We start from the raw sequence: 57671 nt of genomic DNA on the forward strand, positions 1-57671 counted from the left end.
ACACCTTCGCCAACACGATTAATACCCACGAGGGCGGCACGCACGAGGAGGGCTTCCGCGCCGCGCTGACTTCGATCATGAACCGCTACGCCCGCGAGCACAAGCTGCTGCGCGAGAAGGAACCGAACCTGACCGGCGAGGACTGCCGCGAGGGGTTGGCCGCGATCGTGTCCGTGCGCGTCGGCGACCCGCAGTTTGAGGGCCAGACCAAGACCAAGCTCGGCAACACCGAGATCAAGGGCTTCGTGCAGCGCGCCGTCAACGAGCACCTCTCCGACTGGTTCGACGCGAACCCGGCCGAAGCGAAGGTGATCATCAACAAGGCCGTGTCGTCTTCCCAGGCGCGCCAGGCCGCCCGCAAGGCTCGCGACCTCGTGCGCCGCAAGTCCGCCGGCGACATGGGCGGGCTGCCCGGCAAGCTCGCCGACTGCCGCTCGAAGGATCCGAAGGCTTCTGAGCTGTTCATCGTGGAGGGCGACTCCGCAGGCGGTTCCGCGAAGCAGGGCCGCGACTCGATGTACCAGGCAATCCTGCCGCTGCGCGGCAAGATCCTCAACGTGGAAAAGGCCCGCATGGACCGCGTGCTGAAAAACGCCGAGGTCCAGGCCATCATCACCGCGCTCGGCACCGGCATCCACGACGAGTTCGACATCTCGCGCCTGCGCTACCACAAGATCGTGCTCATGGCCGACGCCGACGTTGACGGCCAGCACATCGCCACCCTGCTGCTAACGCTGCTGTTCCGCTTCATGCCCGAGCTCATCGAGCAGGGCCACGTCTACCTGGCTAACCCGCCGTTGTACAAGCTGAAGTGGGCGAAGGGCGAGCCCGGGTACGCGTTCTCCGACCGCGAGCGCGACGCGCAGCTTGCCGAGGGCCGCGAGGCCGGTCGCAAGATCAACACCGATGACGGCATCCAGCGCTACAAGGGCCTGGGCGAGATGAACCCGAGCGAGCTGTGGGAAACCACGCTCGACCCGGAGTACCGCATCCTGCGGCGTGTCGACGTCGAGGACGCGCAGCACGCCGACGAGCTGTTTTCCATTCTCATGGGCGACGACGTCGCCGCGCGCCGGTCGTTTATCACCCGCAAGGCGAAAGACGTGCGCTTCCTCGACGTCTAAGCGTCGTCACGCGGGTGTGGATCCTGCTGGCCGATCGGCGCAGACAGGGCAGCGTTGTCTACACTTTTGCCATGGCAAACAACGTAGATATCACCCTTCCCGACAACTCGACGAGCACCGTTGCGCTGTACCCGGCGCCGAACAGCGGAAAGCCTCTCGTGGTTATCTGGCCAGGGTTCGGAATGGGCGCGCGTTACTACCGCCCCATCGCGGAGTGGCTGGCGGAGAGGGGTTTTCCCGCTGCTGTCGGTGAGCTTCGCGGGCAGGGAACGAGCACTGCGGTTGCGAGCCGGAGCCAATCGTGGAGCTACCACACCATGGCGACGGAGGATTACCCGCTGACAATCACGGCGGCAAAAGACAGCCTCGGCCTGCCCCACGACCACCCGGTGATTTTCTTGACCCACTCGATGGGTGGGCAGATTGGAACCCTGTTCTTCGCCAATAGTGTGGCACAGGAGCTCAACGTTTTAGGTCTGATGGGCGTGGGTACGGGCAGCCCGTACTACAAGACCTTCAACCCGGCGACCAAGCGCCGCCTCTTTATTGGCGCGAGGTTCATGGCCGCGGTGTCGCGCGTGTTGGGGTACTGGCCGGACGGTCGGCTCGACATCGCCGGCTACGGGCGTCAGTCGGGCAAGCACGTGGGGGAGTGGGCGAGGCTGTCGCGCACCAACTTGGTCGACCACATCGACGGCAACGACTACACGAGCGCGCTGCTCAATGTCACCGCGCCGGTGCTCTACACCCGGTTCAATAACGACGAGGACTGCACCATTGCGTCTGCCGAGGCGTTGGCCGAGCACATCCCGACGGCTCACCCCAAGGTCGAGGAGCTTCAGGGCGACCTCGGGCACAATCGTTGGGCGCGCGAGCCCGAGATCGTGGGCCGGCGGTTCATCCGGTTCTACGAGGAGAACTTCGCCTAAGCGCTACTTGGCGTGGCGCTCGATGATATCGCCGAACTCGGGCAGAGCGGGAGCGATGATCTTGCCGGCCTTGCCACGCAGGCTGGAGTACACCTTCTGCGCCGCCGCGGGGCCCTGCTGGGCGAAGCGGTCGCCGAGAGAGAGAACGTCGCGGGTGATCTCCTCTTCGCGCGAGGCGAGGTAGTTGCCAAACCCGGCTGAGTTCTCCGGGGTGTAGTCGTTCCAGTAGGGGGTGAGCGATTCGATGATGGAGGGCAGGGCGCGGTCGACGCCCTTGGAGATCGCATCGGCGTTCGCCTTCTTGATGCCCGCGGCGGCAGACTTGATCGCCATTCCGGTCAGGCCGGACTGGGAGTCGATGGTGCGGTTGGCCAGGTCGGTGAGTTCGTTGACCACGGTCGGTCGGGTCGTGTCGTCGAGGAGTTTTCTCAGATCGCTCATTTGAATGAGCTTAGACGGGTTGCGTCAAACTACAGCGGAAACAGGGTCGGCTGGGCAGGATTTACCCTGGTGGTGGGGCGTTTGTGGGCGCGGCGGCGGATCTTGGCGGCGGCACAGTTGTGGTACCCATGCGTTTCATTGGTGCGTGGCGGTGATCCGTCGGCGGGGTGGTGCTCAATCCGCCCGGTTTCGGGGTTGAGGTCCACGTATCCCTTATTTCCCGCCCCGTTTCGGGCATCGTTATTACATCGGTGGTGTTCTCGACAGAGCCCGGCGAGGTTTGCAATATCGGTCCAAACCGCCGTCTTTGTACGCCAGGATATGGTGCGCCTCCATCTCCATGGCGGCCTTGGTGCAGCCGGCCCACGCGCATACTCCCTGGATTGCGAGCAGGGCGAGCTTTTGGTGTACCGCTGCCAGCCGAGTCGACCCCATGGAGAGGGGAAGCCCGGTGACGTCGTCGAGCTGGAGGAGGAAGTCGGTGCCGCCGAGTCCGAGGCGGATGGCGTCGAGGGCGGTGAAGTCGGTGCCGGTGTTGGTGGGGAAGGTCGTGGAGTGGTTGGCGCCGAGCAGGTCGTCGAGGGTCAGGGAGAGCACGATCGAGCACACCCCGGCACCGCTTTTCGTCTTGCCGCTCTCGTACGCCCGCGCGATGGCCATGAGCTGGTCAAAACCGCGCTGGGCGCGCGTGCGGGTGTCCTCGGATGCGGGGGCGTAGGTGTTGGTGCCGGGCGCGTAACCGGGCTGGATCAGCGCCTTGAGCAGCGCGAGCTCGGCTGCTGGCCCGCTCACTATGAGGCGGGTCAGCCCGTCGCTGTCGGGGTGCCCAAAGGCGACCGAGCGCTTCTTCCAGGCGGCGAAGGGGTCGATCTGGCCGTCGTAGTCGCGCCCGGCTCGGTTGGCGCGGCGAACCTCGTCGCGCAGCCAGGTGCGAAGGTCTTCCGGGGTACGCTTCTTTGCCTCGGCGAGCGCTTTGTTATGCAGCTCGTCGAAGCCCGGGTTGGCGTGCTCGTTGAGGTTGCGCAGGCCGTAAGCGATGATCTTCTGCTTCTCGGCGTTGACGCGCGCAGCGTTGCGGCGGGCCTCGGCTCGGGCTTTCGCGGCTTCTGCTTTTCGATGCTCCTCCTCACGCGCCCGCTTCTCTTCCTGCTCTGGATCCGGGGCGGGCTCGCTCGGCGGCTCGGGCATCTCGGGCGGGCCGAAGAGGCGCCTGCCGCGGTGCAGTCGATCCATGGCTTCGCTGCGGGAAAGTCCGAGGACGTCGGTGAGGTATTGGGTGGCGTGGTTCGCGCCCACGGTAGATCCTGCACCGTCGCGCTCGGCGATGAACGCAAAGGAGGCATCGATGAGCGCGAGCTTTACCAGAGCGGTGTTCAGTCGCTCCATGTCGGCGTGGACGGCGGCGAAGGTGAGATTTTCGGGGGTCGAGAATGTGGCGGAGAGGGTGTCGGTGGCGTGGGCAATGGCGTCGATAAGCAGGGAAAGCTTGGTTCTCATGGCACCTCCTTTCGTGAGATGCCTTTACAGTAGAACACGGGTACGGCACCGCCCCGCAACTACTAGAACAAACGTTCGCAAAAACCCCAGAACCCACAAACCGGGTGCCGGGGCGAGGCGCTAGACCGCACGGCGGATCAGCGAGCTGGCTGCGCCAACGGGGTTGCTCGAGGTGACCAGCTGATACACGGAGGAAGCGGCGGTAAGCCCCTTGCCGCCGTAGATCGCGGTGCCGGCGAGGATCTTCAGGGCCTGCTCGGTCTCCTCGCGGGACACGGGGGAGAAGCCGGAGACGAAGTCGGTCACGTAGACGGGGATTGCGACGTTCGAAGACGGTGCGGGTGCGACGATCTGCGCGTTGGCGACAGCCGGCGTCGCGGCGACGAGGAGGGCGGAGGCGGATACGGCGGTGATGGCGTTGCGGATGTTCATGACGATTTCCGTTAGACGCTGTGGGGGTGGATTAGTTCCCGAGCAAATCATAAGGCCCCTCATAGTTCCCTGCTTTCTGTGAAGCATGGGGTGACAAGCACGACGCCCCCTTGGATGAAGGGGGCGTCGCGTGCAGGTTGCAGCTCTTCCGCCACAGCGCCCAGCGGAAATCACACAAGCAACTGCAGCCACAACAGTAACAAAATTAACATGCGTAACGCGGCGGCGCCAGCGCTACTCCTTAGTGTTGTTCCACCCAGTCCAAGTAGACCCGGTAGGCAACCTCGGCGAAGCCGTCGTTAGACCCGGTCAGGGGGTGCAAGCGCGAGATCGTGGCGCGAAGGGCCTCTGCGGCGGCGGGTGCCGAATCAAAAACCGGCACCCCGTGCACCCGCGCGCCCGGTACCGCGGCCGCAGCGCACAGGGCAGAAAACGACCGCACGCGCATGCCCGCCACCACGCAGTACTCGTCGGCAATGGCGAGGAGCTGCTCCGGGCTAAGGGGTCTCATCGCCGCGTGCCTGCCGGATCCGCGCCTCGGTCGCGGCGTAGGCCGCCGAATGGGTGCGTGCGAGGGCGGTGACGTGGGCGTCGTCAAGCAAGCGCGCAGCGGCGGTGACCACCGACCGCCGCGCCGCCTCCTGCTTCGAGCAACCCCACGCGGAGGCGAGGAGAACCAGCGCGTGATCCTCGTCTGTGGTGAGTCTAAGTGTCATAGCCATACCACTTTGATACCGCACGCCGGCGCCGAAAGCCCGCACAACGCGGTAGAATGCCCCGAGTAACCAAAGAGAAAGGTAAGCCTTTGAGCGACGACACCCTCACTGGTGACGGCTACGACCGCATCCAACCCATTGACATCAATGACGAGATGCAGACGAGCTACATCGACTACGCCATGAGCGTCATCGTCGGGCGCGCCCTGCCCGACGTGCGCGACGGTATGAAGCCCGTGCACCGGCGCGTGATCTACACCATGTACGACAGCGGCTACCGGCCCGAGCGCTCGTATGTGAAGTCCGCAAAGCCCGTCGGTGAGACGATGGCTAACCTTCACCCGCATGGCGACTCCGCGATCTACGACACCCTCGTGCGCATGGCCCAGCCGTGGTCGATGCGCTACCCGCTGATCGACGGCCAGGGCAACTTCGGCTCCCCGGGCAACGACGGACCCGCCGCGATGCGCTACACCGAGTGCAAGATGACGCCGCTGGCCATGGAGATGGTTCGCGACATCCGCGAAAACACGGTCGACTTCTCGCCGAACTACGACGGCAAGACCAAAGAGCCGGACATCTTGCCCTCCCGCGTGCCTAACCTGCTGATGAACGGCTCCGGTGGCATCGCCGTCGGCATGGCCACCAACATCCCGCCGCATAACCTGCGCGAGCTGGCGGAGGCCATCTATTGGATACTGGACAACCACACCGCGGACGAGAAGACCACCCTCGAGGCCGTGATGGAGCGCGTCAAGGGCCCCGATTTCCCCACCTCCGGCCTCATCGTCGGCGACACCGGGATCAAGGACGCCTACACCACCGGCCGCGGCTCGATCCGCATGCGTGGGGTCACCGAGATCGAGGAGATCGGCTCGCGCCAGGTCATCGTGATCACGGAGCTGCCGTACCAGGTCAACCCGGACAACTTCATCGCGAACATTGCTGACCACATCGCCAACGGCAAGCTGCCGGGCGCTTCGCGTATCGACGACGAGTCCTCCGACCGCGTGGGCATGCGCATCGTTGTCTCGCTGAAGCGCGACGCCGTGCCGCGCGTGGTGCTCAACAACCTGTACAAGCACTCGCAGCTGGAGACGAACTTCTCCGCGAACATGCTCTCCATCGTCGATGGCGTGCCGCGCACGCTGCGCCTCGACCAGATGCTGCGCTACTACGTCAAGCACCAGATCGAAGTCATCGTCAGGCGCACCCAGTACCGCCTCGACGAGGCCGAAAAGCGCGCCCACATCCTGCGCGGCCTGGTCAAGGCACTCGACATGCTCGACGAGGTCATCGCCCTGATCCGCCGCTCGCCGACTGTCGACGAGGCGCGCACGGGCCTGATTGAGCTTCTCGACGTCGACGAGATCCAGGCCAACGAAATCCTCTCCATGCAGCTGCGCCGCCTCGCCGCGCTCGAGCGCCAGAAAATTGTCGACGACCTCGCCGAGATCGAACGCCAGATTGCCGACCTGAAGGACATCCTGGCCAGCCCCGAACGCCAGCGCGCAATCGTGGGCGACGAACTCGCCGAGATTGTCGAACGCTACGGCGACGACCGCCGCACCCGCCTTATCGCCGCCACCGGCGACGTCTCCGAGGAAGACCTGATCGCCCGCGAGAACGTCGTGGTCACGATCACCTCCACCGGCTACGCCAAGCGCACCAAGGTCGACGCGTACAAGGCGCAGAAGCGCGGAGGCAAGGGCGTGCGCGGCGCCGAGCTGAAGCAGGACGATGTGGTGAAGAACTTCTTCATCTGCTCCACCCACGACTGGATCCTCTTCTTCACCAACTTCGGCCGCGTCTACCGCCTCAAGGCCTATGAACTGCCGGAGGCGGGGCGCACCGCGCGCGGCCAACACGTGGCTAACCTGCTGGAGTTCCAGCCGGAGGAGCGCATCGCCCAGGTGATCCAGATTCACTCCTACGAAGACGCTCCCTACCTGGTGCTGGCCACCCGCGAAGGTCGCGTGAAGAAGTCGCGCCTGACCGACTACGAGTCCGCACGCTCCGCAGGACTGATTGCGATCAACCTCAACGAGGGCGACCAGCTCATCGGCGCTGCGCTGGCGTCGGACGAGGACGACGTCCTGCTCGTCTCGGAGCAGGGCCAGGCGATCCGCTTCACCGCCGACGACGAGCAGCTGCGCCCGATGGGCCGCGCCACCGCCGGTGTCAAGGGCATGCGCTTCCGCGGCGACGACCAGCTGCTCGCCATGACGGTCGTGCACGACAACGACTTCCTGCTCGTGGCCACCTCCGGCGGCTACGGAAAGCGCACCGCGATCGGTGAGTACGCCACCCAGGGTCGCGGCGGCTTGGGCGTGATGACGTTCAAGTACACCCCGAAGCGCGGCAAGCTGATCGGCGCGCTGGCCGTGGAGGAGGAAGACCAGATCTTCGCCATCACCTCCGCCGGCGGTGTGATCCGCACCGAGGTCGCCCAGATCCGCCCGAGCTCGCGCGCCACGATGGGCGTGCGCCTCGTGGACCTGGGTGAAGACGTTGAGCTCCTCGCCATCGACAAGAACGTCGAAGACGAGGGCGAAGAGGAAGCGACCGCCGTGGCAAAGGGTGAAAAGACCCTCGCCGAGGCCCAGGAAGTGACCTCCAGCGGCGCCCCGGTCAACGTCAACAGTGTGGAGACGGACCCCGTCGGCCCGACTCACGATTACGAAGATGAGGAGTAATCCATGGCCGCGCGAAAATTGACCGTGTCCCACATCAACCCCGCCTCGGCGTTCAAGGTCGCGTCTCTCATGGCGCTGGCGGGGTTTGTCGCCTGGATGATCGGCGTGGCGCTGGTCTACTTCTTCCTCGCTCAAACGGGCGTTGTCGAATCGGTGAACTCGCTGATCGCGGGCGTCGGCGGTGAGCCCGTCGTGGATGCGGCGCTCGCGCTCTCCACCGCCGCCCTGTTCGGGCTAGTCGGCGTCGTGGTCGCCGCGGTGCTCGCGCCGCTGGCGGCGGTGATCTACAACGCGATCGCCAACCTCACCGGCGGGATCACGGTCACACTGACTAACCGCTAGCTCGCTTATCGACGCTCAACCCAGCGTGGCGCCAAAAGTAACGGGGAAACGGTGGCAAGAGCGTCGATAAGCAGGCGATTTGTTGTTCGCGATACCGGTTGGGTAATGTTCTAACTCGTTCCCAGGGCCTATAGCTCAGTCGGTTAGAGCGCATCGCTGATAACGATGAGGTCGCAAGTTCGATTCTTGCTAGGCCCACAGGAACAAAAAAGGGGCATTAGCTCAGTTGGTAGAGCACCTGCTTTGCAAGCAGGATGTCAGGAGTTCGATTCTCCTATGCTCCACAGGGAACAAAACCGCTGGTCAGCAAAGACCAGCGGTTTTTCCGTATTTACCCTGGTTGGAACGGTGATACCCTCTTGCCCCAAGCGGTCACATTCGGGGGTTAAGGGTCAAAAAGTGTGTCCGGAATCGCCGATTTTCGGTGGTTGACCTGTAGGTTTCAGGAAAGTATATGCTCCGGAAGCATATATCCGGCCTCAGGCCGGGACATCCACGGTGTGGCAGCCGTGATGTGCTATGCGCGACGTGGTGTGGTGTCGCAATGTCAAAGAACCAACCACGCTGCCACTGCGGCGCAGTGATGAAACGCAACGGCACCACCAGCAAAGGCACCACCAGGTGGCGCTGCAAACAATGCGGCGCTGAAGTGCCCCAGGTTTTGTTCCGTTTGAGTAGATGGGAAAATCTTCGAACATGCCGAAGAAGTTTGATCAGGAGGCGAAGGACCGAGTCGTCCGCTTGGTAGAAGATCGCATTCTGGCGGAGAATATTTCGACGCAGGAAGCATGCAAGATCGTGGCACCCAAACTGGGCGTTTCGTGGCACACAGCGAGGCAATGGACGCAGGCCGCTCGACGTGAGGGACGCGTTACTGAACGGTTGCCTGAGGACCTTGTGGCAGAGGTCGCCAAGCTGCGTCGAGAAAATCAAGAGCTGCGGGACACCAACGAGTTGTTGAAGGCCGCTTCGGCTTTTTTCGCGTCGGAACTCGACCCGAAACGTCGGAAATGATCCGGTTCATTGATGAGTATCGGAATCGTTTCTCAGTCGAGTTCATCTGCCAGACGTTAAACATCCACCGTGAAGGCGGCTTCCTTACTTCGCGTGGGTACCGCCAGTCTAAAGCCCGGGGCTTAAGCTCCCGCAGTCTTCGCGACGCTGCTCTCGTGGAGCATATTCGCGACGTTCATGCTGAAAATTACGGCGTCTACGGCGTGCGGAAGATGTGGCGCGTGCTGCAACGCCAGGGCATTGACATTGGACGCGAGCAAACAGCCCGGCTGATGCGCAGCGCTGGTCTGTCCGGCAAGGGCAAAGGCAGAGCACCAATCACGACGCGTAAGCCCAAGGGCCCGGATCTTCGCCCAGACTTGGTAAATCGTGAGTTTAGGGCTCCTGGCCCTAATCGGCTGTGGGTGGCGGACATTACTTATGTGCGCACCAGGAAAGGGTTCGTGTACACCGCGTTCGTGACCGATGTATTCTCCCGGAGGATTGTCGGGTGGGCGCTGTCGGATTCGATGCGCACCGAAGCCTTGCCGCTGCAGGCGCTCAATCAGGCGATCGTGTGCGCCAAGGAAACAACGGGCTTGATTCACCATTCAGACCACGGCTCACAATATGTGAGCATCGTCTACAACGAGCGCCTGGCTGAGCACGGAATTACTGCGTCTACCGGCACTGTTGGTGATTCCTACGACAATGCTTTGGCTGAGAATGTCAACGGCTCCTACAAGAACGAACTGATCCATAGGCGCTCGTGGGCCGACGTGGTCGACGTGGAAATCGCCACGTTCGAGTGGGTTAACTGGTGGAACGAATCACGGCTCCACCAGAGCTTGGACTACCGCACCCCGGCTGAAGTCGAAGCCGAATTTTGGGAACACCACCCCAGTCGAGAAATAATGGAAATCAAGGCAAATGCCTAGGAACAAAACCCGGGGCACTTCACGCCTCCAGCGTCAAACGTCGAAACGACATCACCAACGCGGCAGTGTTCACCCAGTTCATCGAGCATTGCACCACCGCAATCTCACTGGACGACCTAGCCAAACGAAACGGCGTCAGCCGCGCCACAATGAAGCGGCGCTTCAAGTGGTGCTGGCTCGCTGATGTGCCTGACCCCACCGCCGGCCACGACAAGAGGATCTACGACCAGATCTTCCTCGACGGCACCTACACCGCCGGCGGCTGTCTGATCGTCGCGGCGACGATCGACCACGTGATTGCCTGGCACTGGTGTAAACACGAAACCACGCGCGACTACCAACGACTTCTCGAGCGCATCGAAGCCCCACTTATCGCCGTTATCGATGGCGGCCAGGGAGCCTACAGCGCAATCAAGAAGTGCTGGCCGACTACGAAAATTCAACGCTGCCTCGTCCACGCCCAACGCGTTGTACGCCGCTACACCACCACCAACCCACGCACCGATGCCGGACGCACCATCTATCGACTTGCGCTGAAGCTAACCCGGATCACCACCCTGGACGAGGCAGCGCAATGGGGTGCGCAACTGCACGAATTCTCCACGATCTACCGGTCATGGATGGACGAGAAAACCTTGATCAAAGACCTTAAAACCGGTGCATGGACCCGCGTGTGGACCCACCCCAACGTGCGCAAGGCCTACAACAGCCTCAACCACCTCTTCTGAGGCGGCCTGGGTTGGTCGGAGACTAGGTTTTACCCTAGGAGGAAGATCAGCATGGCACGACCCAGTCAGTACGACGCAGCCACGCAGGAGCGCGCGGTGCGCATGTACTTCGAGCGCCTCGAGGAAGGCGACATCTCCAAGGCGGGCGCCCGCCGGGAGATCGGTGAACTTCTCGGTGTGAAGGAATCCACCCTGCGCAACTGGATCCGCAAACAGGAAAAGCAGGCCGAAGCTCCTGAGCCCGGTTCCCTGTCCTACCAGCAACTCCAGGCCGCCTACGACGAGCAGGCCAAGGAAGTGGCCAAGCTGCGACGCGCCAATGAGATTTTGAAAACGGCGTCGGCTTTTTTCGCCCAGGCGGAGCTCGACCGCAAACTTCGGTAATCGTGGAGTTCATCCGCACCTACCGCCACCGCTTCGGGGTCGAGTCAATCTGCAAAACCTTGACTGCCCATGGCATCGCGATTGCCCCAAGCACCTTTTACGACCATCAGGCCCGCGGCTTCGGCCCCTCGGACGCTGAACTCGACGAGGCCTATGCCGCCCACCGCATCTACCGGTTGTGGGAGGCCAACCGCAAGGTCTACGGCCGGCGCAAACTCTGGAAGTCCGCCATCCGTGACGGCATGACTGTTGGCCGTGACCAGGTCGAACGACTGATGAAGATCACCGGAATCAAAGGCGTGTCACGAGGGATGCACCGCAAGAAGACCACCGTGGCCACCCCGGCCCACCGCCGGCACCCGGACCTGATCAACCGGCGGTGGGCGTATCCGTCGCACCCGGATCAGTGGTGGATCGCGGACTTCACCTACGTCTGGACCCGGGAGGGCTTCTGCTACGTCGCCTTCATTGTCGACGCCTATTCGCGAATGATCCTCGGCTGGGTGGTCACCACGGTCATGGACACCCGGATGGTGCTCATGGCCCTGGAGCACGCCCTGTTTTCCCGTCGGCGCACGAGGATGGACTTCACCGCCACCGGCATCGTCCACCACTCGGACGCGGGAGCCCAGGGCGGATTCAACTGGTCGTCGCAACACCTTGAGGTGAGAAAGGTGTTCAAGGATGGCGACCAAGGACTGGAGCATGAAGACCAGCGAGGTCCCGGAGGGGATGCGGCGGCAGTGGCGCGCGGACCGGGCGTTGCGGCCAGCAATGCGCTCTCCGGGCAGACCGCAGCCATCGAGGGCGGTGCAGCGACAATTCTGGCGCCTGATCGCGGCCGGGGTCACGACAGCGGAGGCAGCGCTGGCGGTGGGGGTGTCGGTGCCGGTCGGATCACGGTGGTTCCGTCACGCTGGCGGTATGCCACCGCTGACGTTGACGGAGCCAACTGGTCGTTATCTCAGTTTCGAGGAGCGAGAGGAGATCGCGATCTTGCGTGCTCAGGGACGCGGTGTCCGGTCGATCGCGCGTACCCTTGGGCGGGATCCGGGCACGATCAGTCGGGAGTTGCGCCGCAACGCTGCTACCCGCAGCGGGAAGCTGGAGTATCGCGCCACGGTGGCCCAATGGAAAGCCCAAGAGGCCGCGAAACGACCCAAGACCGCGAAGCTGGTGGCCAACCTGCGGCTTCGCGACTATGTCCAGGACAGACTCTCTGGGAAGGTCACTGGCCCGGACGGGACGCCGGTGGAAGGGCCGGTCACGCCGACGTGGAAGGGGTTGAACAAGCCTCGTCGGCAAGATCGACGGTGGGCCACCAGTTGGAGCCCGGAGCAGATCAGTCACCGCTTGAAGCTGGATTTCCCTGATGATGAGTCAATGCGTATCAGTCATGAGGCGATCTACCAGGCGTTGTTCATCGAAGGCCGCGGCGCGCTGAAGCGTGAGCTGGTGGCTTGCCTGCGAACGGGCAGGGCGTTGCGACAGCCCCGTGAGCGTTCCCGGAACAAACCCGGCGGTCATGTCGGCGCCGAGGTCGTGATCAGCCAACGCCCCGCAGAAGCCGCTGATCGCGCTGTTCCAGGACACTGGGAAGGTGACCTGGTCATCGGGACCGGCCGCTCTGCGATCGGGACCTTGGTCGAGCGTCGCAGCCGCGCGACGATCCTGGTCCGCTTGCCCCGCCTCGACGGCTGGGGCGAGCACCCTCCGGTCAAGAACGGCCCCGCGCTGGGCGGCTACGGTGCAGTCGCGATGAACGCGGCTCTGGCCGCTGCGATCACGACCCTGCCCCAGCAGTTACGCAAGACGATCACCTGGGACCGCGGCAAGGAACTATCAGGACATGCCGCGTTCACTCTTGAGACTGGCACCAAGGTGTTCTTCGCTGATCCGCACTCCCCGTGGCAACGGCCCACCAACGAGAACACCAACGGCCTGCTACGTCAGTACTTCCCCAAGGGCACCGACCTGTCCCGCTGGAGCGCAGACGACCTCGAAGCGGTGGCCCACACCCTCAACAACAGACCCCGCAAGACCCTCGGCTGGAAGACCCCCGCCGAAGTCTTCGGTGAAGCACTACAATCCCTGAAACAGGCCGGTGTTGCAACCACCGGTTGAACCTGCCCAGTACACCTCTATGGCGTTTACCGATGCCCTTGTCGAGGCCGGGTTGCAGGGCTCGATCGGCTCGGCCGGTGACGCCTTGGACAACGCGATGATGGAATCAACGATCGGGCTCTACAAGACCGAACTGATCGGCTTCGATCCACGTCGTACGTGGAGGGATGCCCAGGAGGTAGAAACGGAAACGGCCTCGTGGGTCTACTGGTACAATCACCAACGTCTGCACTCGTCGATCGGTGACGTTCCCCCGATCGAATACGAGCAGGACTACGAGGAATTCAACACCACCAGAAGAGCCCAGTAAGGCTTTTACCCGTAGTCTCCGAAAAACTCAGGCCGATTCATTCCGGTCCGAGATGCTGTTTGTCTACCTCACCCCACCAGAAGGTGTGCTGGAGAAACACCGCATTAAATCCACCACCAACAGCCTGGAGGGCGGCATCAACGCCCAGCTCAAACTGCTCGCCAGAACCCACCGGGGCAGATCCGGTGAACGACAACGCCGCATGCTGGATTGGTGGCTCTACCTCAAAACGGAACTGCCTGACGATCCAGTACGAATCGCCAGGCAGTCCGACTGGGGCCAGGGCCAACTCGCCAAAGTATCCACCCTGACCCGAAACGAGAACCAAGCCGACCACGAAACAGGACGACCAGCCCTCTACGACAACGCTATCGACACCGACTACACCCACTCAATCGGCATCCAGAAAGGCCAAATCTAACCCCCATGCGACACGCCGAGCCAGACACACTTTTTGACCCTTAACCCACATTCGGACACGAATTGACCCCACTAAGGGAACGTAAGGGGAATGCAATGGCCCGCAGAACAAGGCGAGACTTCGGCAAACTAACCAAGAAGGGCAAAAGGTACTACTGCGAGTACACAGGCCCCGACGGCAAGCGCCACACGCCAGGGCACTCGTTCGCTTCCAGAACAGATGCCGCAGGCTGGCTGTCCGCCGAGAAGCGACTAATCGACTTAGAAGCATGGAAACCACCCGCAGCCCGCCGCGACGAAAAGAAGCGCGCATCTGTCACCGTGGGGGAGTGGCTGGACCAGTACCACGACATGCTGGAACAACGCGCACAACCGCTGAAACCATCGACCGCGCAGAACTACCGAAGGGTTACGCGGGTACGGATCACCGACCCAATCGCGCCCGGCGACGGGGACCAGGACGTAACCCGGCTGAAAGACATTCCCCTAGCCGAGCTGGAAACCTCCGACGTGTACCGCTGGTGGGACGCTCTACAACGCAATTACCCCGATGCCAGAACGATTAACCGCCAGGCGTACGTACGTCTCAAAGCCGCGTGCGCCGAAGCCGTACGCCGCAAGATGATCCCGATAAGCCCCGTAGACATTCCCGAAGCAGGAAAGCCCGTGGCCACCGCAGAGAAATACCTGCCTAGCGATGCCGAGATTGCCGCGATTATCGAAGCAATGCCCGCGCGATACAAGGCACTAACCTCCCTCGTGCTCCGCCACGGGCTACGCCTTGGAGAAGCCCTAGCGATAGAAGCCCGCCACGTCGTCGTCGAACCAACACCCGTGCCATACATGCCGAAAGTCACCGTGCAGGTTGAACAGAACGCGCAGCGCATCGCCGCCGCCGACGGTAAACCGACGTACATGCTGGTACAGCCGCCCAAGACGAAGGCGGGTTATCGAACGGTGCCGATCATGGCAACCGACGTGCCGCTATTCCTCAACCACAACGCAAAGCACCTGCCAGCCAAGGCCACACCCGTCCCCGTGCTCGCGCCGCCCAACGCGGACAAGGCAAGCCGCAACAAGGTAAGCGACAAGCCGCTAGCGCTCTACACCCCGAACGGCAAAGGCCAGCCGCTCATGGATACCACCTTCCGAAGCCTGCTCAACAAGGCAGAAACAGAAGCGGGCGTGACAACAGCGATAGACCCGCACTGTGGGCGAAACTGGCTCATTACCCGCTTGGCGGAACAGGGTGCGCACCTGAAGGAGATAGGCGCGCTACTCGGCCAGGAGGACGTGCAAACGATCCTGAACGTCTACATGAAGGCAAGACCCGAACGCACAACAGACCTCATGGCCCAAGTGAACCGCAGTCTCAACCGCTAGCGCCACCGGGGAAGGCCCCGCAATGCAGGCCAGCCTTGCGCGCGCGTAGGAGGGGGCGGAACGTTGCAGTTCCATTGCCGCTAGGCGGTAGGCGCGTTCTTGTGCGCGATTATTCCCCTTCGTTCATATCTGCGATAGGGTTACACCCGTAAGTATTTCGTCACTGTGACGTTGGAGGTTGTTTGACGTGGCAGATTTACCCGCACTGGGGGAATTGATTCCGGTTAAGGAGTTCGCGGCGGCGACCGATTCGCACCCACGTACGATTCAAAGGCTCTGCCGTGAAGGTGAACTTCCGGCGCTCCGCGTTGGGGCTAAATGGTTCATTCTCGGAAACGAGCTACTTTCCGATGCCCGCGAGCGCGTGCTCGGCACTGGCGGCAACCTCGACGGGTTAGCGCCCTACACCGTGACAAACGATGAACGGTGCTGTTGCAAAGTTGGGGCAGTAGAAAGACCGGCGTGAAATAATCACGGCCATGGGTATCTTCTCCGGTCGGCATTTCCCCCGTGAAATCATCCTGTGGGCGGTGCGGTGGTACTGCCGCTACGGCGTGAGCTACCGCGATCTCGAAGAGATGATGACCGAGCGGGGTGTGTCAGTCGATTACACCACGATCTACCGCTGGGTGCAGAAATACGCCCCTGAGCTGGATAAGAACACTCGGTGGTACCGGCAGGTACCCGACTGGCAGGCCCGGTCCTGGCGGGTGGATGAGACCTATATTCGGGTCGGCGGCACGTGGTGCTATCTCTACCGGGCTATTACCGCCGGTGGGCAGACCTTAGACTTCTACCTCTCACCAAAACGGAATGTGGCTGCGGCCAAGCGTTTCCTGGCCAAGACCCTGCGATCGAATACGACAGCCGGGTCCCCGCGGGTAATTAATACAGATAAGGCACCCTCCCTGGCCAAGGCGATCTCCGAGCTGAAGGCGGAGGGAATCTGCCCTCAGACGGTGGAGCACCGTCAGGTGAAATACCTGAACAACGTTCTCGAGGGAGATCATGGCCGGTTGAGACGAATCCTGGGACAGAAGGGGGCGTTCAAAAATCGGACGTCTGCCTACCGGACGTTGAAAGGGATGGAAGCGATGCATTCATTACGGAAAGGTCAGGGCACGATGTTTGCTTATGGGCACCCCAATCCGGACGCGGTGATCGTCAACCGGGTCTTCGAGACGGCCTGAGAACGCCGGCACGCAGCGGCCATCAGGAAATGAGAAACTGGGTCGTCTCGGCTCTCCGCCCAACTTTGCAACAGCACCCTCTAGAGCTACTACGGGCCTGGTCTCTCAACTTTGCAACAGCACCGATCTTGGAAGGTATACAGTGCTCCAATCCTCATTCCAACCTAACTCAATTGATCAAAGTATGGCCATCCTCCAGCAGTACCAAGAGGCTAGGGATGCGAACCAGGTGACGGCTATTTTCGACGAGAATATGGAGCGTCTTGTCTGCGATATTGTCGAGCTCGTCGATCCTTTCGATGCTTTTGACGTGATCGAGCTAATGCGACTGCGCGAACTCAATCCGATTCCGGATCCTCGTTCATCAAATCCTGACGGATCTGCTTCCAATATCGAAATTGTCACTGCGGTCCTACTATCGCGCCCTGGGCGCGACGGTGCACCAACTCCTGGCAATGACAGACCTTGGGAAATCATAGAAGAGCTGCATCGTCTTGCCTCTGAAATCAGCAAGCATTCTGTGTTTAGTGCGCTGATACTCGCCGAGAAGAGTGATAACCGAGCTTCCAGAGAACTCGTTCTATACCAAAAATCACGCGCTATAATATCAAATTTTCAGTTTGATGAAGTCCGAGATAATCACGACAACGCGCTTCTCAACCATGAGGTGGCCAAACCGCTGGTCCTAGAGACTCTAGGATATTCGGTAGACCACATTAAGTCGGTCCGCGATGCCATCCATGATGTCCAATCCAAACGCCTGACAGAAGCACGCGATACAAGTGGGTACGCGATACACGACCTGATGCAGAAATACGGAAACGTCACTAGTGGCACTTCCGAGGAGAATCAAGTAGTCAGTGATGCGTTAATTTCAATGATGTTTCGGCCTGGAAATCGAGCCGCAATGTCGGTTTCCGACATAGCCGAGCAGGGAAGACTTTCGGAAGATTTAGTTGAGAAGGTGATAACCGATTACTCACTTGAATTCGACCCCACACAAGACGCGCTGGATAGGGTAAAAAGCCTACTTAAAGGTGACTGGCTTTTCTCCTACAAGCCGTTAGTTCGCAATAAAACTGGTGAGTTTGTTATCGTCGCCAACGGAATCGGGGATGACACAATCAGACGGGTCTTCGAGGAGAAGCAAAAAGACAACCAAAAGCAGTTCCAGAAGTACGACCAAAAAGTTCGAGCCAAAGTAACCGAAAAATTGGCAACTTCATACCTCAGCAACCTTATCAAAGCCGATGCCGAGTGGTTGAATGTTACCTATGCCTTTCAGGCTAAATCCGGGAATGACGAAAATCTTGATTCTTCGTTTAATTTCAACCTGTCAAAATGTGAAACAGCCGAATCCGATGGACTGTTTATAAAAGATGACGTAGCTGTAGTCGTCGAAGTCAAGGGAAAATCGATATCAGATAGAGCGAGAACGGGACAGCTTTCGAGATTTATCCGGGACGTTGAAGATACGATCGGCAACGCCCAAATTCAAGCCGAACGTTTAAGCAGTCTCATTAGAAACAACTCCGGAATATGGCTCGCAAGCGGACAGTGGATTGACTTTCGTCATGTGAGACATATTCTCAACGTCGTTGTGCTGCTCGATGATGTGGGGCCGATCGGGACGCAGTCCCAGGACCCAATCGACACTGCCGGGGATTCCGTCTGGGTGGTCTCCTTGCATGATCTTGCAGTCATGAGTTCTTTGTTAAGATCCCCGACGGTCTTTTTGGCCTATCTTCGGTGCCGAATTACATCTAACTATGGGTATGACATCGTGGCAGTCGACGAACTGGATATCCTTACGCAATTTCTTTCAGGAACTCTTTTCTCACACGCAGTAGATGCCGAAGTGTTTCGCCGAGTACCGATTTTTGAACCAACGAACGGGCCTATCGATGTCTGGATGAAGAGAGGTGAAATTCCCCCTGAATTCGGATCTGTGCCGAGGCCAAAGTTGGAGGTAGGGCCAAGAACTTCCGATTTGGTCCGACAAGTAATTTTTCGTAGTCAACGCGGGTACATGTCAGCCAGCATTGACTTGGTACTCTCTGCGCTTTCGGGGGGTTCGCCATTGGAGGACGGGTTGGAATATCTCTATCGAAAGAGTGTGGGCGAGCATTTGGTCGCCGATTTGCGAATACCAGCAGTTAATGGATCTCCTGAGATAGTGCTCACGAAGGTGGGACAGGAAGTCAAAATTTTTGACGCAAGAATGAAAGCGAAGAAGGTCGACCATGAAACGCAGAGCTTGACGGGCGTTTCTTTTCGGTACCGGTAGGGCGGTATCGGGTACCGGGGTGTTGGTGGTTGCCGGTACCCGGTTTTTACCCCCGGTTACGACTTTCGGGGTTGACGTAGCCGTGTGGGTGTCGTAGGGGCCATCCTTTCTTGTTTGATGTCGTCGCGGGTTCGCATGTCTTCTCCTGTCAGGGTGAGTTTCGAGCCGTGGTTGGCGAGTCTGGACATGACTGCGTCTGCCAGTGCTGCTTCTGAGAAGACGTCGTACCAGTAATCGGGTTCGTGTTGGCTGGCGATCACGGTAGAGGCATGTTCACGCTCGACGAGCAGGTTGAATACCTGGTTCAACGCGTGCGCTGAGACATCGGTGGCGAGAAAATCATCGATGACGACAAGTGCCGGGGCTTGCAGGTCAGCGAGGAGTTGTTTGCGGGCCTGGGGATGCTCAGCCGCAGCGTCGAAATCGTTGGCCAGGTCGTTGAGCCGGAAGTAACGGGCGGTGAGCTTTTTGCGGCACGCCGCGACGGCCAGGGCTTGAGCGAGAAAACTTTTACCGGTGCCGGTAGCTCCCACGATGATGAGGTCTTTGCCGTAGTCGATCCATTCGCAGGTGGCGAGCCGGTCGATGCGGTCTTGGGTTACACCGCGGCCGGGATAGGCATCGAAGCGCTCGAGTGCGGCGGTTGAGCCAAGGAGTTTCGCTTCACGCAACCTTGTCTGGATGACCTTGTTGTCGCGGGCGGTGAGTTGGGCTTCGAGGGCTTCTTTGATCTTGTCTTCGAAGGAATCGTTATCGCGCGTGGGGTCGTTGACGATCTCTTGGATCGTCGCGGCGAACACGCGCATCCCGCGCAGCGAGCCGAGCTTGTCGAAATCTTCATCGGTTAACGCCATGATGCTTCTACGCCTCCTCACCGAATTCAAGCTCACCGAATTCAAGCTCACTGAACTCGAACGCTGCTTTGCCCCGTACGTGCGACGCCTGGGCTGGTGGTGCGGGACGAGTCACCGGCCTAGTTGACGCGGCAGATGATGTAGGTGATTGCGCACCACCTGTGGCGGTGGCGGTGGTGCGGGTTGCGAGGTCTTTGATGGTGTCGTGGACTTTGCGCACCGACGGGACCATGTGGGAGTCGAGGACGTCTTGGCAGGCTTGTTCAAGCAGGCTGCGGGAGTACTTCTTCGACAGGCTCAGCACGCCAAGGGCGCTATTGTAGGCTTGGGCTTCAACTTGGTGGGCGTGAAACATCTGGCGGATGAGTTCGTAGGTTGCGGCCCCAATACTTTGAGCCCATGACTCAATCCGGCCCTGATCCCACTTCGTGGCCAAGTCCTGGTGCTTTGCCGGCACATGCTCTTTATCTGTGGAGTACTGCATGTTGCCAGGCTTTTTACGGTGGGAAGCGATATGCTCACCCGCGCTGAAGATGTCGACGACATCGTCGAAGATCTGCACGTCGACACTTTTGCCGGCGAAGCTCCACGGCACAGAGTAGAAATGCTTCTCCACTTGGACGTGGTAGTTCACCCCGGCCTTGGCTTTACGCTGTTTGGGACGTGCTTCCAGTAGCAGCGTTCTGACGATCCGATAGCACCCGGATGAGCACCGGATAGCGGTGCTTGGTCCGGGTGCCGGCGGGGCTATTGCGCGTCGGCGAGGTGTCGGCGCATGTTCGGCCCGTCGAGTGGGAGGATCTCGGCGCCTGCCACAATCCGGTTGAGGATCGATTCGGCGATCACCGCGTCATGCAGGGATTTGTACCAGTCCTGCGGCTCGAACTGGGAGGTGACCAGGGTCGAGCCACGGCCGTCCCGGGCCGCGAGGATGTTGAGCAGCTCCGCGGCGGTGTGCTGGTTGATGGGCGTGGTCAGGAAGTCATCGATGACCAGCAGGTCGCAGTTGTGCAGGTCGGTGAGGAAGTCCAGCCGTTTCTGCGACGCGGGGTCCATGACCGCGAGCTGGTTGGCCAGATCATCGAGTCTGAAGAACCGGGCGGTGTAGAACTTCCGGCAGGCGGCGTTGAGCAGCGCCAACGCGAGGTAGGTCTTGCCGACACTGGATTTCCCCAGGATGACCAGGTTGTGGGTCTGATCGATCCATTGACAGCTGGACAGCCGTGCAATTAGCTCACGATTGAGGTTGCGGTCGGGAAGGTAGCGGATTTCTTCTACGCAGGCATCAGGGTTTGGCGATCTGGATGCCTTGAGTAGTTTCTGGGTCCGACGTTGCTCCCTGGCCGTGATCTCCTTATCCAGGGCGTGGAAGATCTTCTGCGAGAACGTCCACTCATCGCAGGCGGGGTCGTTGGCCAGGTCGATGACGGTTTTCCCGAAGGCGGTCATCCGCAGCTGGGTGAACAACGTCATGTCGGCGTCGGTGAGGTGTCGATCCATCACGCCTGACCTCCTTCATCGTGGGCAGGATCCGTCTTTCCCAGTAGAGCGTCGAGGCTGAAGTGCTCAGGGCCAGCCAGGTGCGCACCGCGGGTGTCCCGTGAGCCCGGGGCCGGGTCGATGCGTGGGGCCGGCGGCGGCGGAGCATCTGTGGTGGTGGGCCGGGCGTGGACCTGGGCCCGCAAGGCCGCCAGGCGTTGCTTGACCGCGGTGTAGCTGACCGCCCGCGGGGAATCAGCGTCAACCAGTTGCCGGCAGGCCTGTTCCAGCAGTGCCTTGTTGTCGCCCTTGCCCAGGGCGAGGATGTTCAGGCAGGTGCGATACCCCTGGGCTTCGATCGGGCGGGCATCGAGCACGCTGGTGATCGCGGCGACGGTGTGGGGACCGACCTTGTGGGCCTGACGCAGGAAATACGCCCTGGACCACAGGTCCGAGGACTGCTGATGCTGATCGGGGACATGATCGGGGTCGGTGACGTAGACATGCTGGCGCGGGGAGACGGTATGGGTGGCGATGATGTCCCCGTCGCACATGACCGTCAGACGGTCGCCGGTGCTCTTCACATCAACGTGGCGTCCGGCGAAGGTGTGGGGCACCGAGTACTTCACCGTGGCGATTTCGATGTGGTAATCACGGTTGACCTTGGATTTCCGCCAGGTCACCGGCTGCCAGCGGGACTCCGGCAGCCCAAGCAGTTCCGGCCGCTCATACTCATCGAACAGATCCTTGCGGCTGATCTGCTGTCCGCGGAACGGTGTTCTGGTGTTGATCGCGGTGACCTGGTCGGCCACAGCAGTATTGAGGTCATCCAGGCTGGCGAATCGCTGGCCCGCGAGCCGGCCGATCACCCAGTTGGTCACGACCTTGACCCCGGCTTCGACATTGCCTTTGTCCTGTGGTTTTACGGGACGGGTCGGTACCGCAGCGGTGCGGTGGTGCTCGAGGAAATCCCGGTAGGCGCGGTTGACGTCCCGGGCCCGGTCCCCACGAGCGATCTGGTTGGATGCGGTGGAGGCGTTGTCCGGGATGACGACCTGCGGGATACCGCCGAAGAACTCGAAGGCCTGCTGGTGGGCGTCCAACCAGTTCGGGGACTTCTCATCGAGATAACCGCGGGCGAAGACCATCCCGGAGTACGGCAACGAGGCCACGAATACCGACACCTTGGTCTTGCGCCCGGTGATGGGGTCAAAGACGGCCATCTTCGTGCCCGCCCAGTCGACCTGCATCGTGTGACCGGGAACGTGGGTGATCCGCATGGTCAGGTCGTTGACATCGACGTACTCGCCGATGATCTGGCAGAACCGCTGATAGCTGTAGTGCCGCTGGCCAGGGACGCCGTCCGTGTCGAGGTAGCCGGCCCACAACACGCGCAGCGGGAGCTTCTTCTTGCCCGAGCGTTTGGTGACCATCGCGGCCACGTCGAAGGCGACGAACTCATCCGAGGGCGCCTTGCGCCCGTCGGTGAACAAGGCGTCGAGTTCTTCCGCGGTGAGGTCTTCCACCTGGGAGGTGGAGGTAAAGCCCTGGTCCCGGCAGATTCTCTTCGCTTTGGCGATGGTGGTGTGTGAGCATCCCGCCAGGGCTTCGATCTGTCGGTAGGACAGATTCTGGATCAATAGTGACATCACCAATCGGTAGTCAGTCACGGTGTCTCCTCTTCGAGGTCCACACGCAGCCGAATTACTGCGTGTGGACCTGAGATCACCACAGACCACCAGATGCTGCTATCCGAAGCTCATACCCGCGCTATCCGATCGTCAGAACCGCGCTACTAAAAGCACGTCCCTAACATTTACGCCACGTGGAATACGACCAGCGCTGTTGAGGCAGCGGGCGCAATGCTTCTGCTTCGCTTTCAACAAACAACTGCCTGCGGCTTGCGTTGCGGCCCCGGAATCCTTCCCGGTCGTTGATCCAGTCGACCTGTGCTGCAATAGCGGCGTTGAGAGCGTCGAACGTGGAGAACTCTTGGCCCGATAACGCTTCTGCGACCCAGGTCTGGACGATATCGACCGCCTTTTCCACATGGGCCTTATCCCTGGGTTTACCCGGCCTAGCCGGGGTAATCCCGCAACCGTAGAACTCGGCGAACTGCTGGTAGCGCTCGTTGACTTCACGCACCGTCGCACCACGTGTGATCTGGTTGGTTGCTGTCGAGGCGTTATCGGGCACGATGCGCACCGGCACGCCACCGATATAGTCCAACGCGTCGCGGTGGGCACACAGCCACGACCGCATCCGCATATCCGGCCACGCACTGGCATGGATAAGCCCCGAATGCGGCAGCGACGCCACAAACACATACGCCTGCACAGACACCCCGGTCAACGGGTCAACAACTGCCATGGTTTCCCCGGACCAATCAACGCACAGCTCCTCACCAGGGGCATGGGTCAAAAGCGCAGTCAGGTCGTTGACATCGACGTAGTTTTCAAACAGCGCGCAGAACTGCCGGTAGGAATAATGCTGCTGGCCAGAAGTAGCCTGACGGCGGGTGTATTTATGGTGTTCCACCTTTAACGTCACCCGCTCACCGCGTCGGCGCCGGGCGGCGATGCCTGCGAAATCCGGTTCCACAAACGCATCTGAATCCCGCCGGCGATTATCCGGAAACAACTCCGAAAGCTCCTGCGGCGACAACGCGGTAATCGTGTCCTCGTCCATCCCAGTCGAGCGCAACACCCGACTGGCCTTATCAATACTGCTGCGCGAGCACCCCAAATCCGACGTGATCTGCGACCACGAGCGGCCTTGCACAAGCGCCAGCATGATCAACCTGTAATTGGTGACCACACCAAACTCCTTCCATGGTTACGCGGCCCGCGCGTACACACTGCGCAGGGCCGTCAACCACAGACTGCCAACCCAACTACCCCCGGTACCCGATACACGCACACCCAGTACCCGATACCCGCCCGACCGGTACTAAAAACCGAACCCGGTCAGAGCTCCCGCCTTTTCGTCTTCCTCAATACGAGCAACATGCTTCAAAGCTTCCTGCGCACTTAAGCGGATCCGGATTTAGAGGGTGCTGTTGCAAAGTTGGGGCAGTAGAAAGACCGGCGTGAAATAATCACGGCCATGGGTATCTTCTCCGGTCGGCATTTCCCCCGTGAAATCATCCTGGGGGCGGTGCGGTGGTACTGCCGCTACGGGCTCAGCTACCGCGATCTGGAAGAAATGATGACCGAACGCGGCGTACCGGTCGATCACAGCACCATCTACCGCTGGGTCCAGAAATACGCTCCTGAGCTGGACAAGCAGACCCGGTGGTACCGACAAGTCCCGGATTGGCGGGCCCGGTCCTGGCGGGTGGATGAGACCTATATCCGGGTCGGGGGAAAGTGGTGCTACCTCTATCGGGCCATCACCGCGGGCGGGCATACACTGGATTTTTACCTGTCCCCAAAGCGTAACGTCGCCGCAGCGAAGCGTTTCCTGGCCAAGACCCTGAGGTCGAACACGATAACCGGGTCCCCGCGGGTGATCAACACCGATAAAGCACCCTCCCTGGCCAGGGCAATCGCCGAGTTGAAGTCAGAGGGAATCTGCCCGCAGACCGTGGAACACCGGCAGGTGAAATACCTCAATAACGTCATTGAAGGAGATCATGGGCGGCTGAAACGGATCCTCGGACCGAAGGGGGCGTTCAAAAACCGGACCTCGGCGTACCGGACGTTGAAAGGGATGGAAGCGATGCACTCATTGCGGAAAGGGCAAGGCACGATGTTTGCCTACGGGCAACCGAACCCGGATGCGGTGATCGTCTGCCGGGTGTTCGAGGCTGCCTGAGAACGCCGACCCGCAGCGAGCATCAGAGGATAAAGACTGGGTCGCCACAGCTCTCCACCTGAAGTTTGCAACAGCACCCTCTCGCTTCAGCATCGCATCGTCGATCACTAGCCCGATTCCGATCATCTCGGCGAGTGCGGCATCCTTGTGAGCCCGTAGGATTTCATCAACCTTCTCATCAATGACCTTTAAATGCTCTGTGATCTCATCAATGGACTGTTGCATGGCCATCTGGGACATGATTGATGCGGCTCCAGCTAGCGCTAACGGACTAGTCATGAACATGCCGGCGGAGCCCGGTTTCGAAAATTCTAAGATCTTCGTGATCTTGCCGCCTTTGGTGGTGGCGATGGCCCTGCTGAGACCGTCTGATGAACCCTTCATGGCCCTGCCTAGTTTGAGCGCTTTCGCTGACTCTTCGGTCAGTTTGACCCAGCGCCCTGAATTTGCCGCAAGCTCCGAACCTACCTGGGTTGCACCGGCAGCCGTCCTGAACGCGTTTCCGAGGAGCCGGCCCATGTCGAGCTCCTTCGAGGCGATCCCGTTCGAAGTGAGGAAGTTCTCAACCTCGCGCGGGTCACCAAAAACTGCGACGTCGTCTCCGTCGGTGATGAGTTGGAATTCAGTACTCACGTTGTCCCTTTCAGTCGCTGCTGAGCCACATGAAGGACTCACCGCGGAATCTTAACCAGTGTTCGGGAACAAGGCGGGCCTTTGCGTCAATAACCGCTAGAGGGAGAACCTCCAGCAGATGCACGGACGCGATTTTAAGTTCCACGGGGACAGGAGTACGGTTTTTCGTGCGAGGGGCATTAGCTCAGTTGGTAGAGCGTCGCGTTCGCAATGCGAAGGTCAGGGGTTCGATTCCCCTATGCTCCACTTAAGAAAAAAAACTGCCCCGGCGAAAGCTGGGGCAGTTCTTTTTCACTAAGTGGCTGGAGCGTGTACCTACTTCCTCGGCATCGCGGTCAGCGCGGCGCCGATGCCGGCCAGCCAGGAGTCCTTTGCCAGCGACAGGCCGTCCTGGCTCGGGCGGATGCCGTCGTCCTCGGTCATGTTGTCATCGCCGAAGTACATGGACAGCAAGCCGGCAGCGAACGCGGTCAGGCCTACGCCAGCGAGGCGGTTGGATACGAACGGAAGCAGCAGCGCAACGCCGAGGCCGGTCTCAGCGGAGGCGAGGAGCTTAGCGAAGTTCTCGGCGTCCATCTCCTTGACAAACGGCAGGCCGGTCGAGGCAGCGTTGCGCAGCCACTCGGCGGTGCCCTTGTCAGCCTGGAACTTGCCCAGGCCGGAGTTGAGGACGAACAGGCCCGTCGGGATGCGCAGGGCCGCCGAGGCGAAGCCTAAGTTGGTCTCGTCCTGCTTGGTAAAAACGCCGGTCGGAATCACTTTGAGGGGGTTAAACATTGACTCTCCTTGAGAATATTCGTGTGGTCGTCGCGCGTACGCTAACGTGCGCGACAACATCCATGGTAGTGAGATTTGCTAATTGGCCGGCTGGATCTCACTTTCGACGACCCACTTGTGGTTGGTCATTTCCATCCCGTCAGCATGGACATCGACCACGTAGACCGTCTCCGTCGTGGAGGAGTCGATGGTGGCTTGCGCGCCCTGCATGCCGTCCATGTGGTCGGCCTCGAGCACCACGGCGGTGCCGTCGGCGAGGCGCTCACTACCGGCGTCCTTGATCTCTTCCTGCACTACCCACTTGTGGTTGCGCACCGGCTCGCCGCCGCCGGCGGGCGTGTAGGTCACCTCGTAGGCCGTGGTGTCGTAGGCGCCCGCGATCATTGCCGGCGCGCCCTCCATGCCCGGCATGTGGTCGGCGGTGAGAGTCACGTTTGATCCGACCGCGTACATGGGGTTTGCGGCCTCGACCATCCCGGCGGGAACGGGCCCGCCGTCGGCCGGGTGCTGGTGTTGAGCGTGATCCGCGGGCTGGGTTGCCGCGGGCTCGCTTTCGCTGCCGCACGCCGCCAACGGCGCGAGCAGGGAAGCGGCGAGAGCAATAGAGAAGTATTTGCGCATGGGCCCAGTCTACGAGCCTGACGTCGTGCTAGATCTCTAGCTCCGGGTGGATGTCCTTGCGCATGATCACGCGGTGCTTCCACAGCCCAAGCGAGGAGATCACCCAGGCGGCCAGGGCGAAGAGCGTGAGCACCATGATCGCGGTCATCAGGCGCTGGTCGCCAGGGCTGTGACCGAAGAGGCTGTAGCGCAGCATATCGACGCTAAAACGCATCGGGTCGACGACGTGCACCCATTGGATGAACCGCGGCTGCACCTCCGGCGGGTAGAGGCCGTTGGAGGCCACAAGCTGCAGCGACATCAGCGCCATGGTGACCAGTCGGCCCGCGGCTACGCCGAGGATGACGTTGATCGCCAAGATGATGGAGATGAACACCCAGGACACGAACCACAGGGACAGGAACATCGCGCCGGGGTGGGCGGGGGAGACGTTGATGAACACGATCTGCACCAGCCACAACAGGGCGGCCTGAGCGAAGCCGATGATGAAGGCGGGGATCAAGGTGGTCAGCAGCGCCCTGAAGGGGGTGACGCCGGAGTCGACGGCGCGCCGGGACATCGGCCGCATCACCATGAACATCACCAGGCCGCCGAACCAGAGTGCCAGCGAGAGGAAGAAGGGGGACAGACCCTTGCCGAAGTAGGTCACCGCGTCGCCGATCGAGTTCGCGGTGACGGGCTGGCCCGCGGCCTGGGAGGCGGCGTCAAGGCGCGCGTCGTACCAGCGCGGAGCCTGGGTGGCGCCGTCGCCAAGCCGCATGGCCAGCTCGCCCGAGCCGCCGTCGAGCTGGACAAGCCCATCGCTTAAGGCCCGCGCGCCGACAACGAGCTGGTCGGTGCCGGCGGCGAGCTGGGAGGAGCCGTCGGCGGCGGCGCGGGCGCCTACCACCAGCTGCGAGGAGCCATCTTTGAGCGTTGCGACGCCCGCCACAAGCGTCCCGGAACCGTCCTTGAGCAGCGACAGACCGTCCGCCAGGGCCTGGGCGCCGGCGGTCGCCTCGTCCACGCCCGCGCGATATTCGGCGTTCGGGTCGTTGAGCTGGCGGGACACCTCGTGCGCGCCGGCTTGCAGGGCCTTGAGCTTGGTCAGCGTCGAGGGGTCCATGGCGGTGGCCAGATCGCCCGAGCGCAGCTGCGCGGCGATCGCGTGCGCCTGCTGGGCGAGCCCCTCGGTGCCCGGCACCGTCGAGGCGTCGAGGTCGGCGGCGACCTTGTCAACCGCGCCGAGGATGTCGCCGTAGACTTTCTGGGCCTGGGAGAGCTGCGGGGCGACGGAGGCGATGGTGTCCACGCCGCCGGCGATCTGCTCGGCGCCATCGCCGAGCTGGCTGGTGCCGTCGGAAAGCTTCACCATGCCGTCCGCCAGGCGGTCTGCGCCGGCCGAGGCCGCGCCGATGCCCTCATCCAGCCGGGTGGCGCCGTTTTGGAGTTGGCTGACACCGTCGTCGAGCTGGGTGGCGCCGTCGCTGAGCTTGCCGAGGCCGTCGTTGAGGGTGCGCGCGCCGTCGTTAAGCTGCACCGCGCCGCTGTCAAGCTGCTGGCCGCCGTCGGAGGCTTCGGCGGCGCCCTCGTTGAGCCGTTTGGCGCCGTCCGCGGCCTCGGTGAGGCCCTCGCCGACGGTGTTGAAGCCGATGAAGAGCTGGTTGGCCACCTGCTCACCCACCGTGCCCGACACGGTGTACGTCATGATGGTTGCGGCCTGGTTGCCCAGCATCGTCGGGATGAAACCGTTGGTTTCGTTCAGCGTGACGTTGAGCTTCGCCTGGTGCGGGTCGGGCGTGTTTACCGAGGTCACGGACTGCGTGAAGTCCTTCGGGATCTCCACGCCCATGTAGTACGTGCCGTCGGCGATGCCTTGGCGGGCCTCGTCGGCGTCGACGACATAGAAGTCCAAAGGCTTGCGCTCCAGCAGGCCGTCGACAACGCGCTGGCCCGCATCACCCTCGTCGGAGTTGACCAACGCCACGGGCATGCGGTTCAGGTTGCCGATCGGGTCGTAGTAGGACCAGACGAACAGGCCACCGAAGATGAGCGGGATCAGCATCACGACCGCGATGGCGGCCGGGGGCAAGAAACCGTGGGCGAAGCGGCGGAAGTTGCTGCCAATGTGGAAGCCGGAGATCATAGCGTGGCCCCTTCTCGCAGATCGATGACGTGCTCGGCGTGGTCGCCGATGTCCGGGTTGACGGAGGCGACCACCACGGGCAGCGTCTGCGCAACGCCCCGCAGGCTCTCAAGCAGCGCACCGCGCAGCTCAATGTTGCGCAGCTGGTCCGGGTCGTCGACGACGAGCAGCGACGCGTTGGGGCGCGACGTCAAAGCTAGGAGCACGCGCAGCCTCAGCCGCGTCAGCGTGTCCAGCTCGGCGACGCTTAAGGAGGGGTCGAGCTCGCTCAAGTCCAGCGGCTCGAGCCACGGTTCAACCAGCGGGTGGGTCAGGATGTCCTTGGGCACGCGCTTGTACCAGGGCTGTGCCCACGCGACTTGCTCGCGGATAACTTCGCGCACGGTCACCGAGCGCTCCAGCGAGTCGATCAGCGTCACGCCCGCGAGCGCGACCGCGCGGAAGCGCTCGCGGGTGGTGCGGGCCCCGGAGATGTCAATGTCGCCGGAGGCGGGTGTGAAGCGCCCGGCCAGCGTCATGCTCAGGGTGGAGGCACCGGATTCACGCGCGCAGACAAGCAGAGTCAACCCAGCGGCGCACTCGAAGGTGAGCTGCGGGTCCTCGGGTCGCACAATGAGATCGTTGACGCGGAGGATAGGGGAGGTCATTCGGGTCCTTAAGCGTAGGAAGGACTATCACTTAGCCGAAAATGCTGCCTTTACCGTCGTCGAATGTCAAGTGTTAGCATGAGCGATCATGCGAACCGACGCGCAGCGCAAGCGCCAACTAATCATAGATGCCGCCAGCCACACTTTCCGCACTGTTCCCGATGCTTCCATCACGCTCGAGGGCATCGCCAAGGACGCGGGGGTCGGGATCGCCACCCTGTACCGGCACTTCCCGACGCGCCGCGACCTCCACATCGCCTGCGCCGTCGACCTGCTGGATTCGCTCGAGGCGGGGCTCAATGAGAGCCTGGCCACCTTTGAGGAGGACCCCGAGCACCACTGGGAGGAACTCATCTGGCGCATGGTGGAACAGGGCACGGGCATGCTCGTCGCAGCGCTTGCCCAGCAGCGCTCAGGCGACATTTCCCCGCTGCTTCTGACCAAGCTCGAGCAGGTAATCGAGCAGTTCCAGCTCCTGGTGCGCAAGGCCTCGCATCACGGCTTGGTCGACCCGAACTTAACGGCACGCGAGATCGCCGCGGAGCTCATCGTGATCACCCGCCCGCAAACGCGCACGATTAATGAGCTGTTCCCGGACGTGCGCAACAGGCTGGTCCAGCACCTTCTGACGGCGTGGAAGCGCCCGAGAACAGCTCGCCCTTAGCGGGTGGCGTCGCGCTGGTCGTCGTCAAGCGTGTCCAGCGTGGTCAGCTGCTCGTCGATGGAGCTGAGAAGCTGCTCGTCGCGCTCCGCCGGCTCCTCGCCGAGCGGGCCGGCGGCCTTCTCGCGGTCGTCCTCCGTGCGGGTGGAGTAGACCAAGGTGGTCTTGCCGCTCGGAGAGGTTTCCTTGCGCGGCGCGACGTGGGTGTAGGTGATGTCCTTCTTGTCGGCGCCGGTCACCTTGTCCTTGAGCCAGAACTCCCACGCAGCCCAGGCGGCGGCCACGGCGGCGCCGATGCCGAGGATCGCCTTGAGCGGCGAGCGCTTCGACTTCTTCTTTGACTCCTTGGCCTGCTTCTTCAGTGCTTTACGACGCTCCGCCCGCTCCGGTGCCGCGGCGGCGAACTGCGCGCGGTGGCGGTCGAGGCGGTCGTGGGAGTCGCGGGTGAGGATTCCGGCCTCGCGCCGGGCGACGTCGTAAAGCCCGTCGAGCTTGTCGTCGACCTTGTCCTTATTTACGGCGTCGACAACGGAGTCGTAGATCTCGCGCTTCTTTTCGTCGTCGAGCTTGCGGTAGTAGTTCATCGCCGAGCGTGCGCCCTTGTAAGCGAGGCGGATGGTGAACGGGTTCATGGTGGATCCTTTCGTTTGGGTTTTCTCGCCTACCAGCGTAGCGATTTCGCCACTGGCTGATTTATATTCATACCCGCGCAGGCGGATGACCTGCTGCGAAAGCACCACCCGAGTGAACAGAGTTGTCTATACCGTGGTGCGTAAATACATTCTTGAGTCAACGACAAACCGTAAGCGCCGAGCCCGGCCAGGCAACCCGTGTCAACATGAAAGGTATGTTCTGGTGTACCAGAGACTTACTTCGACGCGGCTTTCTGCCTCCGCCCCGCTAGATCGCCTCGACGAAGACGTAAACCCCAGCGCAGCAGCGCCGCGTCGCTCCACGCGCACCGCGCTGAGCTTCGAGCTCATCCCGCCGCGCCACGACGCCGACACCGCGCTGCTGGACAACCTCATCGCCGGACTTGCCGAGTACAACCCGGACTACGTCTCCGTGACGTCGTCACGCCGCTCCGACTGGCTCGAGGGGACCGCGGCGCTGATCAAGCGCATCGCGGAAACCACCGACCTGAAACCGATCGCCCACCTCGCGTGCACGGCCGGCACCCGCGACGAGCTCACCGAGTGGATCCGCACGCTTATCGACGCCGGCGTGCGCGGCTTCCTCGCCCTGCGCGGCGACCTCCCCGAGGGCGAAACGAGCCTGCCCGAGGGCTACCTGCCGTACGCCACCGACCTGCTCAACCTCATCCAGGAAGTCCAGGACGAGCAGGCGTTTCGCCTCGCGGCGGGCAAACTCGCCCTGTCCGTGGCGTGCTACCCCTCGGGCCACGCGGAATCGAAAAACGCGGACATGGATCTCGACGTGCTGCTGGCCAAGCAGCGCCTCGGCGCCGACTTCGCGATTACCCAGCTGTTCTTCGAGGCCCAGGACTACCTCGACTTTGTCGAGCGGTCCCGCCTGGCGGGCGTGCGCATCCCCCTGATCCCGGGCATCATGCCCATGACCAGCCTGCGCAGGGTTGAGCGCATGGGTGTGCTGTCCGGGATCACGGTGCCGCAGCGCGTCACCGACAGACTGTCAAAGGCTTCAACCCCCGACGAGGAGTACGAGATCGGCATGGCGATGTCGGCCGAGCTCACACGAGAAATCCTCGACGCGGGCACGGGCGGGCTACACATCTACACGCACAACAACCTCGCGGTGACCCGCGACCTACTTTCCAGAATCAACCTTTAGAAAAAGGACACCTCTATGAACTTCCCCAAGGCAACGATCGAAGGCTACCCGCGCATCGGCGCGAACCGCGAGCTCAAGCGCGCGCTTGAGTCCTACTGGGCGGGTCGCATCGACGCCGACACCTTCCGCTCCACCACCCACGCGCTGCGCGTGGACACCTACAACCACCTGCGCGACCTGGGCCTGACCGAGGACTACGCCATCCCGGCCGATGTCGCCTACTACGACCAGGTGCTGGAGACTGCCCTGACCGTCGGTCTCATCCCCGGCGGCACCGACCTCGATGAGGAATTCGCCCTTGCCCGCGGCAACGATACGCGCGTGCCGCTGGAAATGACCAAGTGGTTCGATACCAACTACCACTACCTCGTGCCCGAGGTCGCCGCCGGCCAGGAGATCACCCCCGCCCCGGAGCGCATCCTGCGCTTGGTCGAGGAGGCCCGTGAGGCTGGCCACGTTGTGCGCCCCGCGCTCGTCGGCCCGGTCACCCTGCTCGCGCTGTCGAAGCCCGTTGAGTTCTCGCTTCTCGACGCCCTCACCGACGCCTACGCCGAAATCCTCAAGGCGCTCAAGGGCGCTGGCGTTGAGTGGGTCCAGCTCGCCGAGCCGGCCCTGGTCGCCGACCTGTCCACCACAGACGAGGAGCTCGCCGGCTACCTCGAGCAGGCCTGGTCGAAGCTTCTGGCCATCGACACCGCCGAGCGCCCGAACCTGTACTTGACCACGCCTTACGGCGCGACGCGCAAGGCGTTGTCCGTGCTCGGTGCGCTCGAGCCCGAGGCCCTGCACGTGGACTTGTCCCCGTGGACCCTGGATTCGGATGCGGACTACCCGAAGCGCGTCGCCGACATGATCGGCCCGAAGGTGCAGCTGGTTGCCGGTATCATTGACGGCCGAAACGTGTGGGCCGCGAACCTGCGCGAGCGCACCGAGGTACTTGAGGTCCTGCGCTCGGGCGGGCGCGAGGTGGCACTGTCGACCTCGACATCGCTGCAGCACGTGCCGCACACCCTGAACGCGGAGAAGAACCTGCCGATCGACGTGGCCAACTGGCTGTCCTTCGCCGATGAAAAGATTGCCGAGATTCAGGCGCTCGTCGCGGGCGAGGAGGCTGCCGCGGAGGCGTTCGCACGCTCCGACCGCGCGGTGCGCACCCGCACCGAGTCGGATCACATCCACAACTCTGCCGTGGCGGATCGCGTTGCGCAGCTGCCGGCGGGCGAGGTCAAGCGCGCTCCCGAGTTCGCTGAGCGCAAGCGCGTCCAGGGTGAGGCGCTCGGCCTGCCGGACCTGCCGACCACCACGATCGGCTCCTTCCCGCAGACCACCGAGATCCGCAAGGCGCGCGCCGACCACAAGAACGGCGCACTGACCGACGCCGAGTACACCGAGGCGCTGAAGAAGGAGATCAAGGGTGTCATCGAGTTGCAGGAGGAGATCGGCCTGGACGTCCTCGTCCACGGCGAGCCCGAGCGCAACGACATGGTGCAGTACTTCGCGGAGCTTCTCGACGGCTTCGTCGCCACCGAAAACGGCTGGGTCCAGTCGTACGGCTCGCGCTGCACCCGCCCGCCGATCGTCTTCGGCGACGTCTCCCGCCCGGAGCCGATGACGGTGGAGTGGGCCAAGTACGCCCAGTCGCTGTCCGACAAGCCGGTCAAGGGCATGCTCACCGGCCCGGTCACGATCCTCGCGTGGTCCTTCAAGCGCGACGATGTGCCCCTGTCCGTCTCTGCTGACCAGATCGCACTCGCGCTTGCCGACGAGGTCAGCGACCTCGAGGCCGCAGGCATCAAGGTGATCCAGATCGACGAGCCGGCCCTGCGCGAGCTGCTGCCGCTGCGTGCCGACGAGCGCCCCGCCTACCTCGACTGGGCCGTTCGCGCCTTCCGCCTCGTTGCCCTCGAGGCGCAGCCGGAGACCCAGATCCACACCCACCTGTGCTACTCCGAGTTCGGTCAGATCATCGACGCCGTCGCCGGCCTCGACGCCGACGTCACCTCCATCGAGGCGGCGCGCTCGAAGATGGAGCTCCTCGAAGACATCGACGAGACCTTCCACTCCGAGATCGGCCCGGGCGTGTGGGACATTCACTCCCCGCGCGTGCCGTCCACCGAGGAGATGGTCGAGCTGATCCGCGCCGCACTCGCAAACGTGCCCACCGACCGCCTCTGGGTGAACCCGGACTGCGGCCTGAAGACCCGCGGCTACGCCGAGGTCGAGCCGTCGCTGAAGAACCTGGTCGCCGCGCGTGACGAGGTTGCGGCTTCGCTGTAGTTGTTCCGGGTCGGGTCAGTTCTCTGTTCCCGACCTGGGGTTTTGCCGGTTGGTTAGCGCTGGCCGTGACATCTGACCGGGTTACTGCGCAGAGTGGTCTGCGCAATGTCACGGTCAACTGTTGTGCGCCAGCACTGACCTGCGGTTTTTCCGCCTAGGAACCGTTGACCGTGACATCTGACCGGGCCTTGGAGACCTCAAACGACTACCGGTGTCCCACCAGCCCCTGGTTGCACAGCTGTTGCTTCGCAAAGTCACGGTCAACGGTTTTGCGCCACCGACGACCTGGGATTTTACTGGTCAATCGGCGCTGACCGTGACATCTCACCCGGCACTGCGCAGTTTGATCTGCGCAATGTCACGATCAACAACCCCCAACCCGCAAAAGCACCAACCCCCCGGATGCATCTACAATGGTCACCATGACTGATTCAACTGCGAAAGCAACTCTGCACACCAACCACGGCGACATTGTCATTGATCTGTTTGGCAACCACGCCCCGCAGACCGTCGAGAACTTCATCGGCCTGGCCACTGGTGAGGCGAACTACTCTGCGCAGAACGCGTCGGGTAGCAACGAGGGCCCGTTCTACAACGGTGCGATCTTCCACCGCATCATCCCGGGCTTCATGATCCAGGGCGGCGACCCGACCGGCACCGGCACCGGCGGCCCGGGCTACCAGTTCGCTGACGAGTTCCACCCGGAGCTGCAGTTCGATCGCCCGTTCCTCCTGGCTATGGCGAACGCCGGCCCGGGCACCAACGGTTCGCAGTTCTTCATCACCGTGGACAAGACGCCGCACCTGAACAATCGCCACACGATTTTCGGCGAGGTCACGGACGAGGCGTCGCAGAAGGTTGTCACCGAAATCTCCAACGTGCGCACCGGCCGGATGGATCGCCCGGTCGAGGACGTTGTGATCGAGTCCATCGACATCCAGAAGTAGCCCCGCAAACACTGCCTCCCCCCGCGCACGTAACGTGCCGGGGGTTTTCGCTTATGAACCTTCGCACGATCTTTTACCGCGCCCCCGCCACCGCCGCCATTGCCGCGCTGTGCATCGCCGTCTTCGCCATCACCGCGGCGCAGTCCTCCTCCCTGAGCAACACGGTCTGGGGCTCACCGCTGGGCATCCGCATGGTGCTCTACGGTCCCTTCGTCGCCGAGGGCCCGCTCGGCTGGCTGCGCCTGCTCACCGCTGGCTTTCTGCACCTCGACCTGTCGCACCTGTTCGTTAACATGCTGATGCTGGTGCTGATCGGTGGCGAGATCGAGCGCTTTATTGGCACCGCCCGCTTCGTTGTTGCTTGGGTCGTCGGCACGCTCGCGTCGTCGGCGGCGGTGCTCGCGATGGCTTTTGGCACGCCCACGGCCGGGGCCTCGGGCGCCCTGTTCGCCCTGCTTGCGGTACTCGTCGCCATTGCTTATCGACGCTCCTCCGACCTGCGCGCCCCCATCGCCTTACTGGTGCTCAACGTCGCGTTCACCTTTATCGCGCCCGGTGTGAGCGTGTGGGGGCACTTGGGTGGCCTCGCGGCGGGTGTCCTGTTGGCGTGGCCACTGACCTTTTCACCGCCTATCCCCAGGCGCTAGTTATCCCCAGAGTTGTGCACACTGTGGATAACTACAGAGATGTAATTTCTAGAACGCCGCGCCGAAGAAAAACTCTAAGGACCAGTTCAACGCACCTGCAGTAGGAACAAATTCGAGTGTGGAAATAGTGCACAGAGTTATCCACAAGTGTGGACAAGCGGATAATCCACACAGCTATGCACAGCCTGTGGATAAAACTAACCCCACCCCGGTGGAGAACCGGATGGGGCTAGATGGAGGGAGTCTTAGAAGAGACCCGGGTTCTTGCGGCCGCCGTCGCTCCGGGTCACCTGGCGGGAGTCGACGTTCTGGTCGTTTCCGGTAGACGAGTCACCGGAGATACGTCCGGTCTGGGTGACGGTCATGTAGTTGATCAAGCGGCCCTCGCGGGTCTTGCCGTCGCCGAAGCTAAAGGCGCCGAGCAGCATGTCGTCGCCGACGTTGACCGGGTTGGACAGGGTCACCTCGAAGACGCGGGCGTTGGTGTCGAAGTTGTAACCCAGGTCGCGGACGTGGGAGCCGTTGGCACCGAAGGAGGTCATCAGCCTATCGACGCCCTCCGGACCAACCTCGCGTTTGACCTCAACGCGGAAGGTGACCACCGGGAACTCAGCCCAGTAACGCTTGGTGCCGACGTTCTTCACGCGCAGGGCCACGGAGCCGACGAAGCCGGGGGCCTTAAGGTTCGAGGTGGTGAAGTACGGCTGCAAATCGTACTCGGGGGCGATGACCTTGACGGTCTCGTCGGAAACGGCGTCGAAGTTGGTGGCTGCGGCACCGTCGGTGATGTCTGCCTTGACGTCGTCGGCGACGGGGGCGACGTCGTTAAGCGGCTCGCCCTCGGTAACCTTCTTCAGGTCGCTCGCGTAGGCCGGGTTCGGAGTGTCCTTGGTCTCGGTGACCTGCGCGCCCTTGTTCGGCGCCCAGGAGTCGGCCGGGGTGGCGTAGTTCTTCACGCGCACCTCGTTCTTCACCGGCATGTTGGCGATCCAGGCGGTCGGGGTTGCCCAGGTGCCGTTGGGGCGGCAGCGCTGCTGGGTGCCGGTCATGGTCACGGTGCGGAAGCCGTAGGTAGCCTCACCGGTGTGGCCGGCGGGAACCTCGTAGGGGCCGATCTTCTGGCCGACGTTCCAGGACAGGGTGCCGGAGACGGAGAAGCCGAGGGTCTTGGCCATCGCGTAGCCGATGGTGCCCTGCAGGCCCTCGCGCGACGCCTGGTCGCCGAGGTTGAGCGTTTCAGTCTTGGAGCCATTGACGGACGCGGTGATCGACTGGGTGCGCGACAGGTCCTGGGTCAGCGGCACGGTATTGTTCGACAGGTTTGTCGTGGAGATGGTGCCCACCGGCAGGAAGTTGTCGGTGACCTTGTACACGATGGTGCGGTAGTCCTCGGTGGAGTTGCACACCGGGCGCGGGTTGAGGATGTTCGCCTTGATGTGGTCGGAGCCACGGTAGGTGTGAACGATCGGCAGGGCGTCGTTGGTGGCGGGGGTCTCCGGCGCGGATTCTTCCAGGGTTTGCGCGAAAGCCGGGGCAGCGCCGACGGTCAGCGTGGCGACAGCAGACAGCGCTGCCACAGAGCGCGAAACGCGTGTGAACTTCATGGTCTTTGGGTCCTTTCTCAAGCGGTGAGGAGCAGTGATTTCGTCAGGTAGAAATACGCCGGCAGCGCCGCGTTGAGCGAGGGGGGAACGAAAGTGTACACCCGTCGTTCATCTTTTTCCAGGTTGCTGGAAATGCGCAACACCCCCGTTTCGTTGACGATGTAATGAAACGAGGGTGTTTAGCTGTTCAAAAGTATACTTTTGTCTCTTTAGCGCCATCCCATGGTCATCAGGAGCCCGGCGATGATGGCGGAGAATCCGATCAGGTAGTTCCACGGGCCGAGCTGAGCGAGGAACGGGACTTGATCACCCGCGACATAGAAGGCGATAAGCCAAGCAAGGCCCAGGATGAGCAGGCCAAACATGATCACCTTGTACCACATGGGCGTGCCGCCCGTGTTGATCTTGACAGGCGTGCGGGAGGTAGCGGTCGACGCGGACTGTACCGGGAGGTTGTCCTTGGTAATTTTCGCCTTGGGCATGGTGCCTACTTCCTTCGTTGTGTTCTGCTTGCCCGGAACTCTACCACCGGCGCAACCTACCTCAGCGGGTTGAGCTCGGCGACATCGAAGCGCCAGATGTTGTAGCCGATCTCCTGGTCCTTGCGGATGTCTTCACCCGGCGGGACGGCCTGGCCGGCGACAAGTCCCTGGTCCACCAGCGCTCCAGTGGGCACGGTCGGCCCGGCGACAAACTTGCCGTTCCACCCGGTGCCGCGCAGCACGCGCTCCGCCTCTGCCGGGGTCATGCGGGTCAGATCAGGCATCTCCACGAGCATGCCGTTGGAGACGCGGAGCTCCACCGTCGTACCCGTCTCCACTTCGGTGTTCTCACCGGCGACGGCGAGGACCTCGTCGGTCGGCCGGCGCGAATCCACGGGAGTGACCGTCGAATTGAGCCCCAGCGAGTTCAGCGTCGCCGCGGCCTGGTTGGCGTTCATGCCCACCAGCGAAGGGATCTGCACCTTCTCGCGACCCTCGGACACAACCACCGAAACCTGCGAGCCCTTCGACAGCTGCGATCCGGCGGCCGGGTTCTGCGAGATGATCATCCCCTCCGGGACCTCGTCGCTGTTCTCGCGGCGGATCTCGGGGTCGAGCTCCAGATCCGCACCTGCCAGTACTTCGGCGGCCTCCTGCGGCCGGATGCCCGTGACATCCGGCACGTCCGTGATTTCGCGGCCCGACGACACCGAAACTGTCACCATCGTGCCAGGCTGCAGCTGCGAACCGGCAACCGGATTGGTGCCCAGCACCTCGCCACGGGGGCGATCGGGGCTTGGGACGTCGTTCACCGCAACCTGGAAACCGAGGCGCTCAAGCTCGGCGACGGCCTCCTCACGGACCTTGCCCGTGACATCGGGCACCGTGAGCATCGTCTGGGTGGAATCGGAATCCTCCCTGTCGGCAGAGGTGAAGTAGTTGTAGGCAACCACACCTGCGGACGCGAGCAACACCAGGCCGAGCAAGGCCGCGACCCACTTCATCCAGTTGTTCGACTGCTTCTCGTTCGCGCGTCGGTGCTGGGTGTAGCGGTTGGCGGCAGGCGCAGCGACAGCAACCGGGGCAACGGGCGTGGCGGGTTCCACCACGACCGACGGGTCCTCGTCGTACGTCGCGAGGTAACTGCGGGCCGCGGTGGTCACCGCCCCACGCCCGAGACGCTCCAGGTCCGCGCCCATCTCCGCTGCGGACTGGTAGCGGTCGGCCGGGTGTTTGGCCATGGCCGTCAAGATCACCGAATCCACGTTGACAGCCTCGGTATCCGTCATAGCGTCGGCGAAAACGTCGGCGTTGTCCAGAGCGTCGATAAGCGTGCTCGGCGCTTCGGGCTCCTCCTGAACGTGCTGGTAGGCAACCGCGAACGGGGTCTCACCCTCGAATGGCGGGCGGCCTGTGACCGCTTCGTACATGACGCAGCCGAGGGCGTAGACGTCGCTGCGACCGTCCGCGGGTTTCCCACGCGCCTGCTCCGGGGAGAGGTACTGCGCCGTTCCAATCACCGCGGAGGTCTGGGTCATCGCTGAGGTGGCGTCATCAAGCGCACGAGCGATGCCGAAGTCCATGACCTTGACCGCGCCGGTGTTGGTGACCATGATGTTCGCGGGCTTGACATCGCGGTGGATGATACCGGCGTCGTGGCTGGCCTGCAGCGCACGGGTCACCGGAATCAGCAGCTCAGCGGCCTGCTGTGGGCTCAAAGGGCCGTCCTCGCGCACGATGTCGCGCAGGTTGCGGCCGTGGACGCGCTCCATCACGATGTAGGGCACCGCAAGCCCGTCGATGTCCACGTCACCGGTGTCGTAGACCGACACGATGTTCGGGTGGTTCAGGCGCGCGGAGTTTTGGGCCTCGCGGCGGAACCGCTCGCGGAAACTTTCGTCGCGCGCCATGTCTGTCTTGAGCATCTTCAGCGCGACATCGCGCCCGAGCACGGTATCGGTCGCGGCGTAGACGTCGGACATGCCTCCGGTTCCAATGGTGGAACCGAGCTGGTAACGGTTACCGATCAGCATTATCTCAGGCACCTCCGCCAAGCTGGTTTACAAAGTCATCAATCGGGTTCGCCGGGTCGTTCGGTGCTTCAGTCGGCTGAGGAGCCTCTGTTGGAACGACGGGCGACGGAGCCGGAGCCGGGGTATTCGGCGCCGGAGCCAGGCTCGACGGGGGTTCTACGAAACTCACCGTGCCGGGCGCGGAGCTAGGCGGCTGCTGCGGCCGCGACTGCGGGCGAGACGTGGTGGTCGTCACCGTCGGAGTGACCACCTGGGTCTGAGTGATCACCGTCGGCGTTGGCTGTGGCTCCGGCGTGGTTGTCGGCGAAGAGCCGCCGAAGGCACCGCTGGCGAAAGCCCACACCACGCCGCCGCCGAGCAGCATGAGCAGAACGGCGATGAAAAGACCTGAGCCAAAGCCGCCCTTCTTCTCCTCGCGCACCGGAGCCGGAGGGGCAACGACGGGAGCAACCGGTGCGACCCGCGCAGGCGCCGGGCGCACGGTGGTGGGCTGGGCCACCGAGGCGAGCATTTGCGTGGACTCGGTGGGCGACGGCTCCATCGCGACCTTTGTCGAGGCCACCCCAACCGGCTGCGTCGGGCGGCGTCCGTCGCGCACCTGGGCGACGGCAAGTTGCATCGCGTTGCCGTCGCTAAACCGCATTCCCGGATCCTTGCGCAGCGCGATGCCGATCAGCTCGCGCGCCGGGGCGGATACCGCAGTCGACAGCGCTGGCGGCTCCGCAGAGACGTGTGCCAAAGCGACCGACACCGAGGAGTCCCCGGTGAAGGGGCGCCGACCCGCGAGCATCTCGTAGCCGACCACCCCGAGGGAGTACACGTCGGACGCGGCGCTGACCGCAAGGCCCTGAGCCTGTTCCGGCGAGACGTACTGGGCGGTTCCCACCACCATTCCGGTGCGGGTCAGCGGCACCGCGGCGGCGGCCTTGGCGATACCGAAGTCGGTGATCTTAACTTGGCCGTTCTGGGTGATCATGAGGTTGCCGGGCTTGATGTCGCGGTGGACAAGACCCATGAGATGAATCGCGGCCAGGCCATGGGCTGCCTGTTCGAGGACGTCGAGCGCCAGCGCCTCGTCGAGCCGTTGCTCGCGGGCGATGAGATCCGCCAGGGACTCACCGCGGATGTATTCCATGGCGATGAAGCACATGGTGTACCCGGCCGGGGAGTCCACCTCGCGGTAATCGAAGGTGGCGACGACGTTGGGAGAGTCGATTCCTTCAGCGGCGTGGGCCTCGTTGCGGAAGCGGGTGAGGAACTCCTCGTTGTTGGAAAATTCCGGACGCAGAACCTTGATGGCTACTTCGCGGTCGGCGACGTTGTCGTCGGCAAGCCACACGGTGGACATGCCGCCGTGGCCGATGATCCACTGCAGCGTGTAATCGTCGCCGATGAGGCGCTGCAGGTCTTCGCGGTTGTCGGTGTTCATTAGTTTCCCTCTCCGTTGGCTGCAGCGGCGCCGAGCACCGCGCGCCCGATCGGGGCGGCCACCTGGCCGCCGGTCGCGCTAGCTCCGAGCTGCCCACCATTTTTGACCACCACGGCGACTGCCACGTCATTTTGGGGGTCGAAGGCGACGTACCAGACGTGCGGGGCGGCGTCCTCGGCGTGCTCCGCGGTACCCGTCTTCGACGCGTACCCGTTGCCGTCGTAGCCGAAGGTGGAGCGCTCCGAGGCGTACATCAACTCGGTCATGGTCTGGGCTTCTTCCGGCGTGAGCGCCTCGGCGAGCTGGCGTGGTTCGGTCTCCGAGACCACGTTGAGGTCGGGCGTGACCACACGATCGACCACGTAGGGTGCCATGCGCTTGCCCTCGTTGGCGACGCTCGCCGCCATCACGGCCGCCTGCAGCGCGGTCATGGTGACGTCGCGCTGCCCGATCGCCGACTGGCCGAGCTCCGCGGCCCCGGGCAGTTCGCCCAGCGAGCCGGAGGCGGTGGGCACGGCGATGTCGTAATCTTCTCCGATGCCGAAACGCGCTGCCGCGTCGCGCAGAGCGTCCGCTCCAACGTCGATGCCCATTTGCACGAAGGCGGTGTTGCACGACAGCGCGAACGCGGTGCGCAGTGTGGTCACGGTTGAGCCGCCGCAGGCTTGGCCGCCGTAGTTGGGCACGAATGCGTCGGTGCCGGGTAGCGGGATGCGTGCTTCGCCGGTGAGTTGGGAGTCGGGGGAGTAGCCGTTGCGCAGACCGGCGGCGGTGGTGACGATTTTAAAGATGGACCCGGGCGGAAGCTGGTCCTGGCTGGCGTGGTTGAGCAGCGGGTTTTGCGGATCGTTGCTCAGGCTGTTCCAGGTTTGCTGAGCTGTGTCGGGGTTGACCAGCAGGTTCGGATCGTAGGAAGGGGACGACGCCATGGCCAGCACCTCGCCTGTAGACGGCCGGATCGCCACCACAGCCCCTTCGTAGCCGCGGTTAGACAGGTTTTCGTAGGCGAGGGCCTGCAGCTGCGGGTTGATCGTCAGTTCGACGGCGTCGCCCGCGCGGTCGCGCTCTAACCCGGTGCGCAAAAACCTGCTGCCGCTCGCGCTGCCTTCACCGTTGAGCACCGAGTTGTACTCGGCTTCGAGCCCGCCGACGCCGAACTGATCGGAGACGTAGCCCAGCACGGGGCCGAAGGAGTAGGGCATATTCGGGTAGACGCGCTGGTAGAAGCCGTTGGCGTCTTGGGTGGAGTCGGCGACGATCTGTCCGCCCGCGTTGATCGGGCCGCGGTCGACTTGCTTCATCTCGATGAAATTGCGGGAGTTCAGCGGGTTTTGCGCGTACTTTTCCTCGCGCAACGCCTGTACGACGGTGAGGTTGATCAGCAGCACGACCGTCAACAGGAGAGACAGGACGGCGCCGAGGCGGATGGATTTGTTCATCGCGCTGCCTCCGCCCCAACCAGCTCGCTTGCCGACGCCCCTTTATCGACGTCCGCCGGCCGGTTAGCGCTGTTGGAGATGCGCAGAAGCAGGCCGAGCAGGATGTAGTTCGCCATAATCGCCGAGCCACCCGCGGACATGAACGGGGTGGTCAGGCCGGTCATCGGCATGAGAGCGGAAATTCCGCCGGTGACCACGAAGATCTGGATGATGATCGTGGTTGCAAGGCCGGCCGCCAGCAGCTTGCCGTAGGAGTCGCGGACCTGCATGGCGGCGCGGAAACCGCGGTTGACAAAGATGAGGAACAGGCACAAAACCGCCGCGAGCCCAGCGAACCCGAGTTCCTCGCCGATGGCGGCGAGGATGTAGTCGGAGTGGGCGACGGGCACGAGCTCGGGGTGGCCGTGGCCGAGGCCGACACCCGTGACCCCGCCCCAGCTGAGCCCGAACAGGGCCTGGGCAGGCTGGTATCCGGTGGTGTCGTAGTTGGCCAGAGGGTCGAGGAAGTTGGTGACGCGTTCTTGGATCTTGTCAGAAACCTGGTAGACGGCGTACCCACCGACGGCGACGAGCGCGATCCCGATGAGCAGCCAGCTGGTGCGGCCGGTGGCGTAGTAGACCATCGCCAGCACGGTGGCAAAGAGCAGCAGCGCGGGGCCGAAGTCGTTGGAGATTGCCATGATCAAAATGGCGATGGCCCACACCACCAGGATCGGTGCGAGGTCGCGCAGGCGGGGGAAGACGAGCCCGGCGAAGCACTTGCCGGCCACGGTGAAAAGGGAGCGCTTCTGCGCCAGGAGCTGGGCGAAGAAGATCAGCAGCAGGATCTTCGAGAACTCGCCCGGCTGGATGGAGAACGGGCCGATCCAGATCCAGATGCGCGCGTCGGCGAACTCGGCGGGTTGCGGCCACACCAGAGGCAGGGCGAGGAAGAACAACCCGAGCAGCCCGAGGATGTAGGAGTAGCGCGAGAGCGACTTGTGGTCGCGCACGATCACAAGTGTGAGAACGAGCAGCACGACGCCCGCGAAAGACCACAGGACCTGCCGGTCGGCGAGCGCACCGTAACCGGCGCGCTCGGCGAGATCGAGGCGGTAGATGATCACCAGACCGATCGCATTCAGCGTGGCCACCACGGGCAAAAGCACCTGGTCAGCGTAGGGGGCGGTGAGGCAAATCGCGAGGTGGGCGATGGCGTAGACACCGATGAACCCGCCGACGAGCCACAGCATCTCGCCCGTGAGGGCGCGTCCCTGCGACATTTCGAGCCCGAACAGCATGAGCAGGAGCAGCAGGGCGGAGCACACGAGGAGACCAAGCTCCCGGGTGCGGGAGAAAATTCTGCTCACGTTACTTCACCGTCCTGCAGTCGTTGGTGGCTTCCGGTTTGTCGTCAACACACGCTGGCAGCGCCTCGTCGGCCAGCCTGTTGAGCTGGGCGACGACGTCGTCGTAGCTACCCTCGCTCAGCCCCTCAATCGCGCCTTGTTGCGATTCGGGCAGGTCGTCTACGGAAAAGACCGTGCAGTCGGGCGGCGTGTCGTCGATCGGGGAGATTTGCAGCTCGTTGCGGGCATTGATGCAGGCGACCTGGATCGGCGTGTGCCTGCCCTCGCCGAACAGGGCGCTACGGCTGCCGTGCTCGATGACGATTTCGCTGTTCTCGTTAGTGGCGAGGAAGTACGTCGCGTCGTCGCGGCTGATAAAGAACGCGAAACCGAGCGTCGCTACGAGTGAGATAGCCAGCGCGCCGACGATCCAGGGCCAGATTGTGCGGCGGGGGTGATCCTCCTCGTCGCTGGCGGTTTCAGTGTCCTCGGGGGTGGCGGCTTCGCTTGTCGACGCCCTCGTGGCACGCTCGCCGGCGTCCGTGGGGCGCATCAATGCGGCGGCGCGGCTCGCCGCCGAGTTCGGGTGCGTCGATTCAAAGTCCGGGGTCAGCGCGCCGGCGAGCACGGCCTTGCGCGGCAGCACCGGTGCATCGGCGGCGTCCGCGTCGACGACCTCGCCGATGACGACCGTGATGTTGTCCGGTCCGCCGGAGCGGAGCGCAAGCTCGATGAGCCGTTGCGCGGCGGCCTCGGGGGTGCCGGTGCCCAGTGCGGTGGCGATGGTTTCCGCGGTGACGGGGTCCGAGAGCCCGTCGGAGCACAGCAGGTAGCGATCCCCCGGCAGGGCGTCGAGAAGCTCGAGGTGCGGATCGACCGGGCGGCCGGTGTACGCCTTCAGAATCAGCGATTTCTGCGGGTGGGAGGACACCTCGCTGGCATCGAGCTTGCCTTCGTTGACCAGTGATTGGACGAAAGTGTCGTCCTCGGTGATCTGGGCGAGGGTTCCCTCCCGTAGCCGGTAGCCGCGCGAGTCACCCACGTGGATCAGGCCGAGTTGGGAGCCGTTGAACATCAGTCCCGTCAGGGTCGTCCCCATGCCGTCTTGCTCGGGGTTTTCCTCCACGGAGGATTTGATGGCGGCGTTGGCGTCGTCGGCTGCCGCGCCGAGGAGGGCGAGCATGTCGGCATCACCGGGATCGGCGTCGAGGTGCTCCATATGTCTGACCATCAGCTGCGAGGCGACTTCGCCGGCAGCGTGGCCGCCCATGCCGTCGGCGAGCACGAGCAGGTGCGGGCCCGCGTAGGCGGAGTCCTCATTGTTGGTGCGTACCAGGCCGCGGTCGGAGGCCGCGACGAAATTCAGCTTCAAGGTGGTCATGGCATCAACCTCAGGGTCGTGCGCCCCATCTTCATGTCAGTGCCCACGGTGACGCGTTCCGGCTGGTCAATGCGCAGCCCTTGGACGAAGGTGCCGTTGCGCGAGTCGAGGTCCTCGATGAACCACTCGCTGCCGCGGCGGAACAGGCGGGCATGCGTGCTGGAGGCGAAGTCGTCGCCGAGCACGAAGTCGGAAGAGTTGGCACGCCCCAGAGTTAAGTCCTCCACGCTGGCAATTTCCATGTGGGAACCTTTGAGCGGGCCCTCAACCACCACAAGCTCACGCGCTTTCTCGCGCCTGATGGGGGTTGCGGAGACTGCTTGCCGACGCACACCTGCCGCCGCGACCACATCCTTGCGAACGACCCAGAGCACGAACAGAATGAATACCCACAAAAGGATGAGCAGGCCGAAGCGGGCGCCGAGAATGATGGCTGAATCCATGAACGCTCCTTATCGCGGACGGTAATCCGTTTGCGGGCCCCGGAAGTATTCGGTGCTGGGGTGGGCAATCTCTTCGGGGTTATGGCCGGCATCGTGGAGGGGGCGTTCGCTGCGCGGCTCCACGATCCGCACCTCGATGTGGGAGTGCCCGACGGTGATCACGTCGCCGTCGGCAAGCATCCAGTTATCCACGGGCTCGTCGTTGACGGTGGTGCCGTTGGTGGATTCGAGGTCAACCAGGACGGCTACCTGGCCGTCCCAGGTGATCTCCGCGTGCTGGCGCGACACACCCGTGTCCGGGAGGCGGAAGTCGGCGTCGTTGGAGCGGCCCAGAATGTTAGAGCCTTGGCGCACCAGGTAGGTGCGCGAGGAACCGTCCTGCAGAAGCAGGCTCACGGTGGGTTCGCCGGTGGCGGTGGTGGGCTCGGACATTGCATCCTCCTGGTTGCTGGTGCGCTTTGCGCGGTCAGTGGTGTTCGAGGGCTCGGCGACGATTGCATCGAAGCCGCTTGCCACGTCCGGTTGCTGGTCGATGTACGAGGACACCCGAAGCTGCCCGGTGCGCAATCCCGATTCCTCGGCGATGCGCACCACGGCGGGGCCCTCAAAGCGCCAGCCTTGGTTACGAACGAAGCGGGTTAGCTGGTCGGCGAAAAGTGCGGGCAGCGACCGGTCCTGGGAGAGGTTCTCCAAATCCTTGCTGGACACGCCCACGGCGAACACGTTCGGCGCAATCAGCTCGTCGCGGTCCGTCATAATCAGGCTGTCTTGCGTTTCCTGCTTGAGCAGTTCCTCAACCTCGGCTGGGACAACTTTGCCGCCGAACAGCGCCGCCATCGAATTGTCAAGGCCGCGCTGCATCGACGAATCGAGCTTTGCCAGCCTGTCCATGATTGCCATTCACCCGCACCTCCCTTCACTCCTTGAATGCTGCCGGTGACTATAACTAGAACAGTATAAGTGCGTGGCCGTCATGAACCTAGACGCCCGCTGCGCCGCCGCCTGCCCGCGACCGCCGAAAAAGCGCGTAAGCACGGCATTTGGAGTTTGTATAGAGGCGGGTGATATATTAAATCAGTCGCCCGCCCGGGTGGCGGAATTGGCAGACGCGCTGGCTTCAGGTGCCAGTGTTCGCAAGAACGTGGGGGTTCAAGTCCCCCCCCGGGCACAGAGTGCGGTTCTCGAACTGCAAGCACCGGAGGTCACAAACTCGAAAGAGGGTGTGACCTCCGGTTTTCTTTGTTTTCGTGTTCGCCAGTGTATCGGAGTGATGGTGTGGGGATTGCGGATGCAAGTCCCACTATGGGCGGAGTCGTGGGGCTATTAGGCGAAATGTCCCTTAAGCCTGTTCGTGTCCGTTCTCATTGGTAAATGTGGTGCCAGTACATCAACCTGCTGTCGAGGTCTGCTCGAAACGGCTGCACACTCCGCTCAGGCCACAGAGATTTTCGGTGCCGGACAGTGCAGCGCACCCAGACCCGAGTGATTCCCGAAGTACATAAAACTTGAAGAAAAGCAAGTAAAAATCCGCCGAGAAGCACTGGATCGCTAAACCACCCACGCAGAAAGAATAGGCAGGGACCTGACCCCCTGGTGGTGGACACGCTGAAACCAGCATGTCGCTGGGGAAGTGAGGTACCTTTCCACCATGCCACGCAAGACCTACACCGAGCTGTTCAAGCGTGACGCAGTCTCGTTGTACGAGTCGACTCCCGGAGCAACGATCAACGCGATCGCTTCCGATCTCGGGGTCAACCGCAACTCGCTGCGCAGCTGGCTCGATGCCTTCGGCACCGGCACCAAAACCAATGCCAACGGTGAGAAAGTCGCCAGCCCCATCGCCGCGTCGGACTCCGCCACCGCTGCCTCAGGACTGTCGGACGCCGAGCGCATCCGCGTACTGGAACGCGAAAACGCCAAACTCCGCGAGGAACGAGAAATCCTTCGTAAGGCGGCTAAATATTTCGCTTAAAGAGACGAACTGGTGAACCGCTTCCGGTTCGTTGACGACCATCGAGACCTCTACGAGGTCAAGCGGTTATGCCAGGTCCTGAAAATCAATCGGTCCTCTTACTACGCCTGGAAATCAGCTGCCCCTGCCCGCCGGCAACGCCTCGTCGATGACGCGGTGCTGGGAGCGCAGATCAAGACCACCTCCAACGCCGAGAACGGCTGCTACGGCGCGAAACGAGTGACTGCGGCGATCAACTCCGATCCCGTCAACGACCGGGGCAAGGGCGGCCGTCTCAATCACAAGCGCACCGCCCGGCTGATGCGGCAGATGGGCCTTTTTGGTTTCACCAGGAAACGCCGGGTGAAAACGACGACGTCGAGTAAACGGGCCCCGAGGTTTCCGGACCTGCTGCAACGCCGGTTCACTGCGGACAGGCCGAACGCGGTCTACGTCGGCGACATCACGTACCTGCCGATCGCGGACGGGTCGAATATGTACCTGGCCACGGTTATCGACTGCTATTCGCGGCAGTTGACGGGGTTTGCGATCGCTGATCACATGCGCACCGAGTTGGTTGAAGAAGCCCTGACGATGGCCCGGAAGGTTCGCGGGAGCCTAGACGGGGCGATCTTCCACTCGGATCACGGCAGTGTTTATACCTCTGATCAGTACCGGAAACTATGCGTGCGCTTCGGTGTCACCCAGTCGATGGGCGCGATCGGGACGAGTGCGGACAACTCGTTGGCGGAGTCGTTCAACGCCTCGTTGAAGCGGGAAGTCCTGCAGGATGAGTCTGTTTTCGCTAGTCAGTTGGCCTGCCGCCGGGATGTGTTTCGGTGGTGCACGCGGTACAACACCAAACGATTGCATTCATGGTGCGGTTACCGCTCACCGAACGCCTTCGAAGCCGCCGGGTTAGCTACACTTACTATCGCATCGTGATTAAATCCCCGTGTCCACTTTCCGGGGTTCGGGCCCCACCGCACCTCCAGATTGCCAGGCTGATTCGTCAGCGCGACTGGTGTTCTAATAGTGTCCATTTGGCTATTGCGATGATTGAGAGGGCATACTGCTTCGTAATGGAGCAGGTCACGGTATCCCTGCCTTTCATCGCCGAGGGGATATGGGATAATTAGCTATGGTTCAAAGTGGGCGCACTTCAACGAGCAGCGGGTGGAAACTTATCCCGCTCACCCCTGAGTTCCTGCCTGACGAGCATGGCAAATATGTGGCTGCGCTTGAATCTGCGCTGAACAAAGGTCAGGTCCGTAACATAGCGCTATCCGGTAACTACGGTGTCGGAAAGAGTAGCATCCTGAAGGAACTCGCACGGAAGCAAGACAGTCGTGTTGTCGAACTGTCGCTCTCGACGCTCGCTCCCATTGAAGTCTCTAAACTCGATGAGTCAGTACCGATCCAGGCGACAACACCCACTAACCGCATCCAGCAGGAGATTGTCAAGCAACTCCTCTATCGCGAGGATCCAAGTAAAACTCGGGGATCCCGATTCAAGCGGATCGAACGATTCCGAAGGAGCAGGGAAGGCTGGAACGCCGTACTGTTCGGACTTATTGTTGCGCTCGTCTTCCTGCTCAAAGGCTGGTCAGCGAAGCTTGCTGCCGAGTTCAAGCCTTTGGGTGACTGTGGCTTCTGGATCCATTTATTCATTTGGGCGATTGCGGCTATTGTTACCTTTTCTGTGCGCCGACTACTTTATGGGAAGCTCCGTATCAAGCAGTTCTCGGCCGGGCCCGCAACTGTCATGCTCGATGACAACTCAGTGTCGTACTTCGATCAGTATCTTGACGAGATCGTATACTTCTTCGAGGTATCAAAACGAGACATCGTCATCTTTGAGGACATCGATCGGTTCGACGACCCTCACATCTTCGAGACTCTCCGTGCGCTCAACACGTTGCTCAATGCCTCGCCACAAATCGAGAAACCAATACGTTTCATCTACGCGATTAAGGACAGCATTTTCGACCGCATCGGCCTGGAAGCAGAAGGTAGCAACGTCAAACCCAATGCAGTCGATGACCCAGTGCGTGATGAGATGGTCCGCGCGAACCGCACAAAGTTCTTCGATCTCGTCATTCCGGTGGTTCCGTTCATTACTCATCGCAGCGCCCGCAATCTGGCCGTCAAATTGCTTGGTGAGATTGAACATCAAGTGGATCCGCAGTTGCTTGATTTAGCGACGCAGTATGTCCCGGACATGAGACTGCTCAAGAATGTCTGCAACGAATTCATTGTTTTTCGTGACCGGATCTTCTCCGGCGATGGTCAAGAGCTTTCGCTGAGCGAGACTGACTTGTTTGCCATGATGCTCTACAAGAGCACGCACCTGACGGATTTTGAAAGGATACGACTTGGCACAAGTGCCTTGGACATGCTGTACAAAGTGAGTCGTGATCTGGTGACTGACAACATTAAGCGGCTTGAGCGCGAACGTCGTGAGTTTCGTCAGGGATTTGCGCGCAAGAGTAGTGCGGAATCGCGTAGTGCTCGCCTTGGTGAGATGTTGCTTGCACACCTCGAACGCACCGCAGCTTGGGCGGCAGCAATGGGAACACGACGACAGAACGGGGTGTCGTTGTCAATTGATGGAGTCTCAAAGTCCGATGCTGAACTAAAAACCGTGGAGTTTTGGACGTTGTTTGTCACAGCGGACGGGGATCCGGAACTGCGCCAGTCAATGTCAGGGGGATCACAGCTTGTGTTTTCCCGGTCTAGTCTTTCTGATGTTCTCGGGGATTCGCTCGACCCAGACAGTTGGGATGAGGGCGACCTTGAATCCTTGTCGGAGCAGATTCGAGAGACTGAGGAGGCGATTGTCTTCTTGCGCGGTGCGGACATGGGTGATCTGATCAAGCGGCCGGAGTTTCTCGTTGCTTTCCACGAACTCGACACTACTGCTAATAAAGATTCGTCCGCGGCTATCGTGATGGTGGAGCGGTCGTTTGAGGATGTGGCAAGGGAGCTTCTTAAGTCAAGCTTGGCCTACCAGCTGGTTCGAGCCGGTTACATCAATCGAAACTTCACGCTATATACATCCACCTTCCACGGAGACCGAGTCAGTCCAACAGCGACGAATTTCATCATCCACCATGTCGAACGAGATGTGACGGATGCGCACTTTAAACTCGGTTCCGAGGACGTCGACGCGGTTGTACGGGAATGCGGAAGGGACGCGTTACAGGAGCCTGCGCTGTACAACATTGCGATACTTGATTGCCTCCTCGCTAGCGATGTTGAGGCAGCCGACATCATGATTCGCTCGTTGGTTGAGCTAGGGGAAAGTCAGCTGCAATTCCTACAGGCGTATCTGCCTGCTGGTGAGCAACGCTTACATTTCGTGGAGCGGTATAGTTCGATGTCATCGCAATCACTTAGTTGTCTCGTGAGAGGGTGTCAGGAAGTTTGTGTGTGAGGCTCTGATCTAGAAGGAGTTTCACCGATAATGACTAAGGTGTCACCGAAGAAAGGCCACGACCCGGCAAGGGTCAATGAGATCAGCGAGAAGCTGATGGAAAATCCTGAGCTCGCCAGCTTGATCAGCGAACTGTCGACCTCTGCAGATGATGCAAGCGATCTGGTCAAAGGCCTGTTGCAGGCATCGATCAACGCCGGTCTGCAGGCGGAGATGGATGCACATTTGGGCTACGGCCATGCCGACCGTAAGGCGAAAGCCCGGTTGGAAACCGCACAGGAGAGCAATCACCGCAACGGGTCGTACACCAAGACCGTCGATTCCGGCTACGGCCGACTAGAGGTCACCATGCCCAGGGATCGTGCCGGCACGTTCACCCCGCAGATGGTGCCGAAGGGGTCGCGCCGTTTGACCGAGCTCGACGACATGATCATCTCGCTGTACGCCGGTGGGATGACCGTGCGCGATATTCAGCACCACCTCGCCACCACCCTCGGGGTGGACATGAGCCCGGATACCATCAGCACGATTACTGACGCGGTGCTTGATGAGGTGATGCTGTGGCAGAACCGCCAGTTGGACGAGTTCTACCCGGTGATCTTCCTCGACGCGCTACGCGTAAAAATCCGCGATGGCCACCGCGTGGTCAACAAGTCTTGCTACATGGCGGTAGGCGTCGACATGGACGGCATCAAGCACATCCTGGGATTGTGGATCGCAGACAATGAAGGCGCCAGTTTTTGGGCATCCGTGTGCGCTGACCTTGCCAACCGTGGGGTCCAAGACGTGTTCATCGTCTGTTGCGACGGGCTCAAAGGCCTGCCGGACGCCGTGGAGGCAACCTGGCCGAATTCCATGGTGCAGACCTGCATCGTGCATCTGATCCGGGCGGCAAATAGGTGGGTGTCTTACCAAGACCGCAAACCCGTATCCAGCGCGTTGCGGGAGGTCTACACCGCGCCGAATGAGGACACCGCCCGCGCCGCCCTGGACGCGTTCGAGGCGTCCGAGCTGGGACGGAAGTATCCGCAATCGGTCAAAGTCTGGCGCGACGCCTGGGACCGGTTTGTGCCGTTTTTGCAGTTCCCGCCTGCGGCACGGCGGGTACTCTACACCACGAATTCGATCGAATCGCTGAATGCTGAGCTGCGGAAAGCCACCCGCAACCGCGGCCAGTTCCCGAACGATACTGCGGCGCTGAAAACGCTGTGGCTGATGATCTGCAACATCGAGGACAAGCGCGCTGCCCAGCGAGCGAAGAAAGCGAAGCGCGCCATCGAATGCAGCGGCTATATTGAAGGAGCGAAAGCCACCGGGTGGAAACAAGCCATCAACCAACTAGCCGTGGCATACCCCGACCGATTCGCGGACTACTTGTAAACCAAGCCCCCGCACACAAAGAATCGGACACCCTCCCTCGTGAATAAAGTGGAGCTCGATGAAACATTGCAACTGGCGCTAGTAGATACTGTGCTTGCTAATCTCATTTCGCCAGTGCAACACACTGATGCGAAAGTCATCGACTTTTTGCGGACACGCTACGCGGAACTGCCTGTACTCACCTCCACTGCAACCTCGTCAGACCAAGCTGAACGCGCAGCAACGCTCTTCGCTGACGCAGGCATTGTGCTTCCTTCCTTGACGCCCCTCGGCGCGAATGCTCGTGCATCGTTTGTTTCACGAAGCCTGTATGAAATCACCCATGAGAACTTGATCTTAGCAATCGACAATGATGAAACTGTTGCCCTCGATGTGATTCGAGTGACAAACAAGACGGTTTATGAGTATGTCCTCGAAAAATTAGATTCCTATCTGAACGTGGTCAGAGACTTTTCCGCCACGATTGATTCTCGTGAGCACTTCATCGCTGTGCTTGAGGACCTACTCGAACAATCAACGCCTCGCCTGGAAGACGTGATTCGTCACGCTGCACAAGAGTGCCAGGTCGCTGATTTGGGCACAGTAGCCGAAGGAGGGTGGCCGGCGTTGGCTGTACACGAGCGATTCCCTGAAACATTCAATAATGTGAATCGCTACATTGCCACTTATAGTGTCGATGAGCATATCGCTTCGCTGCTGCGTACAACAGGTAGGATCATCGAAGTCGCGTCAGCTGACGATGAGGAAAAGATAATGCTGGCGATCGCGCTCCTTGAGTCAAAGAATCAACTGCCTGCATCATCGCGCGTGAAGCTTGTTGCGAGCTTGGGACTGGAGAACTACCTCGAAGTCGAGGATATTGATATCGAGGAGGGCGACCTGTTCGCGTTGCTACTCAAAAACGAAATCATTGAAGACACCGCCGAATCATATAAGTGTCTTGCAACAACCGATTGGTTAACACGGGAAGCGTATATTCGCGAGTCAAAGAAATTCTCCGATTACATGACTCTGGCTTTGGTTCAGTCTGATGTGGAGGAACTTCTCACAAGCGACACAATTGGTGACGCAATCAAACGAAAAATCGTTGAGCAATCGGAAACGTATGCCCCTTTTGCAGGGTCTAAAGGCCTGAAGGAACTGGCTCTACTCGCTTTACAAATCGGACACACCATCCCGATTGCTGTCGTTCAGAAAATGGCGGAGGATGGCGTTAATGTCGAGTTTGTGGTGCCCCTCCTTGAACCATATCTTGACGTTATTATGCGGGATGATCTCTTCGCGATCCTCCAGAAACTACCAGACGACTATCCGCGGTTGACTACCCCGGGGCACAAACCCCTATACATCGCGGACACCCCTGCAGACCGTGCTCTCCTGGAGTGCCTGAAGCAGCACGGTACCGTCAGCTCGTACGATCCTAATACTTCGCCCATCAAGGTGAATAGGAAACGAAAGCCAATTAGCCAGTAGCTGGGATGTACTGTACGAAAAATACATGGGTGCGCATAGTGTGATTTGTTGCTGATGAATAGCTGGGTGAAATATGACTGTTCACAGATAGTTGGTTCAAATCTGTGCACTACAGTCGCACGGGACTCGAAGAGGGTGGCAACTACTATCGCGATATTCGTTTGTCGCGAAACACGGTGGAGTCTAGATTTTTAGAACTAACATTCAGCAGAAAATTGTAAATAAGTGTCGCAGAGGAGCACGATGGCCGACGATCCCCTATATCTCGACAGGACCGGCGAATGGGCTGGTCTTTGGTGGCTTCCAGAGATTCCTGACGAGAAGGTCCCAGGTTTCCTCCGGTACGATGCCAACGGTGGTCTTTCGCTGTCGCTGATCGGGGCGTTCGAGGATCGAGTTACATCGAATCCCTCGCCAGGTGTGACGGCGTACCACGAGGGCACCAGGACTTGGGAAGTGATCCACGGCGTAGCCGAGCAGCGCGAAATTACCCTTCTCGGCTGCATTCCGAACAGCAGTAAAAGGACAATCGGGGCTCGGGTGAAGAGTCCAGCCAAGCAGACCGTCACCTCGAAGGTCGCCATCATCGGTGCGCATGTTCGGAGCGAAGACGACCCACAATTTGCTGGGGTAGAGGTTTCAGTCGAGGATCTAGGCCTTTGGGCGGCATCTTCAGTGTTCGAAAGATCCTTCGGCACCTCCCAGGGCAAGATCGACGGGACCGGAAGTAGGGCCCGACCCCTGGAAAGTGGACACGGGGATTTAATCAAGATGCGATAGTAAGTGTAGCTGATTCGGCGGCTTCAAAGGCGTTCGGCGAGCGGTAGCCACACCACGAGTGCAACCGTTGGGTGTTGTACCGGATGCACCACTGGAACACGTCCCGGCGACACACCAGCTGACTGGCGAAAACAGGCTCGTCCTTCAGGACTTCCCGCTTCAACGAGGCGTTGAACGACTCCGCCAACGAGTTGTCCGCGCTCGTCCCGATCGTACCCATCGACTGGGTGACACCGAACCGCTCACATAACCTCCGGTACTGCTCAGAGGTATAGACACTGCCGTGATCCGAGTGAAAAATCGCCCCGTCAAGGCTACCTCGGACCCCGTGAGCCATCGTGAGGGCTTCTTCGACCAACTCGGTGCGCATGTGGTCGGCGATCGCGAAACCGGTCAACTGCCGCGAATAGCAGTCGATGACCGTGGCCAGGTACATATTCGACCCGTCCGCGATCGGCAGGTACGTGATATCGCCGACGTAGACCTTGTTCGGTTTCTCCGCGGTGAACCGGCGTTTCAGAAGGTCAGGGAATTTAGGCGCACGTTTCGCGGACACGGTGGTCTTCACCCGGCGTTTCCTGGTGTAGCCGAAAAGGCCCATCTGCCGCATCAGCCGGGCGGTGCGCTTGTGATTGAGACGGCCGCCCTTGCCCCGGTCGTTGGCGGGATCGGCGTTGATGGTCGCAGTTACACGTTTCGCCCCGTAACAGCCGTTCTCGGCCTTGAACACGGCCTTGATCCTCGCTCCCAGCGCCGCGTCAGCGACGAGGCGTCGCCGGCGGGCAGGAGCAGCAGATTTCCATTTGTAATACGAGGACCGGTTGACCTTCAGGACCTCACATAACCGCTTGACCTCGTAGAAGTCTCGGTGGTCATCAACGAACTGAAAGCGGTTCACCAGTTCGTCTCTTCCGCGAAATATTTGGCCGCCTTGCGCAGGATCTCTCGTTCCTCCCGGAGCTTGACGTTCTCGCGTTCCAACACGCGGATCCGCTCGGCATCGGAGAGTCCTTCAACCGGGGAGCGTTCGCTGTTGGCTGCGGCGATCGGGCTGGCGACTTTTTCACCGTTGGCGTTAGTTTTGGTGCCGGTGCCGAAGGCGTCGAGCCAGGTGCGCAGGGAGTTGCGGTTGACCCCGAGATCGGAGGCGATCGCGTTGATCGTGGCTCCGGGGGTCGACTCGTACAACGACACTGCGTCACGCTTGAACTGCTCGGTGTAGGTCTTGCGTGGCATGGTGGAAAGGTACCTCACTTTCCCAGCGAGATGCTGGTTTCAGCGTGTCCACCGCCAAGGGGTCAGGTCCGTATTTCGGTGAAGCCAGTCGAGACGCAGTCCGTCCTAGTAAACGGCACCGAGTATCGCCTTGTACACACGCACACGCTCCCGTACTTCGACCAGCGCAAGGGAGAAACTGTTGGACGCATGAGGGACACCATCTCGATCCGTATCGTGCCCGCCGAACCGTTCTCGCTGAGCAATGCACTGCACGAGGCGAGTCTCGTTCAGGACTTAATCTCTCTGGCAACGCATCGCGCAGCCGGAGTGATCTGGCTCCAGCTGGAGCTTGCAGGGTCCGAGTCACAGCTGTCCGACGGAAAGACTTTGTCTGGTCGACGTGCGAATGTGCTTTACTCGCCCATCGCACTAGGCAAGCATGACACGATGTCCGTCGATCACCACCGAGTGTTTTTCACCTGCGACTCATTCCCGTTTGAAGAGGTATTACCCCGTTGGCGCGAGGCTCATGGCCGCTTGCAAGCAGCGACGAACATGATCTTGGGTTTGCGATATGCACCCGCGAGTTTTGTTGAAAACAATCTCTTTACAGCAGTAGGTGCCGCCGAGGTGCTGCATCGCAACCTTTGTATCGACGAGAAGCCGTTCCCCCAGAATGAGTTCACGATCATGCGTGACGCGATGCTTATGCAGGTCCCCGAGGAACACCGAGCTAGGTTCAAAGCGGCTATCCGCAATGATCCGACTCTCCGGGACCGGCTCCGTGCCCTCGCCGAGCGACCTGATCAAGAAGCGATCAATCAGCTTGTTCCTGATGCCGACTATTGGGCGAAGACAACGACGCAGGCCCGCAATGACCTCGCGCACGAGGGAAGGACACTGAACCATTCCATCGATGAGCTGGGCGCAATCGTCGAGGTAACAACCGCGGTTGTAATCCTAAATATCTTGCAGGAATTGGGGCTATCCGCGGAGCGACAGCGAGAGATCGTGCTGACTCACCCAAAGCTCAGGCACACGGCAAGACTCTCGGGCCCGAACCC

General features: G+C 61.5%; 48 protein-coding genes, 4 tRNA genes, 5 pseudogenes and 1 other annotated feature (2 of these 58 only partly in view). Of the genes and pseudogenes, 31 read left to right on the plus strand and 26 right to left on the minus strand.

Annotation, left to right across the window (positions count from 1 at the left end):
- Together gyrB and RIU96_RS02155 are read left to right on the plus strand one after the other, a co-directional pair.
- Positions 1–1124, plus strand: the 3' portion of a protein-coding gene (gene gyrB, locus RIU96_RS02150; protein WP_136652510.1) for a DNA topoisomerase (ATP-hydrolyzing) subunit B. Its footprint begins 934 nt before the window's first position; 1124 of the gene's 2058 nt are visible here — the last part of the coding sequence; the start codon falls outside the window, past its left edge; it ends in the stop codon at positions 1122–1124.
- Positions 1125–1195: 71 nt separating this feature from the next.
- Complete coding sequence (locus RIU96_RS02155) at positions 1196–2053, plus strand: alpha/beta fold hydrolase (protein ID WP_136652523.1); 858 nt, start codon at positions 1196–1198, stop codon at positions 2051–2053.
- 3 nt (positions 2054–2056) lie between these two features.
- On the opposite strand, the gene RIU96_RS02160 is transcribed toward RIU96_RS02155, so the two are convergent.
- The 5 genes from RIU96_RS02160 to RIU96_RS02180 form a co-directional block, all read right to left on the minus strand.
- Positions 2057–2494 carry a DUF6918 family protein gene (locus tag RIU96_RS02160; protein ID WP_136652509.1) on the minus strand — a complete coding sequence of 146 codons (438 nt, stop codon included), beginning with the start codon at positions 2492–2494 and terminating at the stop codon, positions 2057–2059.
- A gap of 243 nt (positions 2495–2737) precedes the next feature.
- Positions 2738–3991: a DUF222 domain-containing protein gene (locus RIU96_RS02165; protein WP_311205083.1), complete on the minus strand. Its 1254-nt coding sequence runs from the start codon at positions 3989–3991 to the stop codon at positions 2738–2740.
- A 120-nt stretch (positions 3992–4111) separates the two neighbouring features.
- Positions 4112–4423, minus strand: coding sequence for a hypothetical protein (locus RIU96_RS02170; RefSeq protein WP_136652507.1), 312 nt, complete (start codon positions 4421–4423; stop codon positions 4112–4114).
- Positions 4424–4664: 241 nt separating this feature from the next.
- Positions 4665–4934 (minus strand): TetR family transcriptional regulator, encoded by a 270-nt coding sequence (locus RIU96_RS02175; protein WP_136652506.1) that lies wholly within the window; start codon positions 4932–4934, stop codon positions 4665–4667.
- Complete coding sequence (locus tag RIU96_RS02180; RefSeq protein WP_374058470.1) at positions 4921–5139, minus strand: CopG family transcriptional regulator; 219 nt, start codon at positions 5137–5139, stop codon at positions 4921–4923. Before RIU96_RS02180 ends, RIU96_RS02175 begins: the two co-directional genes overlap by 14 nt.
- A gap of 56 nt (positions 5140–5195) precedes the next feature.
- Here RIU96_RS02180 and gyrA point away from each other — a divergent pair, with 56 nt between their 5' ends.
- From gyrA to RIU96_RS02250, 15 genes and pseudogenes are all read left to right on the plus strand, one after another.
- Complete coding sequence (gene gyrA, locus RIU96_RS02185) at positions 5196–7835, plus strand: DNA gyrase subunit A (protein ID WP_375543137.1); 2640 nt, start codon at positions 5196–5198, stop codon at positions 7833–7835.
- A gap of 3 nt (positions 7836–7838) precedes the next feature.
- The gene (locus RIU96_RS02190) at positions 7839–8177 is read left to right on the plus strand and encodes a DUF3566 domain-containing protein (RefSeq protein WP_006839050.1); all 339 of its coding nucleotides are present in this window, start codon (positions 7839–7841) and stop codon (positions 8175–8177) included.
- 124 nt (positions 8178–8301) lie between these two features.
- A tRNA-Ile gene (locus RIU96_RS02195) sits at positions 8302–8375 on the plus strand.
- 13 nt (positions 8376–8388) lie between these two features.
- Positions 8389–8461 (plus strand) — tRNA-Ala (locus RIU96_RS02200).
- 412 nt (positions 8462–8873) lie between these two features.
- Positions 8874–10108 (plus strand): IS3 family transposase gene (locus RIU96_RS02205; RefSeq protein ID WP_144741768.1). Its coding sequence is split into 2 segments (ribosomal slippage): positions 8874–9162 and positions 9162–10108, totalling 1236 coding nucleotides; the frame shifts between segments, so codons are not numbered across the junction.
- A gap of 23 nt (positions 10109–10131) precedes the next feature.
- Positions 10132–10833 (plus strand): annotated as a pseudogene (locus RIU96_RS02210) (IS1249 family transposase); the annotation flags it as partial.
- Between the two features lie 54 nt (positions 10834–10887).
- Positions 10888–11220 carry a transposase gene (locus RIU96_RS02215; protein ID WP_006841315.1) on the plus strand — a complete coding sequence of 111 codons (333 nt, stop codon included), beginning with the start codon at positions 10888–10890 and terminating at the stop codon, positions 11218–11220.
- Positions 11178–11309 (plus strand) — a sequence feature (AL1L pseudoknot). (Overlaps the previous gene by 43 nt.)
- Positions 11223–11840 (plus strand): annotated as a pseudogene (locus RIU96_RS02220) (DDE-type integrase/transposase/recombinase); the annotation flags it as partial. It overlaps the preceding feature by 87 nt.
- A gap of 85 nt (positions 11841–11925) precedes the next feature.
- Positions 11926–13344, plus strand: coding sequence for an IS30 family transposase (locus tag RIU96_RS02225; RefSeq protein ID WP_136653470.1), 1419 nt, complete (start codon positions 11926–11928; stop codon positions 13342–13344).
- Between the two features lie 4 nt (positions 13345–13348).
- Positions 13349–13654: pseudogene (locus RIU96_RS02230) on the plus strand (transposase); the annotation flags it as partial.
- 43 nt (positions 13655–13697) lie between these two features.
- Positions 13698–14075, plus strand: a pseudogene (locus RIU96_RS02235) (IS256 family transposase); the annotation flags it as partial.
- Between the two features lie 95 nt (positions 14076–14170).
- Positions 14171–15457, plus strand: coding sequence for a tyrosine-type recombinase/integrase (locus RIU96_RS02240; RefSeq protein WP_006839051.1), 1287 nt, complete (start codon positions 14171–14173; stop codon positions 15455–15457).
- A 187-nt stretch (positions 15458–15644) separates the two neighbouring features.
- Positions 15645–15923 carry a helix-turn-helix domain-containing protein gene (locus RIU96_RS11950; RefSeq protein ID WP_186365383.1) on the plus strand — a complete coding sequence of 93 codons (279 nt, stop codon included), beginning with the start codon at positions 15645–15647 and terminating at the stop codon, positions 15921–15923.
- A 13-nt stretch (positions 15924–15936) separates the two neighbouring features.
- A complete protein-coding gene (locus RIU96_RS02245) occupies positions 15937–16647 on the plus strand; it encodes an IS6 family transposase (RefSeq protein WP_259808281.1) in 711 nt (236 codons plus the stop codon).
- Between the two features lie 184 nt (positions 16648–16831).
- On the plus strand, positions 16832–18934 hold the full coding sequence (locus tag RIU96_RS02250; protein WP_311205084.1) for a hypothetical protein: 2103 nt from the start codon (positions 16832–16834) through the stop codon (positions 18932–18934).
- Between the two features lie 56 nt (positions 18935–18990).
- Here RIU96_RS02250 and RIU96_RS02255 read toward each other — a convergent pair whose 3' ends face one another.
- The 5 genes from RIU96_RS02255 to istA (RIU96_RS02275) form a co-directional block, all read right to left on the minus strand.
- Positions 18991–19788: an ATP-binding protein gene (locus tag RIU96_RS02255; RefSeq protein ID WP_311205085.1), complete on the minus strand. Its 798-nt coding sequence runs from the start codon at positions 19786–19788 to the stop codon at positions 18991–18993.
- Between the two features lie 7 nt (positions 19789–19795).
- A complete protein-coding gene (locus RIU96_RS02260) occupies positions 19796–20623 on the minus strand; it encodes a Mu transposase domain-containing protein (RefSeq protein ID WP_396136763.1) in 828 nt (275 codons plus the stop codon).
- On the minus strand, positions 20536–21288 hold the full coding sequence (locus RIU96_RS02265) for an ATP-binding protein (protein ID WP_201740600.1): 753 nt from the start codon (positions 21286–21288) through the stop codon (positions 20536–20538). The genes RIU96_RS02260 and RIU96_RS02265 overlap by 88 nt, the downstream gene beginning before the upstream one ends.
- The gene (gene istA, locus RIU96_RS02270) at positions 21288–22937 is read right to left on the minus strand and encodes an IS21 family transposase (protein WP_311205071.1); all 1650 of its coding nucleotides are present in this window, start codon (positions 22935–22937) and stop codon (positions 21288–21290) included. Before istA (RIU96_RS02270) ends, RIU96_RS02265 begins: the two co-directional genes overlap by 1 nt.
- A gap of 139 nt (positions 22938–23076) precedes the next feature.
- A complete protein-coding gene (gene istA, locus RIU96_RS02275) occupies positions 23077–24084 on the minus strand; it encodes an IS21 family transposase (RefSeq protein WP_311205072.1) in 1008 nt (335 codons plus the stop codon).
- Positions 24085–24372: 288 nt separating this feature from the next.
- Here istA (RIU96_RS02275) and RIU96_RS02280 point away from each other — a divergent pair, with 288 nt between their 5' ends.
- Entirely contained in the window at positions 24373–25083 is a 711-nt protein-coding gene (locus tag RIU96_RS02280; protein ID WP_144773009.1) for an IS6 family transposase, read from the plus strand.
- Here RIU96_RS02280 and RIU96_RS02285 read toward each other — a convergent pair.
- A complete protein-coding gene (locus RIU96_RS02285) occupies positions 24994–25716 on the minus strand; it encodes a hypothetical protein (protein ID WP_144773006.1) in 723 nt (240 codons plus the stop codon). The two genes, RIU96_RS02280 and RIU96_RS02285, sit on opposite strands and share 90 nt — an antisense overlap.
- 173 nt (positions 25717–25889) lie before the next feature.
- Here RIU96_RS02285 and RIU96_RS02290 point away from each other — a divergent pair.
- Positions 25890–25962, plus strand: a tRNA-Ala gene (locus RIU96_RS02290).
- A gap of 69 nt (positions 25963–26031) precedes the next feature.
- On the opposite strand, the gene RIU96_RS02295 is transcribed toward RIU96_RS02290, so the two are convergent.
- From RIU96_RS02295 to RIU96_RS02310, 4 genes are all read right to left on the minus strand, one after another.
- A complete protein-coding gene (locus RIU96_RS02295) occupies positions 26032–26493 on the minus strand; it encodes a DoxX family membrane protein (protein ID WP_144773004.1) in 462 nt (153 codons plus the stop codon).
- Positions 26494–26571: 78 nt separating this feature from the next.
- A complete protein-coding gene (locus RIU96_RS02300) occupies positions 26572–27114 on the minus strand; it encodes a YdhK family protein (protein ID WP_311205086.1) in 543 nt (180 codons plus the stop codon).
- A 28-nt stretch (positions 27115–27142) separates the two neighbouring features.
- Complete coding sequence (locus tag RIU96_RS02305) at positions 27143–29239, minus strand: YhgE/Pip family protein (RefSeq protein WP_311205087.1); 2097 nt, start codon at positions 29237–29239, stop codon at positions 27143–27145.
- Complete coding sequence (locus tag RIU96_RS02310; protein ID WP_144822884.1) at positions 29236–29886, minus strand: hypothetical protein; 651 nt, start codon at positions 29884–29886, stop codon at positions 29236–29238. Before RIU96_RS02310 ends, RIU96_RS02305 begins: the two co-directional genes overlap by 4 nt.
- Positions 29887–29974: 88 nt before the next feature.
- Between RIU96_RS02310 and RIU96_RS02315 the strand changes: the two genes are divergently transcribed.
- A complete protein-coding gene (locus RIU96_RS02315; protein ID WP_311205088.1) occupies positions 29975–30550 on the plus strand; it encodes a TetR/AcrR family transcriptional regulator in 576 nt (191 codons plus the stop codon).
- Here RIU96_RS02315 and RIU96_RS02320 read toward each other — a convergent pair.
- Positions 30547–31179 (minus strand): hypothetical protein, encoded by a 633-nt coding sequence (locus RIU96_RS02320; RefSeq protein WP_144740957.1) that lies wholly within the window; start codon positions 31177–31179, stop codon positions 30547–30549. The genes RIU96_RS02315 and RIU96_RS02320 overlap by 4 nt on opposite strands.
- A 223-nt stretch (positions 31180–31402) precedes the next feature.
- Between RIU96_RS02320 and RIU96_RS02325 the strand changes: the two genes are divergently transcribed.
- The 4 genes from RIU96_RS02325 (at position 31403) to RIU96_RS02340 (ending at position 36230) form a co-directional block, all read left to right on the plus strand.
- On the plus strand, positions 31403–32359 hold the full coding sequence (locus tag RIU96_RS02325; protein WP_144690207.1) for a methylenetetrahydrofolate reductase: 957 nt from the start codon (positions 31403–31405) through the stop codon (positions 32357–32359).
- Positions 32360–32374: 15 nt separating this feature from the next.
- Positions 32375–34636, plus strand: coding sequence for a 5-methyltetrahydropteroyltriglutamate--homocysteine S-methyltransferase (gene metE / locus RIU96_RS02330; RefSeq protein WP_259790375.1), 2262 nt, complete (start codon positions 32375–32377; stop codon positions 34634–34636).
- Positions 34637–35058: 422 nt separating this feature from the next.
- On the plus strand, positions 35059–35583 hold the full coding sequence (locus tag RIU96_RS02335) for a peptidylprolyl isomerase (RefSeq protein WP_040422091.1): 525 nt from the start codon (positions 35059–35061) through the stop codon (positions 35581–35583).
- A gap of 53 nt (positions 35584–35636) precedes the next feature.
- Positions 35637–36230: a rhomboid family intramembrane serine protease gene (locus tag RIU96_RS02340; RefSeq protein WP_136651725.1), complete on the plus strand. Its 594-nt coding sequence runs from the start codon at positions 35637–35639 to the stop codon at positions 36228–36230.
- Positions 36231–36475: 245 nt separating this feature from the next.
- Here RIU96_RS02340 and RIU96_RS02345 read toward each other — a convergent pair whose 3' ends face one another.
- The 9 genes from RIU96_RS02345 to RIU96_RS02385 all read right to left on the minus strand — a co-directional run bounded on the left by RIU96_RS02345 (position 36476) and on the right by RIU96_RS02385 (position 47269).
- A complete protein-coding gene (locus RIU96_RS02345) occupies positions 36476–37834 on the minus strand; it encodes a hypothetical protein (protein WP_259788005.1) in 1359 nt (452 codons plus the stop codon).
- Between the two features lie 209 nt (positions 37835–38043).
- Positions 38044–38316 (minus strand): cell division protein CrgA, encoded by a 273-nt coding sequence (crgA, locus tag RIU96_RS02350; protein WP_144317609.1) that lies wholly within the window; start codon positions 38314–38316, stop codon positions 38044–38046.
- Positions 38317–38372: 56 nt separating this feature from the next.
- A complete protein-coding gene (pknB, locus tag RIU96_RS02355) occupies positions 38373–40349 on the minus strand; it encodes a Stk1 family PASTA domain-containing Ser/Thr kinase (protein WP_186365990.1) in 1977 nt (658 codons plus the stop codon).
- Between the two features lie 4 nt (positions 40350–40353).
- On the minus strand, positions 40354–41778 hold the full coding sequence (locus RIU96_RS02360) for a serine/threonine-protein kinase (protein ID WP_259926953.1): 1425 nt from the start codon (positions 41776–41778) through the stop codon (positions 40354–40356).
- The gene (locus RIU96_RS02365) at positions 41778–43217 is read right to left on the minus strand and encodes a penicillin-binding transpeptidase domain-containing protein (protein ID WP_259926952.1); all 1440 of its coding nucleotides are present in this window, start codon (positions 43215–43217) and stop codon (positions 41778–41780) included. Before RIU96_RS02365 ends, RIU96_RS02360 begins: the two co-directional genes overlap by 1 nt.
- Positions 43214–44566 (minus strand): FtsW/RodA/SpoVE family cell cycle protein, encoded by a 1353-nt coding sequence (locus RIU96_RS02370; RefSeq protein ID WP_144822894.1) that lies wholly within the window; start codon positions 44564–44566, stop codon positions 43214–43216. Before RIU96_RS02370 ends, RIU96_RS02365 begins: the two co-directional genes overlap by 4 nt.
- Position 44567: 1 nt before the next feature.
- Positions 44568–45926 (minus strand): PP2C family protein-serine/threonine phosphatase, encoded by a 1359-nt coding sequence (locus RIU96_RS02375; RefSeq protein ID WP_006839076.1) that lies wholly within the window; start codon positions 45924–45926, stop codon positions 44568–44570.
- Positions 45923–46369: an FHA domain-containing protein FhaB/FipA gene (locus RIU96_RS02380; RefSeq protein ID WP_006839077.1), complete on the minus strand. Its 447-nt coding sequence runs from the start codon at positions 46367–46369 to the stop codon at positions 45923–45925. The genes RIU96_RS02375 and RIU96_RS02380 overlap by 4 nt, the downstream gene beginning before the upstream one ends.
- Positions 46370–46378: 9 nt before the next feature.
- Positions 46379–47269 carry an FHA domain-containing protein gene (locus tag RIU96_RS02385; protein WP_181729648.1) on the minus strand — a complete coding sequence of 297 codons (891 nt, stop codon included), beginning with the start codon at positions 47267–47269 and terminating at the stop codon, positions 46379–46381.
- A gap of 184 nt (positions 47270–47453) precedes the next feature.
- Here RIU96_RS02385 and RIU96_RS02390 point away from each other — a divergent pair.
- The 6 genes and pseudogenes from RIU96_RS02390 (at position 47454) to RIU96_RS02415 (ending at position 55389) form a co-directional block, all read left to right on the plus strand.
- A tRNA-Leu gene (locus RIU96_RS02390) sits at positions 47454–47537 on the plus strand.
- Between the two features lie 480 nt (positions 47538–48017).
- A pseudogene (locus RIU96_RS02395) lies at positions 48018–49265 on the plus strand (IS3 family transposase).
- A gap of 286 nt (positions 49266–49551) precedes the next feature.
- Positions 49552–51756 carry a YobI family P-loop NTPase gene (locus tag RIU96_RS02400; protein WP_311205089.1) on the plus strand — a complete coding sequence of 735 codons (2205 nt, stop codon included), beginning with the start codon at positions 49552–49554 and terminating at the stop codon, positions 51754–51756.
- A gap of 30 nt (positions 51757–51786) precedes the next feature.
- A complete protein-coding gene (locus tag RIU96_RS02405) occupies positions 51787–53136 on the plus strand; it encodes an IS256 family transposase (protein WP_144317273.1) in 1350 nt (449 codons plus the stop codon).
- 39 nt (positions 53137–53175) lie between these two features.
- Positions 53176–54609, plus strand: coding sequence for a hypothetical protein (locus RIU96_RS02410; RefSeq protein ID WP_311205090.1), 1434 nt, complete (start codon positions 53176–53178; stop codon positions 54607–54609).
- A 243-nt stretch (positions 54610–54852) separates the two neighbouring features.
- The gene (locus RIU96_RS02415; protein WP_311205091.1) at positions 54853–55389 is read left to right on the plus strand and encodes an ApeA N-terminal domain 1-containing protein; all 537 of its coding nucleotides are present in this window, start codon (positions 54853–54855) and stop codon (positions 55387–55389) included.
- Here RIU96_RS02415 and RIU96_RS02420 read toward each other — a convergent pair.
- A protein-coding gene (locus RIU96_RS02420) for an IS3 family transposase (RefSeq protein ID WP_136652982.1) occupies positions 55376–56625 on the minus strand; the annotation gives its coding sequence in 2 pieces (ribosomal slippage) (positions 55376–56298 and positions 56298–56625; 1251 coding nt in all). The two genes, RIU96_RS02415 and RIU96_RS02420, sit on opposite strands and share 14 nt — an antisense overlap.
- 30 nt (positions 56626–56655) lie before the next feature.
- Here RIU96_RS02420 and RIU96_RS02425 point away from each other — a divergent pair.
- Positions 56656–57671: the 5' portion of a HEPN domain-containing protein gene (locus tag RIU96_RS02425; protein ID WP_311205092.1), read on the plus strand. It continues 85 nt past the right edge of the window; the window shows 1016 of its 1101 coding nt (coding positions 1–1016); its start codon is at positions 56656–56658; its stop codon lies off the right edge, out of view.

Origin of the sequence: Corynebacterium sp. Z-1, assembly GCF_031844665.1 — a bacterium.
GTDB lineage: Bacteria > Actinomycetota > Actinomycetes > Mycobacteriales > Mycobacteriaceae > Corynebacterium > Corynebacterium sanguinis.

Bases quoted from the DNA above. Each gene is read 5' to 3' on its own strand.
- crgA (WP_144317609.1), bottom strand. From the start codon at position 38,316: ATGCCCAAGGCGAAAATTACCAAGGACAACCTCCCGGTACAGTCCGCG.
- RIU96_RS02405 (WP_144317273.1), top strand. From the start codon at position 51,787: ATGACTAAGGTGTCACCGAAGAAAGGCCACGACCCGGCAAGGGTCAAT.
- RIU96_RS02250 (WP_311205084.1), top strand. From the start codon at position 16,832: ATGGCCATCCTCCAGCAGTACCAAGAGGCTAGGGATGCGAACCAGGTG.
- RIU96_RS02255 (WP_311205085.1), bottom strand. From the start codon at position 19,788: ATGGCGTTAACCGATGAAGATTTCGACAAGCTCGGCTCGCTGCGCGGG.
- RIU96_RS02360 (WP_259926953.1), bottom strand. From the start codon at position 41,778: ATGAACACCGACAACCGCGAAGACCTGCAGCGCCTCATCGGCGACGAT.
- RIU96_RS02335 (WP_040422091.1), top strand. From the start codon at position 35,059: ATGACTGATTCAACTGCGAAAGCAACTCTGCACACCAACCACGGCGAC.
- RIU96_RS02265 (WP_201740600.1), bottom strand. From the start codon at position 21,288: ATGGATCGACACCTCACCGACGCCGACATGACGTTGTTCACCCAGCTG.
- RIU96_RS02320 (WP_144740957.1), bottom strand. From the start codon at position 31,179: ATGAACCCGTTCACCATCCGCCTCGCTTACAAGGGCGCACGCTCGGCG.
- RIU96_RS02315 (WP_311205088.1), top strand. From the start codon at position 29,975: ATGCGAACCGACGCGCAGCGCAAGCGCCAACTAATCATAGATGCCGCC.
- RIU96_RS02170 (WP_136652507.1), bottom strand. From the start codon at position 4,423: ATGAACATCCGCAACGCCATCACCGCCGTATCCGCCTCCGCCCTCCTC.
- RIU96_RS02190 (WP_006839050.1), top strand. From the start codon at position 7,839: ATGGCCGCGCGAAAATTGACCGTGTCCCACATCAACCCCGCCTCGGCG.
- RIU96_RS02295 (WP_144773004.1), bottom strand. From the start codon at position 26,493: ATGTTTAACCCCCTCAAAGTGATTCCGACCGGCGTTTTTACCAAGCAG.
- RIU96_RS02165 (WP_311205083.1), bottom strand. From the start codon at position 3,991: ATGAGAACCAAGCTTTCCCTGCTTATCGACGCCATTGCCCACGCCACC.
- RIU96_RS02365 (WP_259926952.1), bottom strand. From the start codon at position 43,217: ATGAACAAATCCATCCGCCTCGGCGCCGTCCTGTCTCTCCTGTTGACG.
- RIU96_RS02340 (WP_136651725.1), top strand. From the start codon at position 35,637: ATGAACCTTCGCACGATCTTTTACCGCGCCCCCGCCACCGCCGCCATT.
- RIU96_RS02300 (WP_311205086.1), bottom strand. From the start codon at position 27,114: ATGCGCAAATACTTCTCTATTGCTCTCGCCGCTTCCCTGCTCGCGCCG.
- metE (WP_259790375.1), top strand. From the start codon at position 32,375: ATGAACTTCCCCAAGGCAACGATCGAAGGCTACCCGCGCATCGGCGCG.
- RIU96_RS02380 (WP_006839077.1), bottom strand. From the start codon at position 46,369: ATGGATTCAGCCATCATTCTCGGCGCCCGCTTCGGCCTGCTCATCCTT.
- RIU96_RS02155 (WP_136652523.1), top strand. From the start codon at position 1,196: ATGGCAAACAACGTAGATATCACCCTTCCCGACAACTCGACGAGCACC.
- RIU96_RS02415 (WP_311205091.1), top strand. From the start codon at position 54,853: ATGGCCGACGATCCCCTATATCTCGACAGGACCGGCGAATGGGCTGGT.
- RIU96_RS02385 (WP_181729648.1), bottom strand. From the start codon at position 47,269: ATGGCAATCATGGACAGGCTGGCAAAGCTCGATTCGTCGATGCAGCGC.
- RIU96_RS02345 (WP_259788005.1), bottom strand. From the start codon at position 37,834: ATGAAGTTCACACGCGTTTCGCGCTCTGTGGCAGCGCTGTCTGCTGTC.
- RIU96_RS02245 (WP_259808281.1), top strand. From the start codon at position 15,937: ATGGGTATCTTCTCCGGTCGGCATTTCCCCCGTGAAATCATCCTGTGG.
- RIU96_RS02375 (WP_006839076.1), bottom strand. From the start codon at position 45,926: ATGACCACCTTGAAGCTGAATTTCGTCGCGGCCTCCGACCGCGGCCTG.
- RIU96_RS02310 (WP_144822884.1), bottom strand. From the start codon at position 29,886: ATGACCTCCCCTATCCTCCGCGTCAACGATCTCATTGTGCGACCCGAG.
- RIU96_RS02180 (WP_374058470.1), bottom strand. From the start codon at position 5,139: ATGACACTTAGACTCACCACAGACGAGGATCACGCGCTGGTTCTCCTC.
- RIU96_RS02305 (WP_311205087.1), bottom strand. From the start codon at position 29,239: ATGATCTCCGGCTTCCACATTGGCAGCAACTTCCGCCGCTTCGCCCAC.
- RIU96_RS02215 (WP_006841315.1), top strand. From the start codon at position 10,888: ATGGCACGACCCAGTCAGTACGACGCAGCCACGCAGGAGCGCGCGGTG.
- RIU96_RS02280 (WP_144773009.1), top strand. From the start codon at position 24,373: ATGGGTATCTTCTCCGGTCGGCATTTCCCCCGTGAAATCATCCTGGGG.
- RIU96_RS02175 (WP_136652506.1), bottom strand. From the start codon at position 4,934: ATGAGACCCCTTAGCCCGGAGCAGCTCCTCGCCATTGCCGACGAGTAC.
- RIU96_RS02225 (WP_136653470.1), top strand. From the start codon at position 11,926: ATGAAGACCAGCGAGGTCCCGGAGGGGATGCGGCGGCAGTGGCGCGCG.
- RIU96_RS02240 (WP_006839051.1), top strand. From the start codon at position 14,171: ATGGCCCGCAGAACAAGGCGAGACTTCGGCAAACTAACCAAGAAGGGC.
- gyrA (WP_375543137.1), top strand. From the start codon at position 5,196: ATGCCCCGAGTAACCAAAGAGAAAGGTAAGCCTTTGAGCGACGACACC.
- pknB (WP_186365990.1), bottom strand. From the start codon at position 40,349: ATGCTGATCGGTAACCGTTACCAGCTCGGTTCCACCATTGGAACCGGA.
- RIU96_RS02160 (WP_136652509.1), bottom strand. From the start codon at position 2,494: ATGAGCGATCTGAGAAAACTCCTCGACGACACGACCCGACCGACCGTG.